Below are 57671 nucleotides of genomic sequence, written 5' to 3' on the forward strand. Positions count from 1 at the left end.
CCTCCGGCGAGGCCGCCCCCGCACCCGGATGTGCGTGGTGCCGGCTCAGTAGCGCATCGCCAGGGCGATGCCGCCCACGTCCGCGAGCGTGCCGTCGGGGACGAAGACCACCTTGCCGTCGCCTTCGAGGGCCGCCTCGACCACCGAATCGACGATGTCGTCCTCGGCTCGACCGGCCAGTACCGCGTCCTCCGCGTGCGGGCCGGTGAGCACCTGGAGCGCGATCTCCCCGGTCGCCTCGACGATGACCAGGCGGCCGGTGACCCGCAGGCCCTCCTCGACCACGAGCAGCGCGCCGCGCCCGGCCCGGACCGGGGTCCACACCTCCTGGACGCCGCCCGCGTACCGCTTGGCGCTGCGCGCGTCGTCGAGCGCCCGCAGCGCGGCGGCGGTCGCCTCCTCGGCCAGCGCGGCCCGCGCCGGGGACAGGATCTCGGCGAGCTGCGCGGCCGTGGCGTCGACCAGGCCGCCGACCTCCAGATCGCGCTCGGCCAGGTGCCCGGCGTTGCGGCTGCCCTCGCGGAACGCCTTGACCTGCGGGCGCAGGCCGACCAGGACGACCTTGCCGTCGCGGTGGGAGCCGACGAGCGCGTGGGCCAGGTGTTCGTCGGCCTCGTTCAGCAGTCGGCGGAATTCCTCGCTCACCCCCATGCCGCCGCCCTCGCGCCGGAGTTGGCCGTCGGGCTCGGGCGCGGGTGTGGTGACCGGGAACCCGTCGACGCGCGCCTCGTACACGTGCTCGCCCCGGCCGCGCCACAACCGTGCCTCCTGCTCGCTGAGCACCAGTGCCCAGTACGGGGTGAGCCGTTCCGCCGCGGAGACCAGGTTGCGGGTGAGGTAGGTGGTCGCGAAGACGATCCGCTCGCTCACCGGCGCCTCGATCCTGAAGGCGTAGTGCTCGTCCGCCGACGCGTAGAGCACCAGACCGTCGAGAAAGCTCTCCGGATCCAGTTCGGCCGCCGCCGCCCGGAGACGTTCCGCCGTCTTGATCCGCACCTCCCGGGTAACCTCCGGGTCCGCCGCCAGCCGCTTCTCCGCCTCGGTGAGCACGTTCCGCAGCCGGATGTGGTCCTGCTGGTTCTCCGGGCGGTGCCGGTGCGTGGGCAGCGTCAGGGACACCAGCGGGTACGCGCGGGGACGGCGCAGCTCGGCGAGCAGGTCCGGCGTCAGGGTGGCGGTGGTCATGCGGTCTCCTGGCGTGCGTTCAGGCCTCACGGCATCGGCAAACACACCGTCCTATGCCCGCTTCGGCGGGAAATTCGCACGAATCACCCGACCGGCTCGCAGCTCCGGGCGGTCACCGATTCGGAAACGCTTGTTGACCGTGAGTCAGGAGTGACTTTAGGTTGAGGCCTCACCGTCCATGGGGATCCGGCCTGCCCGGTGACCGTGGTCCGCCCGGACCGGGGTGGGCCCCTGCGAGGAGCGACCACGTGCGATCCGTGCTCCCCCGGCGGCCGGCCCTCGTGGCCGCGCTGCTCGGGTCGATCCTGACCACCGCCGCGTGCGGCGACGACTCCGCCGCCGGCGGTTCGTCCCGTGACGCGATGACCGTGCTGGTCACACAGGAGGCGCGCAGTCTCGACCCGATCGTGGCGAGCCTGTCCCAGATCACCGGCGGCACCCAGGCCGCGGCGGTCTTCGACGTGCTGTTGTGGATCGATCCGAAGACCGGCCGGGCCCAGCCGCAGCTGGCGGAGAGCGCGACGGCGGCGGAGGGCGGTCGGGTCTGGACACTGCGGTTGCGGCCGGACCTGAGGTTCTCCGACGGCACCCCGCTGGACGCGGAGGCGGTGAAGTTCAACTGGGAGCGGCACGCGGATCCGGCGAACAAGTCGCTCCAGGCGCGGGTGGTCGCCGGGATCGGCATATCCGTGGCCGACAGCCGGACCGTCCGGGTCACGCTGCCGGCGCCGAACGCGCACTTCGACAAGGTGATCGCGCACAACCTGGCGTTCATCGGCTCGCCGACGGCGATCAAGGCCGATCCGAAGGGGTTCGGCGCCAAGCCGGTGGGGGCCGGGCCGTATCGGCTGGAGAGCTGGGTGCGCGACCGGCAGATGGTGTTCAAGCGCAACCCGAAGTACTGGCAGGTGGGCTCCCGGCCGCCGTTGAAGGAACTGATCCTCAAGCCGGTGGTCGACCAGTCGCAGCGGCTGGCGATGCTGGGTGCCGATCAGGCCCAGGTGTTGACCACGGCGCAGGCCAAGCTGATGGGCGACGCGCGCAAGGCCGGGCTGCCGGTGGTCACCGAGGGCAAGAGCGGCGGTTTCATGACGCTGTTCAACACGGCTCGACCGCCCTTCGACGATCCCCGGGCGCGGCGCGCGTTCGCGTTGATCATGGATCCGGCCGCGCGCACGAAGGTGGTCACCGACGACGCCGGCAAGCCGCTGAGCACGTTCCTGCGCCCGGGTTCGGACTTCGTCGCCTCCGACGCGCCGCTGCCCGCGAACAACCGGGTCGAGGCGCAGCGCCTGCTCGACGCGCTCGCCGCCGAGGGCAAGCCGCTGAGCTTCACCTACAGCACGTACAACAGCCCGGGCTCGCACGTGACCGCCGAATACTGGCTGGCCCAGATCGCCACGATGAAGAACATCAGCATGAAAACCGAGTTCCTGGAGGGCACCCAGTACCTCCAGAAGGTGCAGATCCAGCGGCAGTTCGACGCGGGCGAGTTCGTGTTGTCCTTCGACGACCCGGAACCGGTGTTGTACAACTTCCTGCACTCCAAGGGGCAGGACAACCACATGCAGTGGAAGAACCCGGCGGTGGACGCGGCGTTGGAGCGGGCCCGGGCCACCACCGATCCGGAGGTCCGGCGGGCCGCCTATGCCGAGGTGCAGCGGGCGCTGGCGGAGGATGTGCCGATGTTCGCCTACGAGCAGGCGTTCACTGCGGCGATCCGGGCGAAGAACGCCAAGGTGGTCGACCTGACCGTGTTCGAGGACGGGTTGATCATGTTCGACCGGTTGGGTCTGGCCTGACCGCGAGCGGGCGCGACTCGGCGGGGGCGGCCGGGGTGGGGATCGGCACGGCCGTGGGGCCGCCGGGGTCGGGGATGCACAGGCAGGCGACCAGCGCGCAGCCGGCCACCGCGCCGGCGATCACGAATATCACCATGTAGGCGTGCAGTGCGGGCAGTTCGCGGCCGGCGGCGGAGATCGTGTACGAGGTGAGCACGGCCGCCACCACCGCGCTGCACACCGCCTGGCCGATGGTGCGCATCAGCGCGTTGATCCCGTTGGCGGCGGCGGTCTGCGCGGCGGGCACGGCCCGGATGACCAGCATCGGCAGCGCCGAGTAGCACATGGCGGTGCCGGAGGCGACGACCGTGGCGCCGGCGATGACGGTCCACAGGTCGTGGCTGGTGAAGATGCGCACCACGTAGCCCAGGCCGAGCAGGACGGCGCCGAGGCCGAGGCAAAAGCGTGGTCCCCGGGTGGCGGTCAGCCGTGTGGAGAGGGGGGAGAGCACGACCATCATCACCCCGCCGGGGAGCAGGCACAGGCCGCCGGCGGCGACCGAGAGGCCGAGGCCGTAGCCGCTCGCCTCGGGTGTCTGGACCAGCTGGGCCGTGGACAGGCTGTTCGCGTAGAACGAGAAGCCGATGAACAGCGCGGCGATGTTGGGCAGCAGCACCGCCGGGCGGGTGGTCACCCGCAGGTCCACGAGCGGGGTGCGGGCCCGCCACTGGTGCCGGCACCAGCCGAGCAGGATCACCGCGGCGGCGCCGATCAGGCCGACCGTCCGGGTGCTGCCCCAGCCCCAGGCGGCGCCCTTGGAGACCGCGAGCAGCAGGCAGACCAGGAACGCGGCCAGGCCGAGCGAGCCGATCACGTCGAAGCGGCCGGGGGTGCGGACCGGCGACTCGCGGACCACGAGCACGACCAGGGTCAGCACCACCAGGGCCAGCGCCGTGGCGGCCCAGAACATCACGTGCCAGTCGGCGTGGTCGACCACGAGGCCGGCCAGCGGGAGGCCGACGGCGGCGCCGATGCCGAGCGTCGAGCTCATCATCGCGATGCCGCCGCCGACCTTGGCCGGCGGCAGCTCGTCGCGCAGGATGCTGATCCCCAGCGGAACCACCGCGGTGGCCATGCCCTGGAGGGTGCGGCCGATGATCAGCACGCCGATGTCCGAGGTGAGCGCGCACATCAGCGAGCCGATCGACAGCACGACCATGGCCAGGACCAGCATGCGCTTCTTGCCGAACATGTCGCCCGCCCGGCCGAGCAGCGGGGTGCAGACCGCGCCGCTGAGCAGCGTGGCGGTCAGGGTCCAGCTCACCGTCGAGGCCGAACTGCCGGTCAGCGCGGGCAGGTCCGGCAGGAGCGGGACGACGACGGTCTGCATCAGCGCGGCGACGATGCCGCAGGAGCCGAGGACCGGTACGAGGAAGCGTCGTCGCGCGTCGTGCGGGGTCGAGGCGGGGCCGGTCACGAACGCTCCGGGTGGGAGAGGGCGGAAGGTCGGCCCCACCCTAGGGATAGATGTACGACACATCAATCGTTTGCGGACACCTTTGCCCGCTCCTTGCGCAGCGGCGCGCCCACCCGGTGCATGTGGCCGAGCGCCTGCCGGTACGAGGTGATCGCGCTCGTCTCCAGGTAGGGCACCCCGAGTCGGGCGCAGTGCGCGCGCACGATCGGCTGCGCGCGGCGCAGGTTCACGCGCGGCATGTTCGGCACCAGGTGGTGTTCGATCTGGTAGTTCAGCCCGCCGAGCAGCCAGTCGGTGACCGGCCCGCCGGTGACGTTGCGCGAGGTCAGCACCTGGCGGCGCAGGTGGTCCCACTTGACGCCCGGCTCGGGCATCGGCATGCCCTTGTGGTTGGGCGCGAACGCCATGCCCAGGTGCAGGCCGAGCAGCGCGTGGGTGAGCAGCACGAAGACCAGGGCCTTGACCGGCGACATCGAGATCGCCAGGACCGATATGTACAGGGCGTAGTGCAGGGCCAGCACCGCACCCTCGACCCGGCGCTCGCGCGGGGTGCGCTCCTTGAGCGCCATCAGGCTGTTGATCTTGAGGTTGAGCCCTTCGAGCAGCAGCAGCGGGAAGAACAGCCGTGCCTGGTTGCGGGTCAGCCAGCCCATCAGGCCGGTCCGGCCGCCCGTCTGGTCGGCGTCCCAGACCAGCACGCCGACCGCGACGTCCGGGTCCTTCTCCCGGTGGTTCGGGTTGGCGTGGTGCTTGTTGTGCTTCGCGTTCCACCAGCCGCAGCTCATCCCCATCAGCAGGTTGCCGTGCAGCAGGGAGAGCACGCGGTGGGTGCGGGCGCCGCGGGCGATCTGCTGGTGGCCCGCGTCGTGGCCGACGAAGGACGCGCGGGTGGTGAACAGCGCGACGGGTATCGCGAGGGCGAGCTGCCACCACGAGTCGCCGACCAGGACGACCGCGGCCCAGGAGCCGAGCAGGAGCAGCAGGTTCAGGCCGATCGAGCGGGCGTACCAGGCGGTGCGCCGCTCCAGCAGGCCGGCGGCCTTGAGGTCGGCGAGCAGCGGCGCGAAGTCGCTGCCCCGGCGCGGGGCGGCGGCCTCCGGGGTATCCAGGATCGGTGCGGTCATGGTCATGGGGCGTCCCCGAATTCAGGTTGCGGATGATCGGTCGAGCACGCCGACCGGGCGTGACTCGACGCTATTGATCACCCGCGCGGGGAACGAGCCGGTCGGCCCCCGGATGCGGGGGCATCTCCACCTCCCCCCATCGGGGGCCGCACCCCATGGACAACCGGGGTGTGATCGGGTATGGCGGGCGGGGCGGCGCCGGCCGGGCGATCCGGGCCCGGCGTGGTGGTTGGTCCCGGACGACCGGTGCGCGTCAGTCCGGATCGAGCGCCGCCTCCTCGCCCAGCGCGGCCCGCAACGCCGCCGCCTCCTCGCCGATGCAGGCGAGGAAGGCGCCCATGGCGGGGGTCGGCGGCCGGTCCGCGAGGAGCGTGGTGCCCACTGTGCGGCGCACCGACTCCAGCGGCACCGGCAATACCGCGAGGCGGTCGTCGCCGGTGACCACGAGTTCGGGCAGCGCCGCGATCATGTCGGTGCCGAGCAGCAGCGCACGTACGGTCAGGATCGAGGTGCACTCCACCCGGTCGGCCGGCAGGGCCAGCCCGTTGCGCAGGAACAGCTGGGCCAACTCGCGGCGCAGCGCCGTCTGTTCGAGCGGCAGGATCCACGGGTGCGCGACCGTGTCGGCCAGCTCGCGCGCACTGTCCAGGAGCGGGTGGCCGCGGCGTACCACCAGCCGGATCGGCTCGCGGTACAGCGCGGTACGCCGGACCCGCCCGCCGTCCGCGGCCGGCCCCAACCGGCCCACCACGACGTCGACCTCGCCGGCGAGCAGCTGCGGGTGCAGCACGTCGTGGGTGGCCTCGCGGACGATCACGGTGATCCCGGGCCGCTCCCGCTTGAGCGCGGACACCGCACGCGGCAGCAGCACGCTGGTCCCGGCGAGCAGCGTGCCGACGACGACCGTGCCGGTCTGGCCCTCGCGCAGGCTCGCGAGGTGGTCGCCGGCGCGCCGCACCTCGGCCAGGATCGCCCGTGCGTGTGCGACCAGGGCGGTGCCGTACAGGGTCGCGCTCATCCCGTGCGGGCCGCGCTCGAACAGCGGCACGCCGACCATCGTCTCCAGTTCGCGCAGCGTGCGGGTGGCGGCGGGCTGGGTCAGGTGCAACGCCTCGGCCGCGCGGCTGACTCCCCCGTGCTCGGCGATCGCCGTGATCAGGGTCAGGTGGCGAAACTTCAGCCGTCCGTCGAGCAGGTCCACGCGGGCTCCCGTACCGGTTCGGTGCTGCGTCCCCCCGACAGGACGCATACCTGTTTGGTGATGCCATGGTGCCGGATCGGCATTGGATGGACATGCACCGGCGCAGCCATCATGCACGTGGCGACGGCTTCTTGACGAGCCGCCGCCGTGGCCGCACGAGCGCGCGAGCGGCCCCGGGCGGATCGACGCGCGGCGGCATCGGAGCTTCCGGAGCCGCCGGGTCGGGCCACTCGCCGAATGTGCCCCTCGCCGGATGTACGAGTCGTCGGCGAGGCGGTCACGGGTCGACGGCGCGATCGGGGATTCCGTTCGTGTCGTGCCCCGCGAAGGCGCGTGCCGCGTCCCCGCCCGGCGCCGTCGCCGCCGGTCGTGTTCTTCCCCGTCATCGTCCCGGTCGGAAGGTTCGTCAGATGCGCCGCACTCCCCTCCTCCGCAACGGCACCGGCAGATACGGCAGATCGAGCGCACTGGCGGTGGCCGCCCTGGTGGCGCTCACCGCCGGCACCTACGCGGGCGCCCCACGCGCCGGCTCCCCCGCCGCCGGTTCCCCGCCCCGCACCGCGACCGCCGCGGGCGCCACCGGCACCGATCCGAACATCCCGTTCGTCTGCCAGGAGCGTCGTCCGCGAGCGGCGGATCCGAACGCGTACGGCATGCAGCTCGACGGCTCGTTCCTGGCCCCGGCGTCGACCCCGCTCGACGAGGAGAACCCGCACCCCTTCCCGGGCCGGCGCGCCGACTACGACAGCCGGCAGTACGTGAAGAACATGACCGTCGAAGCCGCCTACGAGGGCTACGACTTCACCCCGGACTTCTTCCACACCTGGCAGAACATCGTCGACTTCGACGGCCGCCGCTACATGTTCCAGTACGACCGCTCCGAGGGCCGCGTCTACGACATCACCGACGTCAAGCACGTCACAGTCGTGGAGAAGATGTCCCGGGAGGACGTCGGCGGCGACGAGTCGAAGGCCAACGGGACCTGGGCGGCCGGGGATTACTGGGGCGCGTCCACGATCCAGTGGAACGACCGGCTGCGCGCCTACGTGATGGTGCAGTCCTTCGAGGACAAGCGCCAGATCACCGAACTCGGCGACGAGCCGGGCAAGGACAAGTACGGCAACCCCGAGGGCGTGGCGAAGTTGCGCGCCAAGCCCGGACTCAAGGGTTTCAAGGTGTATCGCCTCAACGGTCCCCGCAAGGCCGATTGGCAGCTGATCTCGACCGTCAGCACCGACTCGACCCAGCCGGACCCGCTGCACAGCGACCCGAACCGGCCGCAGCAGGGCTCCGGTTCGCTGGACGTGCCGTACTGGGACGGCGGCAGGTACATGTTCATCGCGGTCGCGCCGAACGACACGTACGCCAACACCGAGTACCCGACCAACCTGCACTCGGCCGGCTACCAGTCCTACGACATGTCCGACCCGAGCGCGCCGAAGCTCCTGGACACCTGGCACCTGCCCGGACAGGTCACCGGCGAGGACGAGGCGTACGCGCGCAACCCGCGCTGCGGGAACCGGACCAGCTGGCTGGGCGCGCGGATGTCGCTGTTCGTGCCCACGCCGGTGGAGCGCGGCGGTCGGTACGGCTTCGCCGTGCAGGGCGGCCTGGGCATGACCGTCCTGGACATCTCCGACCCGGCCCGGATGCGCCAGGTGGGACACGTGGACCTGCCGCCGTCGGTGGCGGGCACCGAGGGCGACAACATCGACGTGTCGCAGTTCCGGCGCACCGGGATGATCTACGTCTCCGGCTATCCGCTGACCGAGGACTGCTACGAGCCCTACAAGCCGATCTACCAGATCGACGCGCGCGACCCGGCCAACCCCCGAATCGTCGGGCAACTGCCGCGTCCGACACCGCCGAAGTCGGCCGGGATCACCGACTATTGCCAGCGCCGGGGCAGCTTCGGGCCCAAGCGCACCGGCTACTACACCAACCCGGGCCGGCACGACGACGGAACGCTCGTGTACGGCTTCTACAACGCGGGCGCCCAGGTCTTCGACGTGAAGAACCCGGCCCGGCCGGAGATCGAGGCGTACTTCGTGCCCAAGGCGTTCGGCACCAAGACCCGGGACTGGCCGACCGAGGACGGCACGTTCCCGGAGTGGGCGATGGGCAACCAGACGCACGGCGTCTACGTCGAGTGGGACCGCAACGTGGTGTGGGTGCTGACCAATCACGGCATCTACGCGCTGTCCGCGAAGGACGTGCTGGGCAAGCCGAACCTGGGCCGACCGAAGGAGCCGTTCCGCAACAGCGGTTCCTGAGCCACGGGTTCGGCCGCTTGGTGTCCTCTCCTCGGGACGCCGAGCGGCCGGCCCGGCTCACCCGGCGCGGGCGTCGGGCTCGTCCTCGTCGTCCTCGTCGGGACCGCAGACCGCGTCGAAGAACGCCTCCTGGTCGTCCTCGGTGCGGGCGCGGAAGACGATCATCGTGCCGTCGTGCCGGCCGAGCAGGTCGGGACCGGCGAACCAGCGGATCCGGTTCCCGGCCGACTCGCTCTCGGGGTAGCCCGGGAAGGCCAACTCCCGCATGGCCTCGGGCAGCAGGTCGAGGTCGTCCGTGTCGAGCTCGACCGCCTCGACCAGGTCGTCGTCGAACAGCAGCGTCTCGGACAACACGATCTCCACGGCCGCGAGCGAGAACCGGTGCAGCCAGGCGCTCCACGGCTCCTCGACCGGCTCGGCCATGCTGAAGCTCACCAACACCTCGGGGTCGTCGCCGTCCGGCCGCACGCCCCACCACGCCACGCCCTGGTTCTCCTCGCGAAAGACCAGCAGGCCGTCCTCCACATAGAGCTTGTCGGGCGGCAGCAACACGTCGTGATTACTCGTCAGGTCCGTCCGCCGGCCCAGGAGTCCGTACAGCTCGCGGAGCGCGGCCGGCAGCGGGACGCCCAGTCGCGCCGCGCACGCGTCCAGTTCCGCCGGGGTGTACCCGTCGGCGGGCCCGATCGCCCGGGCCCGGTCGGCCGCGAAGGCGCGAACGAACTCCCAGGCCCCGGCCCGATCGGCGAGCGCGGCGGGCAGTGCCGCGTGGATGTCGAAGGTCATGGCCGGACGCTACCGCGTGCCGGGCACCCGCCCCCGGTGCAGATCCACCACCGCGACGACGAACGCGGCGAGCACGAACGCCACCGACACCACCAGGCCGTGCCGCAGCGGCCCGGCCCAGTCCCGGCCGTGGTCGGCGGCCAGTCGGGAGAAGAAGATCGAGCCGACCGCCGCGATGCCCATCGCCGAACCGATCCGCTGCCCGGTCTGCAACACCCCGCCCGCGCTGCCGCCCTGCGCCGGCGGCACCCGGGCCAGCGTCAGCGTCTGGTTGGGCGAGATCACCAGCCCGCTGCCCACCCCCGCGAACGCCAGCGGCGCCACCAGGATCCAGCCGACATCACGCCCGGGCACCTCGTACACCCCCACGATCGCCCCGCCGAGGCCGACCGCGACCATCAGCAGCCCGCCGGTCACCAGCGCGAGCCCGTACCGGTTCACCAGGTGCCCGCCGAGCGACGCGCCGACCGCGGAGCCGACCGCGAACGGGGTGATCGCGAGCCCGGCGAGCAGCGCGCTGTAGCCGAGGCCCGACTGGAGGTAGAGGGTGAAGACGAAGAAGATCGAGGTGAATCCGGCGAAGTAGAACAACATCACCAACAACCCGAGCGTGTACGACCGGACCCGGAACAGGGCCAGGTCGACCACCGGATTGCGGCCGACCCGGGTCTGATGGATCTCCCAGCGCACGAAGGCCGCCAGGAACACCGCCGCGATCGGGATCAGGATCCACTTGGTCGAGCCCTGCCACTGGCGTTCCTCGACCAGCGGCAGCAGCAAGAGCAGCACGCCGGAGCCGAGCAGGAGCACCCCGACCGGGTCGAGGTCGCGCAGGCAGGCACGATTCTCGTGGTCCGGCCCCGGCAGCAGCCGCCGGGCCAGGACGAGGGCCAGCACGCCGATCGGGAGGTTGACGTAGAACACCCAGCGCCAGCCCTCCTCGGCGCCGGCCGCCTTGATGATCAGGCCGCCCAGGAGCGGGCCGACCGCGGTGGAGATGCCGATCACGGTGCCGAACATGCCGAACGCGCGGCCGCGTTCGTGGCCCGCGAACATCTGCTGGATGAGCGCGGACACCTGCGGGGTGAGGATGCCGCCCGCGATGCCCTGGACCAGTCGGGCCAGCACCAGCCACAACGACGTCTGCGCGGCGCCGCACAGCGCGCTCGCGGCGGTGAACATGGCCAGGCCGGTCATGAACATCATCCGGCGACCGCGCGCGTCGCCGATCCGGCCGGCCGGCACCAGGACCAGGCCGAAGGTCAGCGCATAGCCGGACAGCACCCACTGCACGTCGCTCTCCGACGCGCCCAGACCCGCCCGGATCGACGGCAACGCGACGTTGACGATCGACACGTCGAGCAGGGTGATGAACCCCGCGATCAGACAGACCCCGAGCGCCTGCCACCGATGCGGGTCGGGCGCATCGTGCGTCACGCTCCCACGCCCCTTCTCGGCCGCTCCCGCACGGCCACCCCGTCGGCGACCATCCGAGAGACCATGCCCACATCTCCCGGAGCCAAGGCGCCCGCCCGGGTGACCCCGTCACCGGGGCGGATCAGTAGCCCGGCGTCACCGCGACGGGCAGGTGATCGGAGGCCTTCGACGGCGGTGCCTCCACGGCGAGCACCCGCGGTCTCGGGTCGACGAGCACCTGGTCGATCTCGCGCCGGGGCCGGTCCGCGGGATAGGTGCGCACCGGCCGTACCCGGGCCAGGCCGTCCACCGGCCCGCGCGCGGTGAACGCCGGCACCTGCGGGCTGTCCACGGCGGCGTTCAGGTCGCCGAGCACGGTCACCGGCACCGCCTCGCGCTCGGCCAGGCCGGTCGCGAACGCGGCGGCGCGGTCCGCCTGCCGCTGTGGCACCTCGTCGTCCGCGTCCTGGAGGTGGGTGGCCACGAACCCGAGCCGCTTGCCGGGCGCCGCCTCGACCACCACGCCCAGCGCCTGTGCACCGGTGGGCGCGCCGCCGGCCGGGAGCACGATCGACTCCAGGTGCCGGATCGGCTTGCGGGTGAGCACCGCGTCGCCCCACTGCGGGTCGGCGGCGGGCGCGAATCGGTAGGGCAGGTCGAGCCGCCGGGCGAGCAGGGTCGGTACGTCGTGGCCGCCGTTGCGGGGGTGTGGCGCGGTCCGCCTTGCGGGTGGTCGTCCCGGGTGGGGTGGGTGCGCCCGGGTGGCCGGCGGCGCGGCCGGGGGTGGGCTTGGGGGTGGGCTTGGCGCCGGGGCGGGTGCCGGGGTTGCGGCCGGGGCGGTGCGGCGAGCGACCGGCGCGGGTGCGGGCGCCGAGCGGGACGTCGGATCGCGGGCCGTTGGAGCCGGCGGCGTGAGCGACGGTGCGCCCACGGGCTCGGGTGTGGGCTCGGGTTTGGCTTCGGGCTTGGGCGCGGGCCGGGGCGGCCGGGGTTTCGGGCTCGGCCGGCGTGGGCGCGCGCAGGTCGCGGATCGTCGCCGTGCCCGCGACGACCACGATCGCCACCACACCCAGGAGCAGCACCCGGCCGCGGGCCAGGACGCCGATCTCGATGTCGTAGCGGGCGTAGTACAGGAAGGTCGGTGCGAAGAAGCCGACCATGCTCCAGGCCGGCGCCCACCGCACCTCGGCGCGTATTCGCCCGGCGGCGTCGCCCAGGACCAGGCCCAGGCCCAGCACACCCGCCGCCTGCCACGCCGCCGCGCCGGTCGGGGCCAGGCCGACGATCCCGTCGTGCGCGCTCGTCTCCAGGTAGCCCGCGCCGATCACGCCCGCGACGACCGGCGCCAGGCCGACGGGCAGCACCCAGACGCCGCGCAGCCGCGACACGGGCACCGCGAGCGCCCAGGCGGCAACCAGGACCGGCACGCGGGGTCGGCATAAAGCGGCGAATCCCGCTCGGGAGGGGACTCTCGGCGATCCGTCGACGGCGTGTTCAGGCGCGGGTGAGTCGGGCCGCCTCGGCGAGTACGGTGAGCACGGCGGCGATGCCCTCGCGCACCTCGGGGTCGGCGATCAGGCCGTCGGGGTCGATCCCGTCGCGGGCCACGCCCAGGCGTACGCAGGCCGCGTCGACCACGTCGGCTCCGGTGTACCCGAGCACCGTGCGCAGCGACTCGTGCGCCTTGGCCGCGCCGCCGGGGTTGGTCGAGGCGTTGATCCAGCCGACCGGCTTGTCGCTGGTCTCGACGCCGCCGACGGTCCAGTCGAGCAGGTTCTTGAACGAGCCGGGCAGCGCGCCGGCGTACTCGGGCGTGGAGAACAACACCGCGTCGGCGCCGTCGATCGCGGCCCGCAGCGCGACCACGGCCGGCGGCAACGGCTCGTGGTCGTCGTCGGGGTTGAAGTGCGGCAGCTCGGCGAGGCCGGGAAAGACGACGGCGTCGACCCCTTCCGGCGCGACCACGGAAGCGGTCCGCACCACCGCGGAGTTGGTGGACTCCGCACGAAGCGACCCACTGATCACGAGCACCCGACGATTCGCTGTCATGGCCGGTCAAGGTAGCACCGGACGGACTTCGCCGCCCGACGCCGCGGGTCGGCGGCATCGGTGCCGCGGTCGCGGCGCGCCGGTATTAACCTCGCTCCATGAACACGCCGGTCGAGAACGTCGCCGAGGCGCTGCGCGCGCTCGGCGCCACGGGTGGGATCCGCGCCTTCGCCGAGACGGTGCCGACCGCGGCGGCGGCCGCGGAGGTACTGGGCTGCGAGGTGGGCGCGATCGCCAACAGCCTGATCTTTTCCGCCGACGGCCGACCGCTCCTGGTGGTCACCAGCGGGGCGCACCGGGTCGACACCCGCGTGGTGGCCCGGCTGCTGGGCGTCCGCAAGGTGCGGCGCGCCGACCCGGAGTTCGTCCTGGCCGCGACCGGCCAGGAGGTCGGCGGGGTGGCCCCGGTGGGTCATCCGCACCCGATCCGCACACTGATCGACACGTGGTTGGACAAGCACGAGGTGGTCTGGGCCGGTGCGGGCGATCACAACCACATGTATCCGACGACGTACGCGGAACTGCTGCGGATGACGGGTGGGCGGGCGGCGGACGTGGAGGCGTGATCAGCGGGGCCGGCGCACGATCGTCTCCCAGTGGGCCCAGCGGCCCGCCGGCGGGTCCAGTCGCGGGCTGTACTCCGCGCGCAGGGGCAGGACCGGTTCGAAGTGGGCCAACAGCGCCTCCAGTTCGGCCCGGCCGTAGTAGTGCACGACGAGCCCCGCCTTGAAGCCCTCCAGGTAGCGGAAGGTCCGCCCTCCGTCGGGGTGTTCGTCCAAGACCTCGTGCGCCTCGACCGCCTCGGTCTCGGCGGAGGCGGTGCGCAGCGCGAACAGCCCGCCGGGGGCCACCCGTTCCAGCGAGCCGCACAACATGTCCCGGGCGGCGGCGCGGGTGCCGTGCTGGTGCACCTGAATGCCGACCACGAGGTCGTATCGCCGCCCCGGCGGCAGATCGTCCTGGGTGCCGTGCACCATCGGCACCCCCGGCTCCCGCAGCGCCAGTTGCTCCAGCGCGATCCGGGACGGATCGACCCCGATCAGATCCAGCCCACCGCGCCGCAACGCGATCAGGTTCCGCCCGTTGCCGCACCCGATCTCCACCCCGGAGACCCCCGGCGCCGCCACCTCCAGAATCCGCGCCACGAACGCGTCGGGCTCGGCGTCGGCGTACATCCCCTCCGCGTAGGCGTCGTCCCAAAACTCCACGGCGATCCGGTGCGCGTCCATGTGGTCAGGCCAACTCCCCTACGAATCGCCCCAGTTGGGTCAGGTTGCGACACTCGATCAGGGGGATGTGGCGGGCGTACACGCCGGCGATCGAGTCTCCGGTGTCCCAGTCGCGCTCGGGCTCCGGGTTGAGCCACCAGGCGTGCCGGGCCGGGGTGACCATCGCCTCCAGGGCGGACAGGGCCGGGTCCTGGTAGTTGTTGCGGGCGTCGCCCAGGATCAGGAGGGAGGTCTTGGGACCGATCACGTCGCCGTAGTGCTCGACGAAGACCTTGAAGGCGTGTCCGTAGTCGCTGTGTCCGCTCAGCCGTACCAGGTTCGCCTCGGCGGTCAGCCGGCGCATCGCCTCGCCCACGTCGCCGCCGGGCCGTTCGAAGAAGCGGGTCACCTCGTCCAGCGTGTCGATGAACGCGAACACCCGCACCCGGGCGAACTGTTCACGCAGTGCGTAGGCGAGCAGCAGGGTGAAGTGGGCGAACGAGGCGACCGATTCGCTGGCGTCGCACAGCACCACCAACTCGGGCTTGTGCGGTCGGCGCGGCCGGTGTCGGGTGGTCAGCGGCACGCCGCCGGTGGACAACGACGCGCGCACCGTCCGGCGGAAGTCCAATCGGCCGCTGCGGCCCGCGCGTTGCCGGACGGTCAGCCGGGTGGCCAGGCGCTGCGCGAGGGGTTGCACCTCGCGGCGCAGCGCCACCAGGTCGGCTCGGCTCGCGCGCAGGATGTCCAGGTTCTCCACAGCCGGCCGCACCGCCGTCTCGGCGACTCGTTCGATGCCGCGTTCCTCGGCGAGGCGGCGGCGTACGTCGGCCAGGATGTGCGCGTTCAGCCGGTCCACCCGGCCCTGGATCATCCGCCGGGCGTTGCGTTCGGCGACCCCGCCGGGGAACTGCCCGCCCAGTACCGCGCGCAGCAGGCCGGCCATCAGCGTCTTGGGGTCGAGCGCCCGGCCGACCAGCTGTGCGGACCACGAGGAGCCCGACGCGCCCTCGAAGCCGGCGAACCGGCCGACCGCCTCGCGGGCCAGCGCGCGCAGCGCGATCTCGTCGTCGGTGAGCAGGAGTTCGCGCAGCCGGTCACGGAATGCCTCGGCATCGGCGGCGTCGGTGCCCGGGGCGGGGGCGTCCTGGGCAGCGGAACCGTCGGCCGGTGCCTCCGCCGGTGGTTCCGGAGTCTGTTCCGGGCTCTTTCGGCTCTTCGGGCCCTCCCCGAGCGGGAACCACAGCTCGAAGAGGGTGTCGAAGACCGGCCGATGGGTGTGTCGTTTGACCAGCGACGCGGCGTAGGCGGCGCGCAGCGTCTCGCGGTCGGCGAGGTCGAGCACGGTCAACGCGCGTGCGGCGTCGAGCCCTTCGGCGAGCGACACGGGCAACCCGCCGTGCCGTAGCGCCCGGACGAACCCGGTGTGTCGATCCAGCAGCGACATCGGCGGTCAGCCGCCGAGGCCGGGCAGGCCGAGTTCCTTCGCGGCCCGCGTGTGGTCGGCGACGTGCTTGAGCACGACGCCGAGGGTGCGCGCGATGGTCTCCTCGTCCAGGTCGTCGGCCTCGAGGGCGAGCAGCGTGTGGGCCCAGTCCAGGCTCTCCGCGATGGACGGCGCCTTCTTGAGTTCGAGTGCGCGCAGCGAGGCGACGGTGCGGACCACCTGTTCGGCCAGGTGTGCGCGGATCCCGGGCACCCGGGTGAGCACGATGTCGCGCTCGCGCTCCGGCGTCGGGTAGTCGATGTAGAGGTAGAGGCAGCGGCGCTTCAGCGCCTCGCTCAGCTCGCGGGTGGCGTTGGAGGTGAGCACCACGAACGGGCGCTGCGAGGCGGTGATGGTGCCCAGTTCGGGGATGGTGACCTGAAAGTCGGACAGCACCTCCAGGAGCAGCCCCTCGACCTCGACGTCGGCCTTGTCGGTCTCGTCGATCAGCAGGACGGTGGGCTCGTCCCGGCGGATCGCGGTGAGCAGCGGGCGGGCGAGCAGGAACTCCTCGGCGAAGATGCCGGCGCGCGCCTCGTCCCAGCCGTCCACTCCGGCCTGGATGCGCAGGAGTTGTTTGCGGTAGTCCCACTCGTACAGCGCCCGGGACTCGTCCAGACCCTCGTAGCACTGGAGTCGGATCAGCGCCGAGGACGTGGCCGCGGCGACCGCCTTGGCCAACTCGGTCTTGCCCACCCCCGCCGGTCCCTCGATCAGCAGCGGTTTGCCCAGCGCGTCGGCCAGGAAGACGGCGGTGGCGATGCCGGGGTCGGTCAGGTAGTCGACCGCGCCGAGCCGGGTGCGGGCGTCCTCGGGCGAGGCGAACATCGTCATCGTGGTGCACTCCTCGCGGGCGATCGCGGCCGGCCGGTGTGCCGGGTCCGGCGCCGGCCGCCCCCTCAAGTTACAAGAAGGGCCGGTCGGCGGGATCCGAGCGGGGCCGGGTGGGCTCCGCCGCGCCCTCCGGCTTGGCTGACGTGGCGTCACATGACCGAGTCTTGACGCCGATCGCACCGTGCGTAGGGAGTTCCCCGGTCCCTTTCCGGCCTCGGGTTCCTAGCATCGGGACATGGACATCGCGGTGGGTTTCGTCATCGGGATCGTGGTCGCCATGCTGATCGTGGTGGCCAAGGGCGCACGAGTGGTACAGCAGTACGAACGCGGGGTGGTGTTCCGGCTCGGCCGGGTCAGGCAGCGGGTCCGCCAACCCGGGTTCCATGTGATCGTGCCGTTCTTCGACCGGATGCGGAAGGTCAACATCCAGATCATCACGATGCCCATCCCGGCACAGGAGGGCATCACTCGGGACAACGTGACGGTGCGGGTGGACGCGGTCGTCTACTTCCGGGTGCACGACCCCGCGCGGGCCATCGTCGAGGTGCAGAACCACGTGTTCGCGATCGAGCAGGTGGCGCAGACATCGCTGCGCTCGATCATCGGCAAGAGCGACCTGGACGACCTGCTCTCCAACCGCGAGGAACTGCACCGGGGCCTCGCCCTGATGATCGACAGCCCGGCGGTGGGCTGGGGTGTGGAGATCGACCGGGTCGAGCTCAAGGACGTACAGCTGCCCGAGTCGATGAAGCGGTCGATGTCGCGCCAGGCGGAGGCGGAGCGCGAGCGGCGCTCGCGGATCATCACCGCCGACGGCGAGTTCCAGGCGTCCAAGAAGCTCGCGGCGGCGGCCGACGAGATGTCCCATTCGCCGGCCGCGCTGCAACTGCGGCTGCTGCAGACGGTGGTCGAGGTGGCGGCGGAGAAGAACTCGACACTGGTGATGCCGTTCCCGGTGGAGATGTTGCGCTTCTTCGAGAACTTCCCGAACGGCGGGGGCGGACCACAGTCACCCGATCCGGCGGTGGCGCCGGCCGTATCGCCGATGCCGCCCGCGCCCCGGGTTCCGCCGGTGCCCGCCGCACCGCCGATCGTGCCGCCCGCCGCGCCGCCGGTAAAGCCCCGGCAAGATGAGGGGTTTCCACCCTCCGACCACGGCTGACCCGCTGCTAACTTCCCCACCGTGGCGACCTTTGTGATGCAGGGCACGCGAGTTCTCGCGGTGGGCTTGGGCGGAGAGGCGGTCAAGGCCCGGAACGGGACGATGATCGCCTATGACGGACGAATGACGTTCAAACGATTGTCCGGTGGGGGTGAGGGGCTGCGCGGGATGGTGACCCGGCGGCTCACCGGCGAGGGCATGACCCTCATGGAGGTGAGCGGCGAGGGTACGTGCTGGTTCGCGGACCGGGCCACCGAGATCAATCTCGTGCACCTGAGCGGCGAGACGTTGCACGTGGAGTCGAGCAACCTGCTCGCGGTCGAGCAGAGCCTGCGTACCGGTACCGAGTTCACCGGGCTGCACGGCGCGACCAGCGGGCAGGGCCTGTTCACCACGACCGTCTCGGGGCAGGGCACGGTCGCGGTGACCTCCGACGGGCCGGCGATCGTACTGCGGGTGTCGCAGGGCGAACCGCTGTCCGTCGACCCGGGGGCGTACGTCGCGCACACCGGGCAGCTCCGCAAGGAGTTCGTCAAGGACGTGAACTGGCGCACGTTCATCGGCGAGGGATCCGGCGAAAGCGTGCAGTTGCGCTTCGAGGGCGACGGGTTGGTGTACGTACAGCCCACCGAGCGGCAGACCATCGGGGGGCAGACGTGACGTTCGACCAGCTCAACTCCAAGATGATCGAGGCCACCGTGCGGCCCGGGCAGACGCTGTACTGCCTGCGCGGCGCGATGTTGGCCTACCGGGGCGAGATCTCCTTCACCCCGACCAGCACCGGAGCGCAGGGCGTCGGCGGGATGATCGGTCGGCGTCTGGCCGGCGAATCGGTGCCGCTGATGAAGGCCGAGGGCGACGGCCGGGTGATGTTCGGCTACGCGGGCCGACACGTGCACCTGATCGAGATCACCGGCGACACCCTGCACATCGAGGCCGACCGGTTGATGGTGTTCGAGGACAGCCTCCAGCAGGGCACGATGTTCATGGGCTCGCAGGGCGGCGTGCGCGGGATGATCCGCGGCCAGGTGACCGGCCAGGGCCTGTTCACCACCACGCTGACCGGGCGCGGCTGGTGCGCGGTGCTCGCGCACGGCGGGGTGATCGAACTGCCGGTCCAGCCGGGCCGGTCGATCCACGTCGACCCGCAGGCGTACATCGCGCACCGGGGGCAACTCGACAACCGGATCGGCGCCAACGTCGGCTGGCGCGACGTGATCGGGCGCGGCTCGGGCGAGGCGTTCCAGTTGGAACTGTCCGGCACCGGCACGGTCTACGTCCAGGCGAGCGAGGAGAAGCTGTGAGCGGCCCGGGTTCCGGCACGATCGTGTACGACGCACACTCGCTGCCGCAGGACGACAACGTCAACCCCTACTCCTTCTGCGTGGCGCTCGACGGCGAGTGGTTCGTGCAGAAGGGCAAGATGATCGCCTACTACGGGCGGATCAAGTTCGAGGCGCTGGGCGTGGGCGCGCTGGACCGCCTGGTCACCGCCAACTTCAACTCGCCGCTGTACATCCAGGACTGGATCGTCGCGCAGGGCAAGGGCCGACTGCTGCTCGCCGACCGCGGGTTCGACGTCAACTCGTACGACCTGGAGGTGGGCAACCTGACCATCCGGGCGGCCAACCTGCTCGCGTTCCAGCCGGGTCTGGACCTCAAGCAGTCGATCGTGCCCGGGTTCGTCACGCTGATCGGGACCGGCAAGTTCGTCGCCGCGTCCAACGGCGCGGTGCACTTCGTCGAACCGCCGATCCGGGTGGACCCGGAGGCGCTGCTGGGCTGGGCCGACTGTCCGACGCCGTGCCACCACTTCGACACCAAGTACATGCGCGGCGCGCTCGGCATGGCCCGGCGGCTGACCGGGATCGGCGGCGCGTCGGGAGAAGAGCACCAGTACGACTTCGTCGGGACCGGGACGGTGCTGATGCAGTCCTCGGAGATCTCCATCGACCCGAACCTGATCCCGGCGCAGACCGCGCAGCAGAACCAGCCGCCGGGGGCGCAGAACATCCCGGGACTGCCGAATCTGCCGGGGCGGTTGGGCCGGTTGTTGCAGTAGCGGGAACCGGCGGCGGGTTCGGGCCGTTGACCTGGCGAGGCCCTTCACTGGGGACGGTGGAGGGCCTCGCCAATGCCCCGGCCGGTCGGCCGGTGGGGGTGCCGGGCGCGCTACAGCTGGTCGGCCAGGTCGCTGTCGGCCGCGACCTCGCGCAGGAGTTCCACCAGGACGTCGACGCCCTCGTGGTCGGTGTCGGCGCGCCAGAAGGCGGTCACCGCGACGTCCGGCGCCCCCGTCAGCGGGACCTGGACGACCCCGCGCACCGGCCGCTGCCGGGCCCAGCCGCGCGGCGACAGGCCGACCCCCTGGCGGTCCACGACGCGCGCGATCACGTCGTCCACGCTGCCGTACGCCTCGACGATGTCGGTCGCGCCCGAGCGCCGCAGCGCCTCGGTGACGCGCGTGTACAGCCGGGGATGCGGTTGGCGCGGCCACACCACGATCGGCTCGCCGCAGCCGACCAGCTCGGTCAGGTCCACCGAGCGCCGTTCGGCGAAGGGATGCTCCTGCGGGAACAGCGCGACGAAGGCGAACGTGCCGACCCGGGCCGACTCGAAGCCGGCGCCCAGGTCCGGCAGCCAGCCCAGGCCCGCGTCGAGCACACCCTCGCGCACGTCGGCCACCTGGCGCGCGGTCGGCTCGCTGGTCCACTGCACGCGCAGCGCCGGGTGGCGGATGTGCAGCGCGGAGATCGCGGCCGACACGAGCGAGGGACCCAGGCCGGAGGTATACCCCACACGCACCTGCCCGGCGTCCCAGGTGGCCCGCCGCCGTACCTCCGCGCACGCGTCGTCGAGCACCCGCAACGACTCGTCGAGCCGACTGCGGAACACCTCGCCGAGCGGGGTGAGCGCCACCGGCAGCGACGAGCGGTCCACGAGCCGGGTGCCGAGCTGCTGCTCCAGCCGGCGTACGGCCTTGCTCACCATCGGTTGGGACAGGTACAGCCGGGCGGCGGCCCGACCGAAGTGCCGCTCCTCGGCGACCGCCAGGAAACATCTCAGGTCGCGCAGTTCCATGGAAACCCACCTATGCCGTGTCGGCATAACGTTAGCAACAACAGGGGCTTGGCTGACGCCCCGTCAGCAGGTTTCCTTGGGAACACCGGAAAAGCACCGCGGCCACACCGCGATCGCGCCGAAGTCGCACTAAGGAGCAGGTCATGACGCTCGAGATCCCGCGCATCATCTCCGTGGACGACCACGTGGTGGAGCCGCCGGACCTGTGGACCTCGCGGCTGCCCGCCAAGTACAAGGACCGCGGCCCGCGCGTGGTGCGCGACAAGGCGAAGTTCAACTTCATCGGCGGCGTCTTCTCGTACGAGCGCGGTGTCGAGGACGGCGAGTGGTGCGACTGGTGGCTGTACGACGACCTGGTCTACCCGTTCCCCAAGCTCTCCGCCGCGGTCGGCTTCGACACGCTCGACGTGACACCGGTCACCTTCGACGACATCCGGCCGGGCGCGTGGATCCAGTCCGAGCGCCTCAAGGACATGGACGCCAACCACGTCGACGCCTCGCTGTGCTTCCCGAACATCCTGCCGCGTTTTTGCGGCCAGGCGTTCTACGAGCGTGAGGACAAGGAACTCGCGCTGCTGTGCGTGCAGGCGTACAACGACTGGATGATCGACGAGTGGTGCGCGGGCGACGGCAAGGGCCGCCTGCTGCCGATGACGATCATCCCGCTGTGGGACGCGAACCTGGCCGCCGCCGAGGTGCGCCGCTGCGCCGCCAAGGGCTCCTTCGCGGTCGCCTTCTCGGAGAACCCGGTCCCGCTCGGCCTGCCGTCGGTGCACTCGAAGGACCGGTTCTGGGACCCGTTCTTCCGGGCCTGCGAGGAGACGGACACGATCGTGTGCATGCACATCGGCTCGTCCTCGAAGATGCCCTCGACCTCCCCCGACGCGCCGTTCATCGTCTCCTCGGTGCTGACGTTCCAAAACGCCATGGGCTCGATGGTCGACTACATCTTCTCCGGCGTCTTCGACCGCTTCCCGAAGCTGAGGATCGCCTACGCCGAGGGCCAGGTCGGCTGGATGCCCTACGTCATGGAGCGCGCGGACAAGCTGTGGGAGGAGCGCGACGACAACGCGTTCGGTTCCTCGCTCACCCAAAAGCCCAGCTCGTACATCAAGGACCGGATCTACGGCTGCATCTTCGACGACGAGATCGGCCTGCGTAACCGCGACGTGATCGGCATCGACCAGATCTGCTTCGAGGTCGACTACCCGCACGCCGACTCGACCTTCCCCAACACCCACAAGGTCGCCCTCGACATCGCCACCAAGGCGGGCCTCACCCAGGCCGAATGCGACAAACTCTTCCGCACCAACGCCATCAAGGCCTTCGGCCTCGCCCGCTTCGGCATCACCGAATAACCCCACCCCCGCCGGCCGACCTCGCGTCGCGGCACGACACGTGGACGTAGGAATGGCCCACGAACTCCGGGGAGTTCGTGGGCCATTCGGATCGGATGGGGACTACGCGCGGTTACGTCCACGCGCGCGGTAGAGGAACATCAGGACCAGTCCGAAGCCGATGGCGCACGCGCTGCCGGCGAGGAGGATGGCCACGTTGCCCGGCATACCGCTGTGGGCGAGTTGGTCGGATCCGTTGGATCCACCGATCCCACCACCGTGACCGCCGCCGTTGCCTCCGTTACCGCCGTCGCCGTGGCCGCCGTCGCCGTGGCCGTTGTGGCCACCGCCGTGCGGTTTGGTGTGCGCACCGGAGGGCACGGCCGAGTGGCTCGCGGACGGCGAGGTCGAGTGGCTCCTCGAGGGCGACGCGGACGGCGAGGCCGAATGGCTCCTGGAAGGCGACACCGAAGGCGACGCGGACGGCGAGGCCGAATGGCTCCTGGAAGGCGACACCGAAGGCGACGCGGACGGCGAGGCCGAATGGCTCCTCGAGGGCGACGTCGAAGGCGAAGTCGACGGGGACATGGACGGCGAAGCCGACGGCGACATCGACGGCGAGACCGAAGGCGAGACCGACGGCGACATCGACGGCGACATCGACGGCGAAGCCGAAGGGGACGTCGACGGCGACGTCGAGGGCGACGCCGACGGGGACATGGACGGCGAGACCGAAGGCGACGCCGACGGCGACATCGACGGGGACGTCGAGGGCGAAGCCGACGGCGACGTGGACGGCGAGGTCGACGGCGACGGCGACGTACCGCCGCAGTCCGGCAGGTCACCGTCGAACGGATACCGGTGGAACTCCGACCCGGACGACGACTGGTGGATCAGCGACCCGGCCGTGAAGAACCGGCCGTTCATCCCCGGCACGGACACCGTCGTGGTGCTCGCCGGGTTGCCGATCAGCATGCTGCCCTGGAACTGGGCGCTGCCCCTGATGGTCACCGTCGTGGCTTCCGGGAAGTTCCACAGCAGCCGCTCGCGCAGCCCGGTCGGGATCGCGGTGTTGCCGATGAAGCTGGCGATCGTCCGGTCCGTCCCGGTCAGGTTGACCAGGACCGTGGCGCCGCTCGGGATGCCGAGGAAGCTCAGGCCCTGGTCCCCGCCGTTCACGCTCACCATGTCGAAGTCGACGTTGAACACCTGGAGCGCGGACGTGCCGTCCCCGGTGAACAACGTCTCGAACCCGACGTTGACCGCCGTGCCGGTGGCCTGCCGGAGCCGGCCGTCCGGGAACGCGTAACAACTCGACGAGTCGGTCAGCTGCGGGCGCAACGCCGTGTAAGGCGCCGCGGCGGATCCGTCCTTGACCGGATCCGGCGTCACCGTGCCGCTGAGCGTGCCGGCGTAGCGGACGACGCCGCTGACCGCACCCTCCTCGGCGATCAGGGCCTGCCCATCCGCCACGGTCAGGTCGCCGCCGACGGTGAGGAAGTCCGTGCCGTTGTCGGGGGGCACACGGGAGCCGACCCCGACGATGCCCACGTTGTAGATGCTGGAGCCGGAGGTCTTGTTCATGTCGAAGTTGCCGAGGGTGACCAGCTTGCCCTCGGCCTCCGCGGCGGACCCGCTCACGGTCCAGTTGCCGCCGACGAACATGTTGATGCCGTTGTCCCGGCCCTGGATCGGGCCGTTGTTGGGCTCCAGGTCCACAGCCGGACAGCTGCCCGGGATGCAGGGGCCGAGACCGCCGGGCAGCGGCTTGGCGAAGCCCATCACGGCGAATACGCAGACGAGGATCACGCCGCCGAGGGTGACGACTCCGGATAGCGCGAGGCCCGTCGCGCGGATCCGGGCGTTCGGTTTCCTGTGCATTTCTGAAACATGGGATATAAAACGACAAATGCGGACAAGGCGCGCGGAAGGTTCCCCCGAATGCCTCTCCCGGGGATTCGCGCACACGACCGTCAACCGAGATGCGTACGGCCCGCGTACGTCGCAGGTATGGGATACGAAGGGCGCCGCCGAATCGGAAACCGCCCGCGCGACGTGATCGTTGCCGGGGCGGGGCGGGGCGGGAAGCCGTGCCGGTACGGTCGGGCCCGGGCGGGCACGCGTGAACCGGCGAGGTGTTCGCGGCCGTGCGCCGTCGGTCGTCCTCGGATGAGGCACGAATCCTGGTGAGTGAGAGGGAGTCTTCTGTGATCGTCGGACTGGGCACCGCTGTCGCGGCCTCCGCGTGTTACGGAGTGGGGTCGGTGCTGCAAGCGGTCGGGTCGCGGCGGTCCGCGCGCGAGGAGGCGGCCAAGCAGGCCGCGCGGGGCGGCGGTACCGCACAGGTGACCGGGTACGGCGGCCCGAGCCTGTCCTCGACCGCCAAGGCCGCGGTCACGTGGGAGTTCATCGTCGGCACCCTGCTCGACTTCGTCGGCTTCGCGCTCGGCGCGCTGGCGGCGCGGCTGCTGCCGCTGTTCCTGTCCCAGACGATCATCAGCGCCAACCTGGTGATCACCGCCGTACTGGGCATCAAGCTGCTCGGCATCAAGCTGCATCGCGCCGACTGGACCTCGATCGGGGTGGTCTGCGGCGCGCTGGTCCTGCTCGGCATCGCGGCCGGGCCCGAGGGCGACGGGCACAGTCCGCGCGCCACGCACTGGTGGGTGCTGATCGTCACCTTCGTGGTGATCGTCGGCGGGACCGTGCTGGTCCGCTTCCTCGGCGCCAACGGCGCGATCGTCGCGGGCCTGCTCTCCGGTCTCGGCTTCGGCGGCCTGGGCATCGGCGTACGCATCCTGGACGGCGTCGACCCGTTCGACCTCGGCAAGCTGGCCGCCGACCCGGCCCTGTACGCGGTCCTGATCGGCGGCATCGGCGGCATGTACCTGCACACGATCGCGCTGCAGATCGGCTCGGTGAACGGCGCCACGGCGGCCCTGGTGGTCGGTGAGACGGTGGTCCCCGGCGCGGTCGGCGTGTTGTGGCTCGGCGACACCTCCCGCGCGGGCCTGGCCTGGCTGGCGGTCCTCGGCTTCATCCTCGCCGTGTCCGGCGCGGTGGCCGTCGCCTACTTCGGCAAGCACGACGCGCAGGAACCTTCCGCCACCCCGGACAAGAGCCCCGAAGGGGCCCCATCACGCGCCTGACCGCGGCCGCGAGGGCCCTGCGACGCGCTCGCGCGGGTCAGACCGGGGCGCCCCGCTCCGCCAGTTCCGCGCCCACCGTGCGCAGGGTGTCGAGGAGGGGGGTCGGGCCCTGGCCCCGGCGGACGGCGGCCATCAGGTGCCGGCGGGGGGCCGGGTCGGTGATGCGGCGAAGCACCACGCCCCGGGGGAGTTCGGGCTGGGCCAGGCGCGGGATGATCGTCACGCCCAGGCCGGCGGCCACCAGGGCGAGCTGCGCGCCGAAGTCGGTCGAGGTGTGGACCAGGCGCGGCTGGAAACCCGCCTGGTGGCAGGCGGTCAGGAGCAGGTCGTGGCAGGCCGTCCCGGGCGCGGTGATGATCCAGTCGACGTCCACGAGATCGGCGGCCAGGGCCACCTCGGCGCGCCCCGCCAGCGGGTGATCGGCCGGCAGCGCGATCTCGAACGGCTCGTCGAGCAGCGGGTGCAGCTCGATCCGCGGGTGGTCCGGCGCGGGCAGGTCCGGATGCGTCATCACCACCGCGAGATCCAGCTCGCGCGCCGGCAGCAGCGGCAGCGCCAGCTCGGTCTCGTACTGGACGACCTCGAACCGCCATCCCGGGTGGGTCCGCTTGAGCCGGGCCAGCGCGGGCGCGATCAGGCCCGCGATGCCGGACGGGAAGCCGGAGATCCGGGCTCGCCCGATGCGGCCGTCGCGCTGCGCCGCGAGGTCGGCGCGGGCCTGCTCCAGTCGGGTCGCGATGGCGTCGGCGTGGCCGAGCAGCACATGCGCGGCCGGGGTGAGCCGGACGCCGCGCCCGTGCTTCTCCAGGAGTACGGCGTCGGCCTCCCTCGCGAGTACCGCCAGTTGTTGCGACACCGCGGACGGGGTCAGGTGCAGCGACTGGGCGGCGGCGATCACCGTGCCGTGCTGGTCGAGCGCGCGCAGGATGTTCAGCCGCTTGATCTCCATGTAGCAAACCTACCGATTGAGATCCGGAAAATGTAGCTGGACTCCATGGATGGCCCGAGCACACACTTCTCGGCATGACGCGTACCGATTCCCTGTGGGCCGTGCTCGTCACGGTGATCTGGGGGGTGAACTTCGTCGCGATCGACGCGAGCCTCGACGACTTCCCCCCGTTCCTGCTGGCCGCGCTGCGCTTCGCGCTCGTCGCGTTTCCCGCGGTGCTGTTCGTCAAGCGGCCGCGGACGAGCTGGAAGCTGATCATCGGGGTCGGACTCACGGTCAACATGGGGCAGTTCGCGTTCCTGTTCAGCGCGATGCACGCGGGCATGCCGGCCGGGTTGTCCTCGGTGGTGATCCAGTGCCAGGCGATGTTCACCGTGTTGTGCGCGGTGGTGATGTTGCGCGAGATCCCCGGGCGTACCCGGGTGCTCGCGCTGGGCGTGGCCGCGGTCGGCATGGGCGTGATCGCGTTCGGTCGTGGCCAGGGCGCGTCGTTGTGGCCGTTCCTGCTGGTGGTCGGCGCCGCCGCGTCGTGGGGCTTCGGCAACGTACTGACCCGCAGGGCCGGCATCCCGGGCGGGCTCGGCCTGGTCGTGTGGTCGGCGCTGGCCGCCCCGCTGCCGCTGCTCGCGCTGTCCCTGACCGTCGAGGGCCCGAGCCGGGACGCGGACGCGCTGACCTCGGCCTCCTGGACCGGCGTCGGCGGGCTGGCATTCACCGTCGTGCTGTCGTCCTGGCTCGGCTACGGCCTGTGGTTCGCCCTCCTCGGCCGCCGCTCGGCCTCGGCGGTCGCCCCGTACGGCCTGCTCGTGCCGATCGTCGGCATCCTCGCCGCCTGGGCCGTCCTCGGCGAACGCCCGACCTGGATCGAGGCTCTGGGCGCCGCGATCGTCCTGGCCGGCATCGCCCTGGCAAGCCTGCCCCGCAAGACCGAAACCCCGCCCCCTGCGGTCCCCGCCGTCCACCCCGCCCCGCTCCCGGCCGCCCGGCCCTGAGCCGCCGATCCCGGTCGCCCGGGAGCCTCCCGCGCCCGCCCCGCGATCGGTAGCGTTGAGGCGTGAGTCTCGGCGGGTCGAGGCACCGGTTCGGTGGGTTGGACCGGGCCCTGCAGAAGGTTGTGGAGACCGGGAGCGGCGCGGTCGATGTCGTCGAAGCGGCGGCGGAACGGTTGTTGAAGGTGGTCCCGGCCGACGTCTGGTGCGCGGTATTGCTCGATCCGTCGACCCTGCTGGACACCGGCGGAGTGCACCGGGCCGGGTTCCCGGAGCACGTCATGCCCCGCCTGTTCGAGATCGAACACGTGGAGCAGGACGACGTGGACAACCTGCGCGCGCTCACCCGGCGGTCGACGCCGGTGAGTTCGCTCCGGGTGTCCACCGGCGGCGCGCTCGACACCAGCGGCTACTACCGGGACATCCTGCAACCGCTGGACCTGGCCGACGAGTTGCGCGTCCTGCTGCGCGAACGAGGACGCACCTGGGGCATGTTGGTGCTGTGTCGGGCCACCGACAGCGCCCCCTTCGACGCCCGCGACCTGGCCGCCGCACGAACCCTGGCGACGCCCGCCACCCGCGCGGTCCGCCGCGCGCTGGTCGTCGGCGGCGTCGACGAGGCGTCGATCACCGACGGACCGGGCGTGCTCGTCCTCGACCACGCCCGGCGGATGATCGTGTGCAGTCCCAGCGCCGAGCGCATGATGGCCCGGATCGAGGACGCCGGTCCGACCGGTCGGCCCACGTCCTGCCCCTACGCGGTGCACGCGGTGGCCGCGGCGGCTCGCGCCGGACGGCCGGGCACCACCGCCCGCTCCCGAGTCCGCACCCGGGACGGGCGTTGGCTGGAATTGCACGCCTGGCACTCGCTCACCGAACCGCAGCCGGTGACCATGGTGTCGATCGGCCCGGCCGAACCCGGCCTGCTGGTCCCGCTGGTGCTGGCCGCATACGGCCTCAGCGAACAACAGCAGCGCATCGCCCGACTCGTCATGCACGGCCACTCCAGCGAAGAGGTGTTGGCCGCACTGCACATCACCCGGAACACGCTGAACGACCACCTGGAGAAGATCTTCGACAAGGTCGGGGTGCGCAGCCGCCGCGAGTTGCCCGCAGCACTCTTCTCCCGCCACTACCTGCCGCGCCTCGGCCTGGGCCCGCTCACCCTGGACGGCCGACTGACCGACCCGCACGTACCCCACATCCGTGGGGTATCACCCCTGCGCCCGTCGACCTAACGTCGTAATCGCAGGGCACGCCGAAGGGGGACGACGACCGGCGTGCAACCGGCTCCGCCGGGATCGGGGGAATCCGACCCGGCCGACGAGGACGGCGACCGATGGCCGCGGCCGCCCTCTCGCCCGGGTCGTTTCCCGGCGGACGCCCCCACGTTCGTCCGGGTCGCCCGACGCGTCCCGGACGAACACCACGGGGTCGGGCCCGCGCCGACCAGCCCGGCGGCCCCACCCTCGGCGAAACTTCGGAACGTCGCCGCCGGATACTCGCGCTCACCCGGTCGCGGGCGGCGGTCGAGGACGGTGCCTTCGACCTCGGCGTGCTCGCGGACAAGCGAAACCACCGTCGACCGGCCCCGCCGGTGTGGGGGGCTCGGGATCGGGCGCTCTGATGTGGAACGACCCCGCGACCGGGTTTCCGGTGCGGGGTCGTTGCGCGTGCGGCGGGGCGCCGGGTGCGGCTACTTGCGCTTGTTGATTTCCGCTTCGAGTTGCGGCATCACCTTGAACAGGTCGCCGACCACGCCGTAGTCGACCAGGTCGAAGATCGGGGCGTCCTCGTCCTTGTTGATCGCGACGATCGTCTTGGAGGTCTGCATGCCCGCGCGGTGCTGGATCGCGCCGGAGATGCCGACCGCGACGTAGAGCTGCGGCGAGACCTGGGTGCCGGTCTGGCCGACCTGGTGGCTGTGCGGGTACCAGCCGGCGTCGACCGCCGCGCGGGAGGCGCCCACGGCCGCGCCGAGCGCGTCCGCGACCGACTCGATCACGTGGAAGTTGTCCGCGCCGTTCACGCCGCGACCACCCGAGACGACGATGTCGGCCTCGGTCAGCTCGGGGCGGTCGGACTTCTCGCGCGGGGCGCGCGAGACGACCTTGGTGCCGGTCGCCGCGGTGGTGAAGTCCACCGTCACGGCCTCCACCGTCGGGGTGGCCGGGGCCTCCTCGGGGGTGGCCGCGTTCGGCTTCACCGTGATGATCGGGGTGCCCTTGGTGACGTGCGCCTTGACCTGGTAGGTCGCGGCGAACACCGACTGCTCGGTGACCGGGCCGTCGGGGCCCGCCTCGACGTCGACGGCGTCGGTGATCAGGCCCGACTCCAGCCGCACCGCGACGCGCGCCGCGATCTCGCGACCGTCGTTCGAGGACGCGACCAGGATCGCGCCCGGCTCGCCGCCCCCGGCGATCTGCGCGAGCGCGTCGACGGCCGGCGCGACGAGGTAGTCGTCCACCTCGGGGGCGTCCACGACGTACACCTTCTGCGCGCCGTACCTGCCCAGCGTCTCGGTGGCGCCCTCGGCGCCCTTGCCCAGGAAGACCGCGGCCGGCTCGCCGAGGCGGCGGGCCAGGGTCAGCAGCTCCAGGGTCGGCTTGCGGACCGCGCCGTCGGCGTGGTCGACGAGAACGAGGATCTCGGCCATGGTTGTTCTCTCCTACTCCGGTACAGCCCGGATCTCTCCGGCCGGGTTGCGATGCTCGGTCGCCCCGGAGGGCGGCCGGTCAAAGGTGTCGAAACAGTCCGGTTCTGCCGACCGACTCAGATGAACTTCTTGGCGGCGAGGAACGCGGCCAACTGCACGCCGCCCTCGCCCTCGTCCTCGACGACCTCGCCCTTGGCGCGCGGCGGGCGCTTGGTCGCGGTGTCCACGATCGACCAGGCGGCGGACAGGCCGACCTCGTCCGACTCGATGCCCAGGTCGTCCAGGTCCTTCGAGACGACCGTCTTCTTCTTGGCCGCCATGATGCCCTTGAACGAGGGGTAACGCGCCTCGCCGGTGCGGTCGGTGACCGACACGACGGCGGGCAGCGAGGCCTCGATCAGCTCGGTGGCGACGTCGCCCTCGCGGCGGCCCTTGACCACACCGCCGCCCTTGCCCACACCCTCGACGGTGATCTCGTCCAGGTAGGTGACCTGCGGAACACCCAGGCGCTCGGCGAGCATGGCCGGCACGACGCCCATCGACGCGTCGGTGGAGGCCATGCCGCACACGACCAGGTCGAAGCCCGCGTCCTCGATGGCCTTGGCCAGGATCAGCGAGGTGCCCAGCGCGTCGGTGCCCGCGATGTCGTCGTCGTTGACGTGGATGGCGTTGTCGCCGCCCATCGCCAGCGCCTTGCGCAGCGCGTCCTTGGCATCGTCCGGACCGACCGTCAGGTACGTGATCTCGGCCTCGACGCCGGACTCCACGATCTTGAGAGCCTGCTCGATCGCGTATTCGTCCAGCTCCGACAGCAGGGAGTCGACCGACTCGCGATCGGTGGTGCCATCGTCGTTGAAGCCCCGGTCCCCGGTCGCGTCGGGTACGTACTTCACGCAGACAACGATTTTCACAACAGTTCTCCTGTGGTCGTCCGGTCACCCAGGTGCCGGTCCGAGGGTGTCATGCCCGCCGTCGGGGTCCACGACGGGCCCACGGTTCCGGCCCCAAGATCCATCGATCTCGCGCCACGATGCCACGCCCGCGCGCAGGCACACGCGTGACACAGGGCACATTCAGTTCTGACGGTCCGTCAACTTCTGGTTCCGAGAGTACGCGGTCTTGGAAAAGACTCCGACCATCGACCCGAAACCGCTATGTTACCGGAGAGTAATAGGAGCCTAGTACCGCCCGCTCGCGCTTGTCACCGGTGCGCGGACCGAACGAGAGCAAGGTCACCGGGGCACCCAGCTCGGCGGCGGCGAAATCCGGCCACTCGGCGGCCGACGGGGCCGGCTCCACCACCGGCCGCGCGGCCGACATCAAGGCGGTCAGCCGCTCCGCGTGGGCCAGGTCCGGAACGGGGCTCGCCCACGGCTCCGGCCCGGCGTACGCGCGCACCACACCCAGGCCCGGTACCCGCCCGGGCACGTCCGCGTGGGTGAGCGCGAGCCCGTCCACACCCCCGCACACCGCGACCGCGTACCGGTGCGCGACCGCGTCGAAGTGGCCCACCCGGAACGCCCCCTGCCACCGACCGGTCCCGTTGTGCGGATCAGGCAGCGCGGCCGTCAGCCCCGCGTCCTCGCTCGGCAGCGGCCCGGGCCCGTGCCGGGTGGTGTAGGTGCGCAGCACGCCGAGCCGGTACACCCCCTCCCCCGCCTCGGCGGCCAACGCCTCCGCGCCCGCGAACGTCGTGGTCGACCACGTCGTGTACGGGTGGAACCCGTGCCACTCGTCCAGCAGTACGCCCTGCGCCCCCTCGAACACCACCGGCCCGGCCCGCAGGAGTTCGCCCGTATACCCCCCGTCCACCGCGCGCACCGCCCGCCCGAAGCCGGTGAACGCGGCCACGCACGCCTCGACGTCGGGTCCCGGCGGTGTCCCGAATTCGGCGCTCACCACCTCCCGCACCGCGTTCAGCCGCCGACGCAGCAGCCGGGGCGCGCCGCAGTCCCCCACCCGCGGCGCCAGGTCCGGATGGGCGAGCGCGAAGGCCGCGGTCTCGCCCACCCCCATCCCGCACGACCCGTGCCGCCCCGGCCCGCGCGCCGACTCCCGGGCCCGATTGGCCGCCGCGTGGTACGGCGTGGTCAACAGCGCGTCCCGGTCCACCGTGAGCAGCCCGAGCGGATCCGCCACCCCGAGCGCGCGCAGGTGATCGGCCTCGGCAGCCAGCGCGAGCGGGTCCACCAGCATGAACCGGGACAGGTGGGTGCGCGTACCCGGGGTGAACGTGCCCGAGCCGAACTGGGCGAACGTGTGGTGCCGCCCGTCGTCGGTGACCACGTTGTGCGCGGCCTGCGCACCCCCGTTGAACCGGATCACCGCGTGGACCGGCCGCCCCCGCGCGCGTCCTCGCGCGCACAGCCGGTCCACCGTGGTGCCCTTGCCCGCGTCGCCGAACCCCAGGTCGACGACCGCGACATGACGAGGTGTCACAGGCGGGTGGTGCCCGCGCCGTCGCCCTCGCCCAGGCCCGGCAGCGAGCCGGAGACGGCCACCGCGCCACCGGAACGGGCGTACGAGGCCAGCGCCTTGGACACGTTGGCCACCTGCGCGTCGGCACCCACGTCGCGCAGGTGCTCCAGGCCCTCGTCCAGGTCGATCGCGTCCTCCGCGAGGCCGATGGTCAGTGCGATCGTCTCGCAGACCCCGTCGGGGTCGTCGAGTTCGATCACGTGCTGCCCGAGCAGGCCCCTCCACTCGCCCAGGACCTCCTTGTCGCCCACGTAGGAGGACCCGGCCGGGAGGATGTAGTACACCTCGAACTTGCGCCGCAGTTCGGCCAGGATCCGCTCGATCGGGATGTCCTCGCCGATGTCGTCGCCGATGAACTCCAGCACCTCGGACCGGCGTACCTTGCGGTAGGGCATCTCGTCGCCGATCACGAACAGGTAGCCGCGCTTGCCGCGCTTCTCGTGGCAGTCGATCGAGGTGTGCCGGGCCATGAAGTACAGGGCCAGCTCGTAGGATTCGCGCTTTTGCCCGCCGCCGCCCCCTTCGAGCAGGATGTTGCCGAGCTGGTCGTCCATCCGGTTGTCCGACTCGAACTGGCCGACCTGCAACGGGACTCGGTCGCTGGTCGCGTCGCCGATCGCGCCGAACATGATCTGCGGGTCCTGCACATAGCCCTTGCGCAGCAGCAGCCCGAACAGCTCGGGCAGCTTGGTCTGCAGGGTCTGCGGGACCCGCAGCATCGAGCCGGTCACGTCGAACAGCACCGAGACGGCCAGGGACATGGGGTGTTCGTCGCTGTCCCGGCTCTCCCGGATGCCCGCGAGCGCCGGATCCAGGTCGACGTGCGCCTTCCAGGCGCTGTGCGGCGTGCTGTTCTTGGTGACGTGGTCGTAGTGGAACGCGCTGCGACCGCTGGCCCGGTTGTAACTCTGGGCCGCGTCGTAGACGTTGGTGGACCAATTGCCACTGCCCATGGTGCTCACTCCCCGATCGGGACGCTGGGATGCGTGCGTGGATGTTCGGCCGGCCGAGCAGGCCGACCGAAGGTGCGACGGGAGCAGGCGGAGACCGCCGCCGCTCCCGTCGGATGGGACCTACGACTCGCGACGCGTGGGCATCGCGAACGGCCGGAAACGGCGCGGGCCGTAGAGCTTGCCGAGCAGTTCGTCCAACTCGCCGAGCAGCTTCCACGCGTCGTGCGGACGGCGTGCCGGGGCGGGCAACGAGCAGCCCCGGGCGAAGCGCGACAGCGGCTTGGGCGCGTCCGGCGCGAGCAGGCCGGTGACACAGCGGGTCGCCATGTAGACGTCCGCGGCGGTCTCCGGCGGCTGCTTGGCCGGGATCTCCGGCGGGTACAGGTCGGCGTGCCGGTCGATCATCGCGGGCACGTGTTCGACCGCCTTCGCCCGCAGGATCGCCTCCGGTCGGGCCGGGTCGGTCGGGCCGTCGAGCAGCACCGAGTAGCACCAGTCGACCAGGACCAGGCCGTGCTCGCGCGGATGGATCAGCACGTGGTCGGGGGTGATCGCGCCGTGGACCACACCCGCGCGGTGCGCGTATCCGATCGCGACCAGCAGCCGGCGCCACATCCAGGCCACGTCGCGCGCGTCCAGGCCGTCCGGGTACGCCTCGCGCACCTCGGCCAACGACCGGAAGCCACGCACCCGTTCGATCACGTTGGCGCGCCGCTCGGTGCCGGACGCGGCGTCGCGATGCCGGAACGTCTCGATCAGCCGCGGTACGTAGTTCGCGTATTCCGGGTCGCCCGCGCGCGCGATCCGCTCCAGGGCGGTGGCCTCGCGCTCCATCAGGTCGTTGTCGGTGACCGAGCGGGGCAACTTGAGCAGCGCCCGCGCCTCGCCGTCGTCCTCGGCCCGGTAGTTGACCTTGTAGAGCGTGGCGATGTCGCCGCTCGCCCGTTCGCCGCCGACCGAGTAGACCCGGCGCTTGGTGGTGATCACCACCTGACGGCCGGTCACCCCGGTGATGTCCTGCTGATACCGGTTCCACGACTCGCCGAGCCGGGTGAACGCGGCGGCGGCCTCGGCACGGCGGTCGGTCGGCGCGGTGTCCGGGTGCAGCAGGCGCGCGAGCAGCCGATAGGTGCGGTTGCCCGCCCGCAGACAGGCCTCCGGCGTGCCGTCGTAGGGCCCGAAGACGCCCTGCGGGTCCGGCGCGCCGGTCAGCAGATCGAGCGCGTCGTCGAAGGTGGTGGGGCCGGTCGAGGTGGTGCCGGGCGTCCTGGTCATCGGGAGTCCTCCTCCGGGGACGGGCGCAACAGCGCCGGGTGCAGCAGACGTGCGGGGCCCGCGCGGTACAGCCGGGCGCGGCGCCCGCCGCGCGCGCCGCCGCGGGCGGTGGTGGCGCCGGTGTCCCGGACGAAGCCGGGTACCGAGAGCACCTTGCGGTGGAAGTTGCCGGCGTGCATGGGCCGGCCCCACACCGCCTGGTAGACCTCGCGCAGTTCGGTGACGGTGAACTCCTCGCCCGCGAACGCGGTGGCCAGCGGCGAGTATTCGAGCTTGGCCCGGGCGCGTTCCAGGCCGTCGGCGAGGATGCGCGCGTGGTCGAAGGCCAGTTCGGCCGGGTCGACGTCGGCGACGGGCACCCACTGCGCGTGGGCGGCGTCGCCGCCGGCGGTCGGGTCGGGCAGGTCCGGGGCGAAGGCGAGGTGGGCGACCGAGACGATCCGCATCCTCGGGTCGCGCCCGGGGGTGCCGTAGGTGCCCAGCTGTTCGAGGTGGAGCCGGTCGAGTCGGGTGCCGGCGGCGAGCCCGGTCTCCTCGGCGAGTTCGCGCTCGGCGGCCTCGGCGAGGTCCTCCTCGTGCCGGGTGCCGTCCGGGTCGATCACCGGGCGGACGAAGCCGCCGGGCAGCGCGAGGCGGCCCGCGAACGGCATCTCGCCGCGCCGGACCAGCAGTACGTGCAGCGCCTTGGCGGCGCTCTCGACTCCCTCACCGGCTCCCGACTCCGCCCCCGTCCGCGAGACGCCCCCCGCATTGGCCTCCGGCTCGCCCGACGCCCCGACCGGCGGGCCGAGTTGACGGATCGTCAGCGCGACGATGTCGACGGTCACCGCGATCGGCTCGAAGGCCCTGGGGTCGTAGGACGCGAGCCAGTCGCGTTCGGTGGTGGCGGTGTCGGCCATATCGCGGATCCCTCCCATGCGCTCATGGCGATGCACGTCCGACGCAGCCCCGTCGGTTCACGTTCCCGACACCGACTCGACGGTTGTTCTCCGATTGAGATCTTCTTAATCTGAGAACAACATACACGGCCGGATCCGAACCGGCGAGGGGGTTATCCCTCGAAGAGTCCCCTCCCTCTGGTAGGCATGGGCGATCCACTCGCCGCCCGCGTGCGGGCCACCGGCGGCGGCCCCGAACACCCGAGCAGAAGCGGAGCAGGTGGCATGTCCGATATGACCGATCCCGACATGAACGCCGTCGTGGGTGAGCAGGACCTACTGCTCGTCACGCTCGACGCGCTGCGGTACGACGTGGCCGTCGAGCTCGCGGCGGCGGGCCGGCTGCCCAACCTCGCGCGGGTCCTGCCCGAGGGCGGCTGGCAGCGCCGGCAGACCCCCGCGCGACTCGCCTTCGCCGCGCACACCGCGTTCCTCGCGGGCTACCTGCCCACCCCGGACGGGCCCGGGCCACACCCGCGCCTGTTCGCCTCCCGTCTCGGCGACACCGAGACGACCGGCCCGCACACCTGGCTGTTCGACACCCCGGACCTGCCCAGCGCGCTGACCAAGGCCGGCTACCACACCGCGTGCATCGGCGGGGTCGGCTGCTTCGACAAGCAGGGCGCGCTCGACTCGGTGCTGCCCGGGATGTTCGCCGAGAGCCACTGGGACCCCGAACTCGGCGTCACCTCACCGATCTCCTTCGAGGCCCAGGTCGCCCGGGCCGAGCTGGTGGTCGGCGGCCTGGACCCGGATCGCCGGCTGTTCCTGCTCGTCGACGTCGCCGCCGTGCACCACCCGAACTGGTTCCACACCCCCGGCGCCACCGCCGCCGACGGCGACACCCGCGACACCCACGCGGCCGCGCTGGAATACGTGGACCGGCACATCGGCCGGCTCTTTCGCGCGATGAGCTGCCGCCGGCCGTGCTTCGCGATCGTCACCAGCGACCACGGCACGGCCTACGACGAGGTCGCGCAAGCCGCCGGCGAGGTGGTCTGGACGGTGCCCTACGCGCACTTCACGATGAGCCCCGGCGAGTGGTGAGCACCGCTTCGGGCGTCGGGCGCGAGCCCGGGCGCGGAACCGCTCCCGGGCCGGGCCGGCGACCCGAACGGATCAAGTTGGCAGACCGAACGCGGATCCGGTAAGTTTTCGCCGCGCAGGCCCCAATAGCTCAGTCGGTAGAGCGTCTCCATGGTAAGGAGAAGGTCTACGGTTCGATTCCGTATTGGGGCTCCAGGCAGACGAGAGGCCCCCGGTTCGCCGGGGGCCTCTCGTGTTTCGCCGGGGGCTTCGCGTCTTTCGGCCACCCGCCCCTCGGGACGCGGCCGAGACGATCTTTCGGCGGACTTTCGCCCCGCGCGCGGCTCAGCCGAATCGCGCCGTCAACCGCGCGTCCAGGCCCGCGAGATGTTCCCGGCCGTACGGGCCGTCCTCCAGACCCGCCAGCAGCTCGCGCGGCAGGTCCTGGGCGTACTCCGCCGAGCAACTCGCCGCCGCCAGCGCGATGGTGGCCACCGTGTCCACGTCGCCGGTGTACGCGACGCACGCGCGCAGGAGCGCGGCCGTGCCGGTGTGCGCGGCGAGCGCGGTGACCGCCGCGCGGGTGCTGTCCATCCCGGCCGAGCCGACCTTGCCGCGCCACGGCTCGGTCCACACCGTCGGGCCGGTGGAGGCGGGCAGGTTCGCCGCCAGCCATCCCGGCAGCTCGGCGACCGGGCCGAGCCCGTACCGGCAGTAGTGCACCGCCAGCGCCGCCGCCGTGGCCGAGGTCATCCCGCCGAGCGTACGGTGGGTGATCCGGGCCTGGAGCGCCGCCGTGCGCCGCACCTCGTCCCGGTCCGGCAGCAGCCCGATCACGCCCGCCCGCATCGCCGCGCCGCTCTTGTCGCTCTCCGGTCGCAGCACCTCCAGAAGCCCTGTGCCGTCGGCGACTTCCTCGAGTACGCCCCGGAACCCCCGCGCGTATCCGGCGCGCGGATCCCGCTTGTACGCCCGCACGAACAGCTCCGCCAGGGCCGGGATTCCGCGATCGTCGCCGAGCAACCACTCGGCGACCGCGATACTCATCTGCGTGTCGTCCGTATATCGGCCCGGCAACACGTCACGATGACGGGGATGCTGCACATAACCGGCGAGTGTGTTGCCTCGCGTGACGAACGAGCGCTCCGCGTACTCGAACCCGGCGCCGTACGCGTCGCCCACCGCCAACTCGACCATCATCGGGACCACATCCTCTCTCCGGACGGGCCGCCGAACGCCGGTCGCGGCGGCGCCCCGACTCGCCGACGCGAGCCGGTAGAGCGTACCGTTACCCGGGGGCAACAACCTGATGGTCCGTCAGTCATCGCGTCGGGCGCCCTGCGTACGCCGGAGTACGCGGGCGTACGCCACAATTCGGTACGGACCCGCGCGCACCACCTGTCCCTCTCCGGAGTGATGCTCCTCGCGCCGTGTCCAACTGCAAGACGTTTCCGCGCCGCGGCGGATACCGTCAACGATGATCACGCGATCGTCGGGACGTGCCGGACGTACCATCCGGCTCGTCCGAACGGGTGATAACGGGTGATGTGGCTCGTTCACACGGCCGCTGGGGATTGTGGCCGGCTCGTCCGAGAGGCGACCGCACCGACATTGCGCGGTGGCGGATCGCCCCCGAGGAGGAAAGGTGGGGCGGTGGATCGACCATCGTGGGCGCCGGGCATGTGGCTCCAGGCGTGCCGGGGAGCCGGCCGGCGCGCCCGGACCACCGTAAGGGGCACAGGGTGAGCGGCGGAACGCACGACGCGCGCTTCGACGAGGCCGAGGGGTCGCTGAGCCGCTTCGCCCGGGACTGGGCCCGCACCATCGAGGGCACCAGCTTCGTCCCGTTGAGCGGAGCCGAGATCGAGGAGTACCTGCGCGGGCAGGCCGAGCGTCTCGCCCACGCGCTGCGTTCCGAGCCGTTCGACCCCGCGATCGCGCGCGAGGTCGGCGCGTCGCTGGTCGGGCAACACTTCACCGGCAGCGGGACGCTGGAGCGCACGCTGGGTCTGGTCGGCCCCTGGTGGCCCGTGTTGCGCGCCAAGGCCGCCGCCCAGGGCCACGATCCCGACGTCTGGCTGGAGCGCGTCTCCGCGCTCACCGGGGCGCTCGCGGCGGGCTACGCGGAGGCGCTGCGGCGGCGCACGCTGGACGAGCAGGAGGCCATCCACGCCGCCGTCCTGGTCGCGCGGGACAACGCCGAACACGCGCTGCACACGAGCGAGGCGCGCTTTCGGGCGGTCTTCGACCAGGCCGCGATCGGCATCGGGATCGGCGACGTCGACGGCAACGTGATCGACGTCAACCAGGCGATGACGACCATGTTCGCGGCCAGCGTCGAGGAGATGTGCAAGCGGCAGGTCCGCGACTTCATGCACGCCGGCGACACCGACCACATGTGGAAGCTCTACGACGAGTTGGTCACCGGCGAGCGTGATCACTTCGCGCTGGAGAAGCAGTTCGAGAACGCCGACGGCGAGACGTTGTGGACACACCTGTCGCTCTCCCTGGTCCGCGACTCCAAGGGCAATCCCGAGTACCAGGTCTGCATGCTGGAGGACGTCACCGACCGCCACCGCCTGCACACCCGGCTGCGCCACCAGGCGATGCACGACCAACTCACCGGGCTGCCCAACCGCGCGCTGTTCGTCGAACGACTGACCGCGGCCTTCGAGCACCCGGGCCCGGGCGACCGGGTCGGCCTGTGCTACCTGGACCTGGACGGGTTCAAGGTGGTCAACGACAGCCTCGGGCACGACGTGGGCGACCAGTTGCTGGTCGCGGTCGCCCGGCGGTTGAGCCGGTACGCGGGCCAGGCCGGGCATCTGATGGCGCGGATGGGCGGCGACGAGTTCGTCATCCTGGTCGAGCACTCCACCGGGACCGGCCAGGTGGTGGCGCTCGCCGACGGCGTATTCGCCGCGCTGCGCGAGCCGTTCCGGATCCGCGGCCACGATCTGACGGTCACCGCGAGCATCGGCATCGTCGAGCGGCCGGTGGCCGGCACCAGCCCGGCGGACACGCTGCGGGCGGCCGACATAACGCTGTACTGGGCCAAGTCCGACGGCCGCGGCCGGTGGACGGTGTTCGACACCGACCGCAACGACCGCGAGGTGGCCCGCTACACGCTGTCCGCGGAGATGCCCGCCGCGCTGCATCACGGCGAGTTCTACGTCGACTACCAGCCGCTGGTGTCCCTCGCCGACGGCGGCGTGCTGGGCGTCGAGGCGCTGGTGCGCTGGCGCCATCCGCGCAACGGCCTGGTCGGACCGGACCGCTTCATCGGCCTGGCCGAGGAGACCGGCCTGATCGTGCCGCTGGGCATGCACGTGCTGGAACAGGCCTGCCGCGAGGCGCGCCGTTGGCAGGACCTGGAGCCGGACAGCGCGCCGTTCATCAGCGTCAACCTGGCCGAACGCCAGTGCCGCGAACCGGGCCTGGTCCGGCAGGTGGAGCGGGTACTGGCCGAGACCGGCCTGGATCCGGGCCGGCTGCAATTCGAGCTGACCGAGAGTCAGATCATGTCCACCGACGGTGGTCCGCTGGAACGGCTGCGCGAACTGGCCGCGATGGGCATCCGGATCGCGATCGACGACTTCGGCACCGGCTACTCGAACCTGGCCTATCTGCGCCGACTGCCGGTGTGCGAACTCAAGATCGCGGGCTCGTTCGTCGAGGGCCTGCGCCAGCCCGGCGACTCGGACCCGGTGGACGGGCGCATCGTGGCCTCGCTCGTCGAGCTGGCGCACGCGATCGGGCTCACCGTGACGGCCGAGGGCATCGAGACGGCGGTCCAGGCGGAGCGGCTGCGGGCGATCGGGTGCGACGCGGGGCAGGGGTGGTACTTCTCCCGCCCGGGCCCGCCGGACCGCATCGAGGGCATGCTGGCGGGGGTCAAGGAGCCCGGTTGAGGGGTGGGGCGGCCGAACGCCGGCCGTCATACCCGTAATACCTCCGAGCCAGTCGCGAGGGCGGCTCCGCGGCGGGATGCGCGGCGGTGGGGGCGGTGCGTAGCTTCGGTGCCGGGGCCGGGTCGGGCATCGACCCGGCCGGACGGCGGAGGTACGGCGTGCCTAGGGTTGATCGTGTGCGGGAGGGCAGCGGGGGCCGATTCGGAACGGCACTGGGCACACTGACCCGTACGCTCCGTGACGACCTGTGGACGGCGGAGCCCGATCCGCTGCCGCCCGGTTGGCGCGACTGGCAACCGGCGATGGTGCTGCTGGTCGCCTTCGCGGTGTTCCCGACCGGGATCCTCGGCATCAACCAGGCCATCTGGCAGTACGGCCTGGGTCAGGGGCCCGGCGTGGTGCTGGGCGCGATTCCGCCACTGGCGGTGGTGTACGCGGTGCGACGGCCGCTGCCGGCCTGGTGGGCGGTGACGGTGACGATGGTCCTGGTCGCGGTGCTCGCGAAGCCGCACGGGCCGCAGATGTACCCGTGGACCGGCAGCGGCATCGCGCTGCACGCCGCGGCGTTGTTCATCCTGGCGCTGCGGATGCGGCCGCGGATCGCGGCCGAGGCGCTGGGGATCAGCGTCCTGGTGGGCGCGGTGTGCACCCTGGCCGCGTCGCCCGTGCACAACCCCGATCTGTACCAGGCCACACTGATCTTCTGCGTCACGGTGCTGGTCGGCGCGGCGCTGCGCGCGCGGGGGGTGGCCCGGAACCAGTTGTTGGCGCAGACCGAACTCACCGCCGAGGAACGGTCCAGGCGCACCCTCCTCGAGGAACGCGCCCGGATCGCTCGCGAGTTGCACGACGTGGTCGCCCATCACATGTCGGTGATCTCGATCCAGGCGCAGGTCGCGCCGCACCTGGTGGACAACCCGTCCGACGCACTGCGCGAGAACCTGACCGGCATCCGGGCGAACGCGGTCGACGCGCTCGCCGAACTGCGCCGGGTGCTCGGAGTGTTGCGCTCGGAGGACGACCTGTCGACCGCGATGCGGCACGTCCCGCAGCCGACCCTGGACCGGCTGGACGAGTTGGTCGACAACGTGCGCGGCGCCGGCGTCGAGGTCGACACCCGGATCACCGGCGAGCGTCGGGCGTTGTCGCCGGGGGTCGAGTTGTCCGCGTTCCGGATCGTGCAGGAGGCGCTCAGCAACGTGCTGCGGCACGCGCCCGGCGCGGCGATCCGGGTGGAGGTGGGGTATCAGGCCACGGGGTTGGCACTGCGGGTGGCCAATACGGCGCCGCCGGCGGCGGGCGGTGCGGCCGGGGCCGCCGGGGTGGGGGCGGAGGGTGGCGGGCACGGGTTGCTCGGCATGCGGGAGCGGGTGGCCATGCTGGGGGGCGAGTTCGCCGACGGGCCGATTCCCGGCGGCGGTTACGAGGTGGTGGCGCGGCTGCCGCTGGGCAGTGGTGCGTGACGCGGTGGCGGTTCGGGAAAGGGAGCGGTTCGTGAGGGGGAACGGTTCGTGACCGTACGGGTGTTGATCGCCGACGACCAGGTGATGGTCCGGCAGGGGTTCACCGTGCTGCTGAACGCCGAGCCCGGCATCGAGGTGGTCGGCCAGGCGGTGGACGGCCTCGACGCGGTCGCGATGGTCGCCGAACTGGCCCCCGACGTGGTGCTGATGGACATCCGGATGCCGCGCCTGGGCGGCATCGAGGCCACCCGCCGCATCACCGGCCCCGCCGACGCCGCGACCAAGGTCCTCGTACTGACCACCTTCGACCTGGACGAGTACGTGTACGAGGCGCTGCGCGCCGGCGCGTCGGGCTTCCTGCTCAAGGACGCCTCGGCGGAGGAACTGGCCCACGCGGTACGGGTGGTGGCCGCGGGCGACGCCCTGTTGGCGCCCAACCTCACCAAACGCCTGATCGGCGAGTACGCCCGCCTGGCCGGCGCCCCGAAGCTTCCCGTCAAGGGCCGGCTCGGCGACCTGACCGAACGCGAGACCGAAGTCCTGTCCCTGATCGCCCAGGGCCTGTCCAACGCCGAGATCGCCGCCGGCCTGGTGGTGGCGGAACAGACCGTGAAGACCCATGTGGGCCGGATCCTCGTCAAGCTGTCCCTACGCGATCGCACCCAGGCGGCGGTATACGCCTACGAATCCGGCCTGATCCGCCCGACGGGATACTGATCCGCGGCGCAGGCACAGTCGGGCGCGGCGCGGACGCGGCGGGGCACGGCCCGAGCGGGGCGCGGGCGCGGCGGAGCGCGGCCCGAGCGCGGCGCAGGCACGGCCGGATGCAACGCGGGCACGGCCGGGCGCGACGCGGGCACGGTCGGGCGCGGCGCGGGTGCGGCGCGGACGCGGCCGAGCACGGTGGGGCGCGGCGCGGGCGCGGTCGAGCACGGTGGGGCGCGGCCCGAGCGCAGCGCAGGCACAGTCGGCCGCGGCCGGGCGCGGCCCGGGTGCGGCCCGAGCGCGGCACAGCCGGGCGCGGGCACGGTCAGGCGCGGCGCGGGGGCGGTCGGGGGCGGTGGGGTGCGGCGCGGGGGTGGTCGGGGGCGGTGGGGTGTCGGTCGGGTCGGTTAGCGTGTGGCCGCGAACCGCAAGCCACGGGAGACACGATGGCCCCGCCGCCCCGCCGACTGCCCGGCATCGCGCTGCCCCGCAGGCCGCCCGCCGCACAGCCGGCGCCCCGCCCCGCGCCGCCCGCCAATCCGGCCGCCGCGGCCTGGTCCGCGCTCCGGGCCCGCGAGACGCGGGCTCCGCACGACGCGACGGCGGTCCGCACGGGCGTCTCCGCCCCCGTCGCCCCATCCCCGAGGCTCACTCCCGCGCCCTCCGGGCCCCGCCGTGGGCCGGCCCGAGTGCTCCGGGACGCGGACCGGGTGGTGTTGCAGGAGGCCGCCGACCACTGGGGTGAGGTGGTCTCCGCCACCGGCGGTGCGGATCGGGAGGCGGCCGAACGGGCGATCCGGGCGGTGTATCGGGCCGCCGGGATGGCGGAGCCCGAGCGGGTGGTCTGGTACGACTCGCCACTCACGGCGGCGGTCGCGGCGGCGGTGGCCTCCGGTACGTGCCGGCCGGCGGATCTGGCCGCCACGCGGTTGTCGGTGAAGGTGCCCGGCCGGCCCGGTCGGCCCGTCCAGGAGCGGTTGTGGAGCGGGCCGTGGCAGGCCGCCAAGGCCGAGGCGAGCGCGGCGCTCGGCGCGGCCGGTTGGCAACTCGCCTGGAACGAGGGCACGTCGCGGTTGTGGGAGCCCACCCGCGAGTTGACCGAGCGGATCCGCGAGGCCGTACACGCCGGCGTCGGCGCGACGGACCCCTCGGTACGCACCCCCACCAGGCGCGCCGCCTCCGTCCCGGGCCGATGGGACGTCGCCGACAAGATCCGCGCGACCACGTACAGCGCCCTCGGCGGCCAGTTCGACGGGGCCTGGCTGGCGGTGTTCGACGGACTGCGAAGGTGTTTCCCCGAGTTCGACTTCCCCGTCGTGGCCGAACTGGGCGAGGTGGCCCGCCACGTCGGCTGGTGGTGGCCCTACGAGCGGGTCGCCCTCGTCAGCGAACGGCCCACCGTCATGCACCGCGACGACCACTCCCGGCTGCACCACGGCGACGGCCCCGCGCTCACCTACGCCGACGGCTTCGCGCTGCACGCGTGGCGAGGGATGCCCGTACCGGCCGACTTCGTCGGCGGCCTCGGTCCCGGTGGCAGCCGGCTGACCGCACGGGCCATCCGCAACGAACACAACGCCGAACTGCGCCGGGTGATGCTGGAGATCTACGGCTACGACCGCTATCTGCGCGAGGTGGGCGCCCAGCCGCTCGACCGGGACGAGACCGGCGTGTTGTGGGAGATCGACCTCGACGACGACGAGCCGATCGTGATGGTCGAGGTGCTCAACTCCACCCCCGAGCCCGACGGCAGCGTCCGCACCTACTGGTTGCGGGTGCCGCCGGACACCGAGACCGCCCGCGAGGGCGTGGCCTGGACGTTCGGCCTGAGCCCGGACGACTACCGCCCGCTGCGCGAGACCTGACGGCCGATCGGCCTCAGTGCGGGATCGCCTGCCTGGGCCGGGTCGACGGCAACTCGTCGCGGAACTCCGCTATGCGCGACGAGACCTCCCAGATGTTGCGGGTGCTCTCCAACCGGTCGAGGTAGAGCGAGCGTTCGGCCAGACCGACCAGGTCGACGGTGAAGTAGACGCTCATCAGCGGATTGATGAACAGCTCGCTGTTCCCCGTGCGTTCGGTGAAGTGCGCGTCGCCGAACCGGCCGCTCAACGCCGCGCCCACGGACCCCTGCACGATGCTCGGGCGGCGCGGGGTGACCCGATTCGCGTAGGCCACCGCGTCCAGGAACAGCGCGCCCTCCCGCGATTCGCGCGGGATGGACAGCGCGCCGAGATAGTGGCCCGACCGGCTGAGCGCGGCCAGGTTCTCCAACACCTGCGCGTGGCAGATCCCGTGGTAGGCGTCGATCCCGAACCCGAGCGAGGCCACCAGCCGGACCGGTACGTCCACCCCGGCCACCGCGGCCAGGCTGGTCATGTCCTCCTCCGGCGTGCCGAGGGACGCCTCGTCGCCGCGCATCAGGATGTCGGTCCCGCCGTCGACCAACACGATCGCGTCGATGTCCAAGTCGCGTACCAGGCGCCGGTACAGCGCCCGCAGCGGCTTCGCCCCGGTCTTCGCGAACGTGTACACCGTGTCCGGGAAACCGTTGCGCGAGAGCCACATCGCCAGCGCCCGCTCCGGGAAGTAGTCGTCGTTCCCGGGGGTATCCGACCGCACCGCCGCCAGGCCCGGAGTCACCCGCACCGAGGACGGCAGGTGATCCACCGTCACGAACGACAGGTTGGCGAAGTGCACCCGCTTGCCCAGATCCGTCAACGCGATGCCGAGCGGCAGCCCGGCGAACACGTCGAATCCCCCGCCCGCCCCGGCGATCAGCACCGAGCGGGCATCGCGGAGGCGGGCGAAGAGCGGAGGTTCGGCAAGTGTGAACACGGCCGGACCGTACCAAGGTGATCACCACGAGAGTCAACACATTTGAGCCATACCGCAGGGGCCCCGGGGCGCACCCGAGCGGACGCGGATGTGCTCGGCCCGAGGCGCGGCGTCGAGGCTCGCCGCCGGCCGCTATCGCGTCGGTGGTACCGGGACGGCGGAGGAGCGAAAGCCGCACTCGCCGCACTGGAACAGGTCCGGGCCCTCCGCGTGCCAGTCGTGCGGCGTGGCGTCCCAGTGTTCGAAGGAGTTCTTCCAATCCTTCCGGGGCGGCCTGCTCTTTCGCGGAGGATCGTATTCCTGCGCCATGATCGCGCCTCCCTTCGAAGGTTTCGGTCCGTGTCGATACCTACCCACACGGAGCGTATTCGACCTCGGTCAGGGAGTGAGGGCGGCCATCCGCAATTCCACGACCAGCGTGTTGATCGCCGCCCGGTCCGGGCGGTCGGGGAGCACCGAGGCCACGGCGTCGAGGCCGGCCTTCTCGTGTTCGAAGCGCGCGGCGAACGCGGGCGGGTCCTCGACGGCCAGCCGGCCCGCGGCGAACAGGTCCTCCCGCTGCGCGCCCACATCCAGGATCAACTCGCCGGTCGCGAGCAGTCGTTGGGCCTGGATCAGCAGGCGCAGACAGTGTCGACCGTGTTTGGCGGTGCGTCGGGCGGTGTCCGCGGAGAAACCGTCCTTGCCCGCCTCGTGCCGCCCGAGCAGGCGTTTGGCCTGCTGGAGCGCGTAACCGCCGTAGGCCGACCGGACGTACTCCGTGGACAGGAACTTCCCCCGCAGCGCCCGGAGTCGACGCCCGGCCTCGGTCTCGACCCGATACTCCGGGAGCCACAACAGCTCGGTCACCGTCGGGTTGCACTTGAGCGCGAGCGAGCAGTACTTGCCCAGTTCGTGCATCGTCACGTCGGGCTTCGTGGTCACCCGCGAGCGGCCGGCCGCCGCCGCGCCGTCCAGGCCCAGCACCTCCCGCGAATCCGCGAGGAAGACGCCGAGCAGATCCTCGTCGGAGGTCTCGGTGGCCAACCCGTAGGCGGTCGACCCGACCACCCCCATCAACAACGTACGCATCCCGCCGACCTCGCTTCCCCGTGACCGTCCCCCGAGCCCGCAGTATCCGACACCGCGCACCCGATGCGAATCCCGTTTTCCGGCCCGGCGACTCACCGGCGTCGGCCATCACGCCGCGAGGAAGTTTCGGGGAGCCTCGCGAATGATCTTGCCTGATACCCCCCAGGGGTATAACTTCATCTTCGTGGCCGACACCACCGGCCGCCGACGAAGAGAACGAACACCTCGAACACCACGCACATCGCCCAGGGAGACCGTCATGACCGTCCACGCCCACCACGCAGCCGCCACCACCGCCACCCCCGAGGGTCTTCAGGTCTCCCGCGACGGCTACACCCTGGTCCCGGTCACCGCGCCCGCCGGCACCTTCGCGTTCCGGATCGACGGCCCCGACGGCACCCCGGTGCGCGAGTACGTCCCGCAACACGACAAGGACCTGCACCTGATCGTGGTGCGCCGCGACCTGAGCGGTTTCCGGCACGTCCACCCGGTCCTCGGCCAGGACGGCGTCTGGACCCAGGAGCTGACCCTCGACGAGGCCGGCACGTACCGGGTCTTCACCGACTTCGCCCCGGCCGCGACCGGCACCCCGCTCACCCTCGGCGTCGACATCCACGTCGCGGGCGACTTCCGGCCCGTGCCGCTGCCCGCCCCGGCCGCGACCGCCGAGGTCGACGGCTACACGGTCACCCTCGCCGGCGAACCCGCGGCCGGACAGGGCGCGCACATCACCCTTTCGGTGGCCCGGGACGGCGCGCCCGTCACCGACCTGGAGCCCTACCTGGCCGCGTTCGGCCACTTGGTCGTGCTGCGCGACGGCGACCTCGCCTACCTGCACGTGCACCCCGGCGGCGCGCCCGGCGACGGGGTCACCCCGGCCGGTCCGGAGATCGCGTTCCACACCGAACTGCCCAGCGTCGGCACGTACCGGTTCTTCCTCGACTTCCAGCACGGCGGCGTGGTGCGCACCGCCGAGTTCACCGTCGAGGCGGGCAAGCCCGCCCCGCACGCCCACGCGCCGGAGCAGGCCGCCGACCCGCACGCGGGGCACCACGGGCACCACGGCTGATCCCGCCCGCCGACGCGACCCTCCCCCGGGTCGCGTCGGCGTCGTTGTGCGCCGACCGACCCGGATACGGCGCCGGCGTCCGCGACTCCCCCGCTGCGCTCGGGCCTTCCATAGCCAAGTGACCGGCCGTTAACATCCGGAAGCTGCCTTCGCGTCGACAGGCGAGGAGTCGAGGTCGTGCCCGTTCTGCGTTCCCGTCTCGATCCGCGGTCCGACACCTACCGGGCCAACCGCACCGCACAACTGGCCGCCCTCGCGGCGCTGCACGAGCAACTGGACCTGGCCCGGGCCGGCGGCGGCGAACGCTACGTCGAACGACATCGGGCCCGCGGGCGCCTGACCGCCCGTCAGCGCATCGAGCTGCTGCTCGACCGGGACGCGCCCTTCCTGGAGTTGTCCTCCCTGGCCGCGTGGGGCACCGAGTTCACCGTGGGCGCCGGCGTGGTCACCGGCATCGGTCCGGTCTGCGGCGTGGAGTGTGTGCTCATCGCCAACGACCCGACGGTGCGCGGCGGTTCGGTCAATCCTTACTCGCTGCGCAAGCACCTGCGCGCGCTGGAGATCGCCCGCCGCAACCGACTCCCCGTGGTCAACCTCGTCGAGTCCGGGGGCGCGGATCTGCCCACCCAGGCCGAGTTGTTCGTGCCCGGCGGCCGGGTCTTCCACGACCTGACCGAGCTGTCCGCGCTCGGGATCCCCACCATCGCCCTCGTGTTCGGCAACTCGACCGCCGGCGGCGCGTACATCCCGGGCCTGTGCGACCACGCGGTCCTGGTGGCCGGCCAGGCCAAGGTCTTCCTCGGCGGGCCGCCGCTGGTGCGGATGGCGACCGGCGAGGAGGCGGACGACGAGGAGTTGGGCGGCGCCGCGATGCACGCGCGCGTGTCCGGACTCGCCGACCACTACGCCGTCGACGAGTACGACTGCCTGCGGATCGGGCGGCGCGTCGTGGCCGACCTGAACTGGCGCAAGCAGGGCCCTGGTCCGAGCCGACCGCCCGACGAGCCGCTGTACGACATCGACGAGGTGCTCGGCCTGGTGCCGACGGACCTGCGCGTCCCGTTCGATCCGCGCGAGGTGCTGGCCCGGGTGGTGGACGGGTCGCGGTTCGACGAGTACAAGTCCGAGCACGGCACCAGCCTGGTCACCGGCTGGGCCTCGGTGCACGGCTTCCCGGTCGGGGTGCTGGCCAACGCGCGCGGGGTGCTGTTCGGCGAGGAGTCCAGGAAGGCCGCCGAGTTCATCCAACTCGCCAACCGCGCGCACACCCCGCTGCTGTTCCTCCAGAACACCACCGGCTACATGGTCGGCACCGCGTACGAACAGGGCGGCATCGTCAAGGACGGCGCCAAGATGATCAACGCGGTGACCAACTCCACCGTCCCGCACCTCACCCTCAACATCGGCGCGTCCTTCGGCGCGGGCAACTACGGGATGTCCGGGCGTGCCTTCGATCCCCGTCTGCTGTTCGCGTGGCCGACCGCGAAACTCGCGGTGATGGGCGCCGCGCAACTGGCGGGCGTGTTGTCCATCGTCGGCCGCCAGGCCGCCGCCGCTCGTGGGCTCGCCTTCGACGAGGACGTGGACGAACTGCGGCGCGCCGCGATCGAGGCGCAGATCGAGCGCGAGTCGCACGCCTTCTTCGTCACCGCGCGGCTCTACGACGACGGGGTGATCGATCCCCGCGACACCCGCACCGTGCTCGGCATCGCGCTGTCCGCCGCACATTCGGCCCCGGTCGCGGGCACCACCGGCTACGGGGTCTTCCGCATGTAGGCCCGACCCCGCCGGGGCCACACCCGCCCCCGAGACCGCCCCCACCGGCCACCCGTACACCGAGGGGATCGTATGCCGCTCATCCGTAGGCTGTTGATCGCCAACCGCGGCGAGATCGCGGTCCGGATCGCCCGCACCGCGCACGCGATGGGGATCGACACCGTGGCCGTGTACGCCGATCCCGACGCCGACTCCCCGCACGTCGCGGCGGCGGACGAGGCGGTCCGGCTGCCGGGCGCGGCGGCCGTGGACACCTACCTGCGCGGCGACCTGCTGATCGAGGCGGCCCGCACCACCGGCGCCGACACGATCCACCCGGGCTACGGATTCCTGTCCGAGAACGCCGACTTCGCCCGCCGAACGGCCGAGGCGGGGCTGCTCTTCGTCGGCCCGACCCCCGAGACCATCGCCGCGATGGGCGACAAACTCGCCGCGAAGGACCTCCTCGGCCGCGCCGGCGTCCCGGTCCTGCCGGGCGGCGTCGTGGCCCCCGAGTCCGCTCCCGAATCCGTGAACGAACTGGCCGCCCGCATCGGCTTCCCCCTCCTCGTCAAGGCCGCGTTCGGCGGCGGCGGTCGGGGCATGCGCGTGGTCCGCGAGCCGGGCGAACTGCCCGCCGCCGTCGCCACCGCCCGTCGCGAGGCCGCCGCCGCGTTCGGCGACGACACCGTGTTCCTGGAGCAACTGGTCCAGAATCCGAGGCACATCGAGGTACAGATCCTCGGCGACACACACGGACGGGTGATCGCCCTGTTCGAGCGGGACTGCTCGATCCAGCGCCGGCACCAGAAGCTGATCGAGGAGAGCCCCGCGCCGGGCATCGACCCCGGATTGCGCGCCGAGTTGTGCGCGGCGGCGGTCACCGCCGGTCGCGCGATCGGCTATCTCGGCGCGGGCACCGTCGAGTTCGTCCTCGACCGCGCCGGCGCCTTCCATCTCCTGGAGGTGAACACCCGACTCCAGGTCGAGCACCCGGTCACCGAACTGACCACGGGCCTGGATCTGGTCCGCCTGCAACTCCTGGTGGCCCAGGGCCACGCGCTGCCCGCGGAGGCGCACGCCGCCGGGCACGCGATCGAGGCCCGGCTGTACGCGGAGGACCCGGTCCGGGACTACGCCCCCTCGGTCGGCACCCTGCACCGGTTCGAAATCGCCGAGTCCGAGCGGGACGGAATCCGGGTGGACGCCGGGGTGGCGACGGGCAGTCGGATCGGCGCGCACTACGACGCGCTCCTGGCCAAGGTGATCGCGTACGCGCCGACCCGCGAGGAGGCGTGCCGCGGACTCGCCCGCGCGCTGGCCCGTGCCCGGGTGCACGGCGTACGCACCAACCGCGACCTGCTCGTCGGCGTGCTGCGCTCGGCCGAATTCACCGCCGGCGCCGTGGACACCGGCTTCCTGGATCGGCATGCCGCCGCCGACCTGTGTGCCGCCGACCCCTCGGCGACGCCCGTGCACGCCGCGGCCGCGGCGCTCGCCGGACAGGCCGAACGCCGCTCCCGGGTAGAGGTGTTGACGAGCATCCCGAGCGGCTGGCGCAATGTCCGCGACGCCGACCAACAGGTGACCTACACATCCGACCCGGACACCCGGACCACCGTGTCCTACCGCCTCCCGGACCACGTCGCGATCGACGGAAAACCCCTGCCCGGCCTGGTGATCCACGCCGCGCACGCCGATCGGGTCGACCTGACCGCCGACGGCGTCCGGCGAACCGTGCACGTACACCGGGTCGGCGCCACGGTGTACCTGGACAGCCCGCTCGGCGCGAGCGTGCTGACCGAACTCCCGCGCCTGCCCGAGCCGGTGCCGGCCGAGACCGAACCGGCCGGGTCACTGCTCGCGCCGATGCCCGGCACGGTGGTGCGGGTCGCGGTCGCCGTGGGCCAACGGGTGGCGGCCGGGCAACTCGTCCTGGCCGTGGAGGCGATGAAGATGGAGCACGAGGTGACCGCCCCGTACCCGGGGGTGGTGTCCCACCTGCCGGTCGGCACGGGCGAAGCGGTGGACACCGGCGCCGTGTTGGCGGTCGTCCGCGCCGCGGATGGCGAGGAGGAGGCGGGGCTCACGACGGCCGACCCACCGGCCGGGACACCGCAGGAGGCGGTCGGATGAGCCGGACCGACAGCCGCCCGATCCGGATCGCCAACTGCTCCGGCTTCTACGGCGATCGCCTCGCCGCCGCGCACGAGATGGTCGAGGGCGGCCCGATCGACGTGCTCACCGGCGACTACCTGGCCGAACTGACCATGTCCATCCTGTGGAAGGCCCGCGCCAAGGACCCGAGTGCCGGCTACGCGCGCACCTTCGTGACCCAGCTCGAACAGGTCATGGGCACGTGCCTGGACCGGGGCATCCGGGTGGTCTCCAACGCGGGTGGCCTCAACCCCGCCGGCCTGGCCGAGCGACTGCGCGCGAGCGCGCAACGCCTGGGCCTGGCCCCGAAGATCGCGTACATCACCGGCGACGACGTACTGGACCGGATCGACGCCGGCCCGCGCACCGTGACGGCCAACGCCTACCTCGGCGGCTGGGGCATCGCCGAGGCGCTGGCCGAGGGCGCCGACATCGTGGTCTGCCCGCGCGTGACCGACGCGTCCCTGGTGGTCGGCCCCGCCGCGTGGTGGCACGGCTGGCGACGCACCGACCACGACCGCATCGCCGGCGCGATCGTCGCGGGGCACGTGATCGAGTGCGGCCCACAGGCCACCGGCGGCAACTACCCCTTCCTCGGCGAACCCCCGAGGCGGCAACGCCCGGGCCGGACCGACGACTTCGCCCTGGAAACCCGCCGACCCGGCTTCCCGATCGCCGAGGTGGCCGCCGACGGCTCGTCGGTGATCACCAAACACCGCGGCACCGGCGGCACCGTCTCGATCGGCACGGTCACCGCCCAGCTCCTGTACGAGATCGGCGGCCCCGCCTACGCCAACCCCGACGCGGTGGCCTGCTTCGACACCATCCGGATCGCTCCGGCCGGCCCCGACCGGGTCCGGATCCAGGGCGTCCGGGGTTTGCCGCCACCACCCACCCTCAAGGTCGGCGTCAACGAGCTCGGCGGCTACCGCAACACCATGACGATGGTGCTCACCGGCCTGGACATCGAGGCCAAGGCCGCGCACGCCGAGCGCATGTTGTTCGACGCGCTCGGCGGCCGGGACCGCTTCGCCGAGGTGGACGTGCGGCTGATCCGCTACGACCGCCCCGACGCGCCGACCAACGAGCAGGCCGGCGCGCACCTGCGGATCACCGTCAAGGACCCGGACCCGACCAGGGTCGGCCGGGCCTTCTCCGGCGCGGTCGTCGAACTCGCCCTGGCCGGCTACCCCGGCTTCCACACCACCACCCCGCCCACGGCCGAGACCGCCTACGCCGTCTTTCGCGCCGGGTGGATCCCGGCGGGCGAGGTCGCGCACACCGTGGTACTCCCCGACGGCACCGCCCGCCCGATCCCGCCACCGGAGCTGACCGCCGCGCTCCCCCGCGGCATCCCGAACCCCATGCCTCCCCCACGCCCGGACCCGCCGAGCCGGCCCGCCCGCCCGCCGGCCCCCACCCGCCGAGCCCCCCTGGGCCTGGTCTGCGGCGCCCGCTCCGGCGACAAGGGCGGCGACGCCAACCTCGGCCTGTGGACGCGCGACGACGCGTCGTATCGCTGGCTCCGCGTACATCTGAGCGTCGATCGGCTGCGCGAGCTGCTGCCGGAGGCGGCCGACCTGCCGATCGAACGCCACGTGTTCGACAACCTGCGCGCGGTGAACTTCGTGATCACCGGCCTGCTCGGCGAGGGCGTCGGCTCCTCGACCCGACCCGATCCGCAGGCCAAGGGCCTGGGCGAGTACGTGCGGTCCCGCCATACCGACATCCCCACGACGCTGCTGGACGGGTGATCCATGCGCTTTGCCGAAGACCGCGACGAAACCCGCGACGAAGGCTTCGACCCGAGCATCGACGAGAGCGACGAACACCGGGCCCTGCGCGCCGCCGTGGGCGCCATCACCGACGGATTCGGCCCCGGCTACTTCGCCGAGCACAGCCGCGAGCGCCGCCCCACCACCGAGCTGTGGCGGGAACTGGGCCGGCACGGCTACATCGGCGTCAACCTGCCCGAGGAGTACGGCGGCGGCGGTGGCGGCCTGCTCGAGCTGACCATCGTCTGCGAGGAGGTCGCCGCGCACGGCTGCCCGCTGTTGCTGCTTCTGGTGTCCGGGGCGATCGCCGGCGAGGTGCTGACCCGCTTCGGCACCGCCGGGCAACAGGCCGCGTGGTTGCCCGGTCTGGCCGCCGGCACCCGCAAGATCGTGTTCGCGATCACCGAGCCGGAGGCCGGTTCCAACACCCATCGACTGTCCACCACGGCCCGCCGGGACGGCGAGGGTTGGTTGCTGCGCGGCACCAAGCAGTTCATCTCCGGAGTCGACGAGGCCGACGCGGTACTCGTGGTGGCCCGCACCGGCACCGACCCCGGCTCCGGGCACGGCCGGCTCTCGCTGTTCGTGGTCGACACCGCGGACCCGAGAGTGACCGCGACCCCACTGGCGATCGAAGGAGCGGCCCCGGAACGCCAGTTCACCCTCTTCTTCGACGACGTACCACTGTCCGCCGACCGGCTGGTCGGCACCGAGGGCGACGGCCTGCGCCAGGTCTTCCACGGCCTCAACCCCGAGCGGGTGACCGGGGCGGCACTGGGCGTGGGCATCGCGAGGTACGCCCTCGCCCGCGCGGCCGACTACGCCCGGACCCGCGAAGTGTGGGATCGCCCGATCGGCACCCATCAGGCGATCGCCCACCCGCTCGCCCAGGCCGCCATCGAGGTCGAGTTGGCCGCGCTGATGACCTACCGCGCGGCCCGGCTGCACGACGCGGGTGAGGCGCGGGTCAAGGCCGCCGGAGAGGCCGCCAACATGGCCAAGTACGCCGCCGCCGAGGCGGCCGTCCACGCCGTCGACGCGGCGATCCAGACCCACGGCGGCAACGGGATGAGCCGTGACTACGGGCTGATCCCGCTGTGGGCGATGGCCCGCACGTTGCGGATCGCGCCGGTGAGCCGGGAGATGATCCTCAATCATGTGGCGCGGCACACACTGGGATTGCCACGTTCGTACTGATCCCCGATCGGCGGCCGGAGGAGTCGGCGCACTTGCGTGCGACTTGTGAATGACTCGGCACGGGACTCGGGATCGACGCGCCGGCAACCCGTCGGGCACAAAATAGACAGAGGCTGCACCGCTCCCGGCGCGACCGTGCGGGGCGTCGTCCGGGACCGGCGCCATCGGTCGGGCTCGGCGGAGAAGGCAGTGGGAGCGTTGGATCAAGTGCTGGCGGGACGGCCCTTCTGGGACGTGGACATCACGAGTGTGTGGTTCGTCATAGGCATGGCGGTCGCCACCGCCGGTACCGCCTTCGCCACCGTCTGGTTCTGGAACCGCCCGACACTGCAGCGCACCCGCCGGATCTGCACGCTGTTGTTCACCCAGCTCATGGTGACCTTCACCATCCTGGCCGCGGTCAACGCGCAGATGTACTTCTATTCGACCCTGTCGGACCTGATGCACATCGCCGACGGGCCGTCCGTACCCGACGTGTCGGTGTCCACGGTGAAGGTCAAGCACCTCGATCCCAAGCCGGCCGTGCCGTTCTCCGACGACGACGGCAAGGGCCTGCCGTTCATGGTCACCAAACCCCCACTGACCGACCGGCCGCGCCCGCCGCATCCGCCGCGGCGCGGCGCCGACCCCAAGCACGGCGTGCTGGTCAACACCAGCATCCAGGGCCCGCGCACCGGCTACAAACTGAACACCTTCGTCTACCTGCCGGCCGCCTACTTCACCCCGGACAACGCCCGGACCCGCTTCCCGGTGATCCAACTGACCTCGGGCTTCCCCGGCACCCCGGACACCTGGCTGCGCCGGATGAAGGTGCACCAGATGCTGGCCGGCCTGATGGAGTCGGGGCGGATGCCGCCGGCGATCGTGGTGATCGCGGCGCAGAACCCGATCGAGGGCCGCGACAGCGAGTGTGTGGACGCGCCCGGCGGCGCCCGCGCCGACACCTACCTCGGCCAGGACGTGCCCGACGCGATAGCGGCCAACTTCCGCACCGCGCCCGCGCCGGCGGGCTGGGGGCTGCTCGGCTACTCGACCGGCGGCTTCTGCTCGGCGAACCTGGCCCTGCGCCACCCCGACCGCTACACCGCGGCGGCCAGCCTGTCCGGCTACTTCAAGGCGATCACCGACATGACCACGGGCGATCTGTACCGGGGCGACGACGGGCTGCGCCGGGCCAACAGCCCGCAGTACACGATCGACAACCCCCGGCGGGCGCCGGTGCGAATGTATCTGTTCGCGGCCAAGGGCGAGGGCAAGACGGTGCGCGAGGCCCGGGAGTTCGCCCGCAAGTTCCGGCCCACGGACACGGTGAAGGTACAGATCGAGTCGTCCGGCGGGCACAACTTCGGCACCTGGGCCAGGGGGCTGCCGGCGGCGTTCGAGTGGCTGGGGCGCGAACTCGCGGCGGCCACCGCGCAGCAGGGCGAGGTACGCGGACCGGCCTTCACGGGCGGACGCCCGCTGCACTGAGCGGTAGCGGCCGGTCCTTCAACGCGGCCGCGTACGGTGCGAGACTTCTGCGGCGCCATCCGAACGGAAGCTCAGCAGCCCGTCGCCCGCCCGGGCGGTGGACCGCCGCACCGAGACGAGGATCGCCCATGCATCCCGGTGTCATCGCCGCCGCGCACCCCGACCGCCCCGCCGTGATCCTGGCCGGCTCCGGCCGCGTCGTCACCTACGCCGAGTTGGACGCCGAAGCCAATCGTTTCGCCCACCTGATGTACGACGCCGGGCTGCGCCCCGGGGACCATCTGGCCATCGCCCTGGAGAACCATCCCCTCTATCTCGCGATCACCTGGGCCGCACAGCGCTCCGGACTGATCTACACGCCGGTGAGCGTGCGCCTGCACCCGGACGAACTCGCCTACGTGGTCGACAATTGCGGCGCCCGCGTCTTCGTCTGTTCGGCCGGCGTCGGCGAACTCGCGGGCGCCGTCCGGGAACGGGCGCCCCGGGTCGAGCGTTGGCTGATGCTCGACGGCGCGAGAGCCGGGTTCGAGGCGTACGAGGAGGCGGTGCGGCCGTACCCGAGCACGCCGATCGCCGTCGAACTCGAAGGCGCCGACATGCTCTACTCCTCCGGCACCACCGGCCGGCCCAAGGGCGTGCTGCCCCGCCGCGAGGAGCATCCGCTGGGCAGCGGACCGGCCGTGACGCTCTATCAGCTGCTCGGCGCGCTGTACGGGATGGACACCTCGGGCGCCGGCGGCGACGTCTACCTGTGCCCGGCGCCGCTGTATCACGCGGCCCCGCTGCGCTACTGCACGCAGTTCCTCCGGGGCGGGCACACCGTGGTGGTGCTGGAGCGCTTCGACGCCGAGGCCGCGCTCGCGGCGATCGAGCGATACCGGGTGACGCACAGTCAGTGGGTACCGACCATGTTCGTGCGCATGCTCAAACTGCCCGCCGAGGTGCGTGATCGCCATGATCTGTCGTCGCTGCGCTACGCGGTGCACGCGTCGGCGCCGTGTCCGCCCGAGGTCAAGGAACGCATGCTGGAGTGGTGGGGGCCGGTGTTGTACGAGTACTACGCGGGCACCGAGGCCAACGGCTACGTCTCCTGCACGCCCGAGGAGTGGCTGACCCATCGCGGCACGGTGGGGCGGGCGATCGTGGGCACGCCGCACGTGTGCGACGAGCAGGGCCGCGAACTGCCGGTGGGCGAGGACGGCGTGGTCTACTTCGCCGACGGGCCGCGGTTCTCCTACCACGAGGATCCGGTCAAGACCGAGGCCGGCCGCGATCCCGGAGGCCGGGGCTGGACCACCCTCGGCGACATCGGACACCTGGACGCGGACGGTTTCCTGTACCTGACGGATCGTCAATCGCACCTGATCATCAGCGGCGGGGTGAACATCTACCCGCAGGAGGTGGAGAACCTGCTCACCCTGCATCCCGCGATCGCCGACGTCGCGGT

The 57671-nt window shown here is 72.0% G+C and carries 47 protein-coding genes and 1 tRNA gene (1 of these 48 running past the window's edge); 24 read left to right on the top strand and 24 right to left on the bottom strand.

Going from position 1 to position 57671, the window contains the following annotated elements:
• Window positions 1-45: 45 nt before the first annotated feature.
• Window positions 46-1185 carry a chemotaxis protein gene (locus ACFRCG_RS34195; RefSeq protein ID WP_380038722.1) on the bottom strand — a complete coding sequence of 380 codons (1140 nt, stop codon included), beginning with the start codon at window positions 1183-1185 and terminating at the stop codon, window positions 46-48.
• Between the two features lie 248 nt (window positions 1186-1433).
• Between ACFRCG_RS34195 and ACFRCG_RS34200 the strand changes: the two genes are divergently transcribed.
• Window positions 1434-2987 carry an ABC transporter substrate-binding protein gene (locus ACFRCG_RS34200; RefSeq protein ID WP_380038724.1) on the top strand — a complete coding sequence of 518 codons (1554 nt, stop codon included), beginning with the start codon at window positions 1434-1436 and terminating at the stop codon, window positions 2985-2987.
• Here the strand turns inward: ACFRCG_RS34200 and ACFRCG_RS34205 are convergent.
• The 3 genes from ACFRCG_RS34205 to ACFRCG_RS34215 all read right to left on the bottom strand — a co-directional run bounded on the left by ACFRCG_RS34205 (window position 2959) and on the right by ACFRCG_RS34215 (window position 6768).
• A complete protein-coding gene (locus tag ACFRCG_RS34205) occupies window positions 2959-4506 on the bottom strand; it encodes an MFS transporter (protein WP_380038726.1) in 1548 nt (515 codons plus the stop codon). The two genes, ACFRCG_RS34200 and ACFRCG_RS34205, sit on opposite strands and share 29 nt — an antisense overlap.
• Window positions 4506-5573: a fatty acid desaturase family protein gene (locus ACFRCG_RS34210; RefSeq protein WP_380038728.1), complete on the bottom strand. Its 1068-nt coding sequence runs from the start codon at window positions 5571-5573 to the stop codon at window positions 4506-4508. The genes ACFRCG_RS34205 and ACFRCG_RS34210 overlap by 1 nt, the downstream gene beginning before the upstream one ends.
• Window positions 5574-5820: 247 nt before the next feature.
• Window positions 5821-6768: a LysR substrate-binding domain-containing protein gene (locus tag ACFRCG_RS34215; RefSeq protein WP_380038730.1), complete on the bottom strand. Its 948-nt coding sequence runs from the start codon at window positions 6766-6768 to the stop codon at window positions 5821-5823.
• Window positions 6769-7178: 410 nt separating this feature from the next.
• Here ACFRCG_RS34215 and ACFRCG_RS34220 point away from each other — a divergent pair, with 410 nt between their 5' ends.
• The gene (locus tag ACFRCG_RS34220; RefSeq protein WP_380038732.1) at window positions 7179-9041 is read left to right on the top strand and encodes an LVIVD repeat-containing protein; all 1863 of its coding nucleotides are present in this window, start codon (window positions 7179-7181) and stop codon (window positions 9039-9041) included.
• Window positions 9042-9098: 57 nt separating this feature from the next.
• On the opposite strand, the gene ACFRCG_RS34225 is transcribed toward ACFRCG_RS34220, so the two are convergent.
• The 4 genes from ACFRCG_RS34225 to ACFRCG_RS34240 all read right to left on the bottom strand — a co-directional run bounded on the left by ACFRCG_RS34225 (window position 9099) and on the right by ACFRCG_RS34240 (window position 13292).
• On the bottom strand, window positions 9099-9827 hold the full coding sequence (locus ACFRCG_RS34225) for an SMI1/KNR4 family protein (protein ID WP_380038734.1): 729 nt from the start codon (window positions 9825-9827) through the stop codon (window positions 9099-9101).
• A 9-nt stretch (window positions 9828-9836) separates the two neighbouring features.
• Entirely contained in the window at window positions 9837-11264 is a 1428-nt protein-coding gene (locus tag ACFRCG_RS34230; RefSeq protein ID WP_380038736.1) for an MFS transporter, read from the bottom strand.
• A 121-nt stretch (window positions 11265-11385) separates the two neighbouring features.
• Complete coding sequence (locus ACFRCG_RS34235) at window positions 11386-12483, bottom strand: endonuclease/exonuclease/phosphatase family protein (RefSeq protein ID WP_380038738.1); 1098 nt, start codon at window positions 12481-12483, stop codon at window positions 11386-11388.
• Window positions 12484-12737: 254 nt separating this feature from the next.
• Entirely contained in the window at window positions 12738-13292 is a 555-nt protein-coding gene (locus tag ACFRCG_RS34240) for an NADPH-dependent FMN reductase (RefSeq protein WP_380038740.1), read from the bottom strand.
• A gap of 98 nt (window positions 13293-13390) precedes the next feature.
• Between ACFRCG_RS34240 and ACFRCG_RS34245 the strand changes: the two genes are divergently transcribed.
• Window positions 13391-13858 (top strand): YbaK/EbsC family protein, encoded by a 468-nt coding sequence (locus ACFRCG_RS34245; protein ID WP_380038742.1) that lies wholly within the window; start codon window positions 13391-13393, stop codon window positions 13856-13858.
• On the opposite strand, the gene ACFRCG_RS34250 is transcribed toward ACFRCG_RS34245, so the two are convergent.
• The 3 genes from ACFRCG_RS34250 to ACFRCG_RS34260 are packed head-to-tail and all read right to left on the bottom strand — an operon-like array spanning window position 13859 to window position 16820.
• On the bottom strand, window positions 13859-14521 hold the full coding sequence (locus ACFRCG_RS34250) for a class I SAM-dependent methyltransferase (RefSeq protein WP_380038744.1): 663 nt from the start codon (window positions 14519-14521) through the stop codon (window positions 13859-13861).
• 4 nt (window positions 14522-14525) lie between these two features.
• Window positions 14526-15947: a VWA domain-containing protein gene (locus ACFRCG_RS34255; protein ID WP_380038747.1), complete on the bottom strand. Its 1422-nt coding sequence runs from the start codon at window positions 15945-15947 to the stop codon at window positions 14526-14528.
• A 6-nt stretch (window positions 15948-15953) separates the two neighbouring features.
• Window positions 15954-16820: a MoxR family ATPase gene (locus tag ACFRCG_RS34260; protein WP_078979604.1), complete on the bottom strand. Its 867-nt coding sequence runs from the start codon at window positions 16818-16820 to the stop codon at window positions 15954-15956.
• A 235-nt stretch (window positions 16821-17055) separates the two neighbouring features.
• Here ACFRCG_RS34260 and ACFRCG_RS34265 point away from each other — a divergent pair, with 235 nt between their 5' ends.
• The 4 genes from ACFRCG_RS34265 to ACFRCG_RS34280 are packed head-to-tail and all read left to right on the top strand — an operon-like array spanning window position 17056 to window position 20044.
• The gene (locus ACFRCG_RS34265) at window positions 17056-17982 is read left to right on the top strand and encodes a slipin family protein (protein ID WP_380038749.1); all 927 of its coding nucleotides are present in this window, start codon (window positions 17056-17058) and stop codon (window positions 17980-17982) included.
• A gap of 36 nt (window positions 17983-18018) precedes the next feature.
• A complete protein-coding gene (locus ACFRCG_RS34270) occupies window positions 18019-18642 on the top strand; it encodes an AIM24 family protein (RefSeq protein ID WP_380038845.1) in 624 nt (207 codons plus the stop codon).
• Window positions 18639-19286 carry an AIM24 family protein gene (locus ACFRCG_RS34275; protein WP_380038751.1) on the top strand — a complete coding sequence of 216 codons (648 nt, stop codon included), beginning with the start codon at window positions 18639-18641 and terminating at the stop codon, window positions 19284-19286. Before ACFRCG_RS34270 ends, ACFRCG_RS34275 begins: the two co-directional genes overlap by 4 nt.
• Entirely contained in the window at window positions 19283-20044 is a 762-nt protein-coding gene (locus ACFRCG_RS34280; protein WP_380038753.1) for an AIM24 family protein, read from the top strand. Before ACFRCG_RS34275 ends, ACFRCG_RS34280 begins: the two co-directional genes overlap by 4 nt.
• Before the next feature lie 110 nt (window positions 20045-20154).
• On the opposite strand, the gene ACFRCG_RS34285 is transcribed toward ACFRCG_RS34280, so the two are convergent.
• Window positions 20155-21063 (bottom strand): LysR family transcriptional regulator, encoded by a 909-nt coding sequence (locus ACFRCG_RS34285; RefSeq protein WP_380038755.1) that lies wholly within the window; start codon window positions 21061-21063, stop codon window positions 20155-20157.
• 143 nt (window positions 21064-21206) lie between these two features.
• Between ACFRCG_RS34285 and ACFRCG_RS34290 the strand changes: the two genes are divergently transcribed.
• Window positions 21207-22421, top strand: a complete 1215-nt coding sequence (locus ACFRCG_RS34290; protein WP_380038757.1) for an amidohydrolase family protein — start codon at window positions 21207-21209, stop codon at window positions 22419-22421.
• Between the two features lie 102 nt (window positions 22422-22523).
• On the opposite strand, the gene ACFRCG_RS34295 is transcribed toward ACFRCG_RS34290, so the two are convergent.
• Complete coding sequence (locus ACFRCG_RS34295) at window positions 22524-24368, bottom strand: choice-of-anchor A family protein (protein WP_380038847.1); 1845 nt, start codon at window positions 24366-24368, stop codon at window positions 22524-22526.
• 239 nt (window positions 24369-24607) lie between these two features.
• On the opposite strand from ACFRCG_RS34295, the gene ACFRCG_RS34300 reads away from it, so the two are divergent.
• A complete protein-coding gene (locus tag ACFRCG_RS34300; protein WP_380038759.1) occupies window positions 24608-25549 on the top strand; it encodes a hypothetical protein in 942 nt (313 codons plus the stop codon).
• A gap of 37 nt (window positions 25550-25586) precedes the next feature.
• On the opposite strand, the gene ACFRCG_RS34305 is transcribed toward ACFRCG_RS34300, so the two are convergent.
• Window positions 25587-26498, bottom strand: a complete 912-nt coding sequence (locus ACFRCG_RS34305) for a LysR family transcriptional regulator (protein WP_380038761.1) — start codon at window positions 26496-26498, stop codon at window positions 25587-25589.
• 74 nt (window positions 26499-26572) lie between these two features.
• Between ACFRCG_RS34305 and ACFRCG_RS34310 the strand changes: the two genes are divergently transcribed.
• Both ACFRCG_RS34310 and ACFRCG_RS34315 read left to right on the top strand, forming a co-directional pair.
• A complete protein-coding gene (locus tag ACFRCG_RS34310) occupies window positions 26573-27490 on the top strand; it encodes an EamA family transporter (protein ID WP_380038763.1) in 918 nt (305 codons plus the stop codon).
• A gap of 62 nt (window positions 27491-27552) precedes the next feature.
• Entirely contained in the window at window positions 27553-28725 is a 1173-nt protein-coding gene (locus tag ACFRCG_RS34315) for a LuxR C-terminal-related transcriptional regulator (protein ID WP_380038765.1), read from the top strand.
• Window positions 28726-29183: 458 nt separating this feature from the next.
• On the opposite strand, the gene ACFRCG_RS34320 is transcribed toward ACFRCG_RS34315, so the two are convergent.
• From ACFRCG_RS34320 to ACFRCG_RS34345, 6 genes are all read right to left on the bottom strand, one after another.
• Entirely contained in the window at window positions 29184-30143 is a 960-nt protein-coding gene (locus ACFRCG_RS34320; protein WP_380038767.1) for an electron transfer flavoprotein subunit alpha/FixB family protein, read from the bottom strand.
• A 116-nt stretch (window positions 30144-30259) separates the two neighbouring features.
• Complete coding sequence (locus tag ACFRCG_RS34325; RefSeq protein ID WP_170222110.1) at window positions 30260-31054, bottom strand: electron transfer flavoprotein subunit beta/FixA family protein; 795 nt, start codon at window positions 31052-31054, stop codon at window positions 30260-30262.
• Window positions 31055-31295: 241 nt separating this feature from the next.
• A complete protein-coding gene (locus ACFRCG_RS34330) occupies window positions 31296-32582 on the bottom strand; it encodes an adenylosuccinate synthetase (RefSeq protein WP_380038769.1) in 1287 nt (428 codons plus the stop codon).
• Window positions 32579-33574 (bottom strand): hypothetical protein, encoded by a 996-nt coding sequence (locus ACFRCG_RS34335; protein WP_380038771.1) that lies wholly within the window; start codon window positions 33572-33574, stop codon window positions 32579-32581. The genes ACFRCG_RS34330 and ACFRCG_RS34335 overlap by 4 nt, the downstream gene beginning before the upstream one ends.
• A 120-nt stretch (window positions 33575-33694) precedes the next feature.
• Window positions 33695-34849, bottom strand: coding sequence for a lipopolysaccharide kinase InaA family protein (locus ACFRCG_RS34340; protein WP_380038773.1), 1155 nt, complete (start codon window positions 34847-34849; stop codon window positions 33695-33697).
• Window positions 34846-35748, bottom strand: coding sequence for an NUDIX domain-containing protein (locus ACFRCG_RS34345; protein WP_380038775.1), 903 nt, complete (start codon window positions 35746-35748; stop codon window positions 34846-34848). The genes ACFRCG_RS34340 and ACFRCG_RS34345 overlap by 4 nt, the downstream gene beginning before the upstream one ends.
• 288 nt (window positions 35749-36036) lie before the next feature.
• Between ACFRCG_RS34345 and ACFRCG_RS34350 the strand changes: the two genes are divergently transcribed.
• Together ACFRCG_RS34350 and ACFRCG_RS34355 are read left to right on the top strand one after the other, a co-directional pair.
• On the top strand, window positions 36037-36834 hold the full coding sequence (locus ACFRCG_RS34350; protein WP_380038849.1) for an STM4013/SEN3800 family hydrolase: 798 nt from the start codon (window positions 36037-36039) through the stop codon (window positions 36832-36834).
• 119 nt (window positions 36835-36953) lie between these two features.
• Window positions 36954-37029: transfer RNA gene (locus ACFRCG_RS34355), tRNA-Thr, on the top strand.
• Between the two features lie 129 nt (window positions 37030-37158).
• On the opposite strand, the gene ACFRCG_RS34360 is transcribed toward ACFRCG_RS34355, so the two are convergent.
• Window positions 37159-38013, bottom strand: coding sequence for an ADP-ribosylglycohydrolase family protein (locus tag ACFRCG_RS34360; RefSeq protein WP_380038777.1), 855 nt, complete (start codon window positions 38011-38013; stop codon window positions 37159-37161).
• 542 nt (window positions 38014-38555) lie between these two features.
• Between ACFRCG_RS34360 and ACFRCG_RS34365 the strand changes: the two genes are divergently transcribed.
• From ACFRCG_RS34365 to ACFRCG_RS34380, 4 genes are all read left to right on the top strand, one after another.
• A complete protein-coding gene (locus ACFRCG_RS34365) occupies window positions 38556-40724 on the top strand; it encodes a putative bifunctional diguanylate cyclase/phosphodiesterase (protein ID WP_380038779.1) in 2169 nt (722 codons plus the stop codon).
• Between the two features lie 176 nt (window positions 40725-40900).
• Window positions 40901-42187: a sensor histidine kinase gene (locus ACFRCG_RS34370; protein ID WP_380038781.1), complete on the top strand. Its 1287-nt coding sequence runs from the start codon at window positions 40901-40903 to the stop codon at window positions 42185-42187.
• A gap of 48 nt (window positions 42188-42235) precedes the next feature.
• Window positions 42236-42904 carry a response regulator gene (locus tag ACFRCG_RS34375; protein WP_380038783.1) on the top strand — a complete coding sequence of 223 codons (669 nt, stop codon included), beginning with the start codon at window positions 42236-42238 and terminating at the stop codon, window positions 42902-42904.
• Between the two features lie 434 nt (window positions 42905-43338).
• Window positions 43339-44757 (top strand): DUF6745 domain-containing protein, encoded by a 1419-nt coding sequence (locus ACFRCG_RS34380; protein WP_380038785.1) that lies wholly within the window; start codon window positions 43339-43341, stop codon window positions 44755-44757.
• A 13-nt stretch (window positions 44758-44770) separates the two neighbouring features.
• Here ACFRCG_RS34380 and ACFRCG_RS34385 read toward each other — a convergent pair whose 3' ends face one another.
• The 3 genes from ACFRCG_RS34385 to ACFRCG_RS34395 form a co-directional block, all read right to left on the bottom strand.
• Entirely contained in the window at window positions 44771-45730 is a 960-nt protein-coding gene (locus ACFRCG_RS34385) for a DUF1152 domain-containing protein (RefSeq protein ID WP_380038787.1), read from the bottom strand.
• 132 nt (window positions 45731-45862) lie between these two features.
• Window positions 45863-46039: a hypothetical protein gene (locus ACFRCG_RS34390; RefSeq protein ID WP_380038789.1), complete on the bottom strand. Its 177-nt coding sequence runs from the start codon at window positions 46037-46039 to the stop codon at window positions 45863-45865.
• Window positions 46040-46108: 69 nt separating this feature from the next.
• Complete coding sequence (locus tag ACFRCG_RS34395; protein ID WP_380038791.1) at window positions 46109-46801, bottom strand: DNA polymerase beta superfamily protein; 693 nt, start codon at window positions 46799-46801, stop codon at window positions 46109-46111.
• 259 nt (window positions 46802-47060) lie between these two features.
• Between ACFRCG_RS34395 and ACFRCG_RS34400 the strand changes: the two genes are divergently transcribed.
• From ACFRCG_RS34400 to ACFRCG_RS34430, 7 genes are all read left to right on the top strand, one after another.
• Window positions 47061-47870, top strand: a complete 810-nt coding sequence (locus tag ACFRCG_RS34400; protein WP_380038793.1) for a hypothetical protein — start codon at window positions 47061-47063, stop codon at window positions 47868-47870.
• Between the two features lie 177 nt (window positions 47871-48047).
• On the top strand, window positions 48048-49646 hold the full coding sequence (locus ACFRCG_RS34405; protein ID WP_380038795.1) for an acyl-CoA carboxylase subunit beta: 1599 nt from the start codon (window positions 48048-48050) through the stop codon (window positions 49644-49646).
• Between the two features lie 72 nt (window positions 49647-49718).
• Window positions 49719-51761 carry an acetyl/propionyl/methylcrotonyl-CoA carboxylase subunit alpha gene (locus tag ACFRCG_RS34410; protein ID WP_380038797.1) on the top strand — a complete coding sequence of 681 codons (2043 nt, stop codon included), beginning with the start codon at window positions 49719-49721 and terminating at the stop codon, window positions 51759-51761.
• On the top strand, window positions 51758-53536 hold the full coding sequence (locus ACFRCG_RS34415) for an acyclic terpene utilization AtuA family protein (protein ID WP_380038799.1): 1779 nt from the start codon (window positions 51758-51760) through the stop codon (window positions 53534-53536). The genes ACFRCG_RS34410 and ACFRCG_RS34415 overlap by 4 nt, the downstream gene beginning before the upstream one ends.
• A gap of 3 nt (window positions 53537-53539) precedes the next feature.
• The gene (locus ACFRCG_RS34420; protein WP_380038801.1) at window positions 53540-54754 is read left to right on the top strand and encodes an acyl-CoA dehydrogenase family protein; all 1215 of its coding nucleotides are present in this window, start codon (window positions 53540-53542) and stop codon (window positions 54752-54754) included.
• 189 nt (window positions 54755-54943) lie between these two features.
• Entirely contained in the window at window positions 54944-56224 is a 1281-nt protein-coding gene (locus tag ACFRCG_RS34425) for an alpha/beta hydrolase (RefSeq protein WP_380038803.1), read from the top strand.
• Between the two features lie 128 nt (window positions 56225-56352).
• Window positions 56353-57671 carry the 5' portion of an AMP-binding protein gene (locus ACFRCG_RS34430; RefSeq protein WP_380038805.1) on the top strand. The gene runs 229 nt beyond the window's last position, so the window shows 1319 of its 1548 coding nt (coding positions 1-1319); the start codon lies at window positions 56353-56355; its stop codon lies beyond the right edge, outside the window.

This window comes from Embleya sp. NPDC056575, from assembly GCF_042793325.1.
Lineage (GTDB): Bacteria > Actinomycetota > Actinomycetes > Streptomycetales > Streptomycetaceae > Embleya.

Bases quoted from the DNA above. Each gene is read 5' to 3' on its own strand.
- ACFRCG_RS34195 (WP_380038722.1), bottom strand. From the start codon at position 1,185: ATGACCACCGCCACCCTGACGCCGGACCTGCTCGCCGAGCTGCGCCGT.
- ACFRCG_RS34205 (WP_380038726.1), bottom strand. From the start codon at position 4,506: ATGTGTCGTACATCTATCCCTAGGGTGGGGCCGACCTTCCGCCCTCTC.
- ACFRCG_RS34210 (WP_380038728.1), bottom strand. From the start codon at position 5,573: ATGACCATGACCGCACCGATCCTGGATACCCCGGAGGCCGCCGCCCCG.
- ACFRCG_RS34220 (WP_380038732.1), top strand. From the start codon at position 7,179: ATGCGCCGCACTCCCCTCCTCCGCAACGGCACCGGCAGATACGGCAGA.
- ACFRCG_RS34225 (WP_380038734.1), bottom strand. From the start codon at position 9,827: ATGACCTTCGACATCCACGCGGCACTGCCCGCCGCGCTCGCCGATCGG.
- ACFRCG_RS34240 (WP_380038740.1), bottom strand. From the start codon at position 13,292: ATGACAGCGAATCGTCGGGTGCTCGTGATCAGTGGGTCGCTTCGTGCG.
- ACFRCG_RS34245 (WP_380038742.1), top strand. From the start codon at position 13,391: ATGAACACGCCGGTCGAGAACGTCGCCGAGGCGCTGCGCGCGCTCGGC.
- ACFRCG_RS34250 (WP_380038744.1), bottom strand. From the start codon at position 14,521: ATGGACGCGCACCGGATCGCCGTGGAGTTTTGGGACGACGCCTACGCG.
- ACFRCG_RS34255 (WP_380038747.1), bottom strand. From the start codon at position 15,947: ATGTCGCTGCTGGATCGACACACCGGGTTCGTCCGGGCGCTACGGCAC.
- ACFRCG_RS34260 (WP_078979604.1), bottom strand. From the start codon at position 16,820: ATGACGATGTTCGCCTCGCCCGAGGACGCCCGCACCCGGCTCGGCGCG.
- ACFRCG_RS34265 (WP_380038749.1), top strand. From the start codon at position 17,056: ATGGACATCGCGGTGGGTTTCGTCATCGGGATCGTGGTCGCCATGCTG.
- ACFRCG_RS34270 (WP_380038845.1), top strand. From the start codon at position 18,019: ATGCAGGGCACGCGAGTTCTCGCGGTGGGCTTGGGCGGAGAGGCGGTC.
- ACFRCG_RS34285 (WP_380038755.1), bottom strand. From the start codon at position 21,063: ATGGAACTGCGCGACCTGAGATGTTTCCTGGCGGTCGCCGAGGAGCGG.
- ACFRCG_RS34290 (WP_380038757.1), top strand. From the start codon at position 21,207: ATGACGCTCGAGATCCCGCGCATCATCTCCGTGGACGACCACGTGGTG.
- ACFRCG_RS34305 (WP_380038761.1), bottom strand. From the start codon at position 26,498: ATGGAGATCAAGCGGCTGAACATCCTGCGCGCGCTCGACCAGCACGGC.
- ACFRCG_RS34310 (WP_380038763.1), top strand. From the start codon at position 26,573: ATGACGCGTACCGATTCCCTGTGGGCCGTGCTCGTCACGGTGATCTGG.
- ACFRCG_RS34320 (WP_380038767.1), bottom strand. From the start codon at position 30,143: ATGGCCGAGATCCTCGTTCTCGTCGACCACGCCGACGGCGCGGTCCGC.
- ACFRCG_RS34335 (WP_380038771.1), bottom strand. From the start codon at position 33,574: ATGGGCAGTGGCAATTGGTCCACCAACGTCTACGACGCGGCCCAGAGT.
- ACFRCG_RS34340 (WP_380038773.1), bottom strand. From the start codon at position 34,849: ATGACCAGGACGCCCGGCACCACCTCGACCGGCCCCACCACCTTCGAC.
- ACFRCG_RS34345 (WP_380038775.1), bottom strand. From the start codon at position 35,748: ATGGCCGACACCGCCACCACCGAACGCGACTGGCTCGCGTCCTACGAC.
- ACFRCG_RS34350 (WP_380038849.1), top strand. From the start codon at position 36,037: ATGAACGCCGTCGTGGGTGAGCAGGACCTACTGCTCGTCACGCTCGAC.
- ACFRCG_RS34360 (WP_380038777.1), bottom strand. From the start codon at position 38,013: ATGATGGTCGAGTTGGCGGTGGGCGACGCGTACGGCGCCGGGTTCGAG.
- ACFRCG_RS34380 (WP_380038785.1), top strand. From the start codon at position 43,339: ATGGCCCCGCCGCCCCGCCGACTGCCCGGCATCGCGCTGCCCCGCAGG.
- ACFRCG_RS34390 (WP_380038789.1), bottom strand. From the start codon at position 46,039: ATGGCGCAGGAATACGATCCTCCGCGAAAGAGCAGGCCGCCCCGGAAG.
- ACFRCG_RS34395 (WP_380038791.1), bottom strand. From the start codon at position 46,801: ATGCGTACGTTGTTGATGGGGGTGGTCGGGTCGACCGCCTACGGGTTG.
- ACFRCG_RS34400 (WP_380038793.1), top strand. From the start codon at position 47,061: ATGACCGTCCACGCCCACCACGCAGCCGCCACCACCGCCACCCCCGAG.
- ACFRCG_RS34410 (WP_380038797.1), top strand. From the start codon at position 49,719: ATGCCGCTCATCCGTAGGCTGTTGATCGCCAACCGCGGCGAGATCGCG.
- ACFRCG_RS34415 (WP_380038799.1), top strand. From the start codon at position 51,758: ATGAGCCGGACCGACAGCCGCCCGATCCGGATCGCCAACTGCTCCGGC.
- ACFRCG_RS34420 (WP_380038801.1), top strand. From the start codon at position 53,540: ATGCGCTTTGCCGAAGACCGCGACGAAACCCGCGACGAAGGCTTCGAC.